This window comes from Allomuricauda sp. F6463D (assembly GCF_023015965.1).
Classification (GTDB): Bacteria; Bacteroidota; Bacteroidia; order Flavobacteriales; family Flavobacteriaceae; genus Flagellimonas.
In genome coordinates, this window is record NZ_JALKAN010000002.1 from 403,700 (window position 1) to 461,370 (window position 57,671).

Annotated in this window: 50 protein-coding genes (2 of these 50 running past the window's edge); 21 read left to right on the forward strand and 29 right to left on the reverse strand. The window is 39.5% G+C overall.

Annotation, left to right across the window (positions count from 1 at the left end):
- A protein-coding gene (gene dxs / locus MWU56_RS10300; protein ID WP_247044262.1) for a 1-deoxy-D-xylulose-5-phosphate synthase crosses the window boundary here: on the forward strand, positions 1-1,712 show its 3' portion. Its footprint begins 67 nt before the window's first position; only the last 1,712 of its 1,779 coding nucleotides appear in the window; its start codon lies off the left edge, out of view; the stop codon is at positions 1,710-1,712.
- Entirely contained in the window at positions 1,703-2,761 is a 1,059-nt protein-coding gene (locus tag MWU56_RS10305; RefSeq protein ID WP_247044264.1) for a DUF3078 domain-containing protein, read from the forward strand. The genes dxs and MWU56_RS10305 overlap by 10 nt, the downstream gene beginning before the upstream one ends.
- Here MWU56_RS10305 and dgt read toward each other — a convergent pair.
- Entirely contained in the window at positions 2,758-4,116 is a 1,359-nt protein-coding gene (gene dgt, locus MWU56_RS10310; RefSeq protein WP_247044265.1) for a dGTP triphosphohydrolase, read from the reverse strand. The genes MWU56_RS10305 and dgt overlap by 4 nt on opposite strands.
- A gap of 300 nt (positions 4,117-4,416) precedes the next feature.
- Between dgt and MWU56_RS10315 the strand changes: the two genes are divergently transcribed.
- From MWU56_RS10315 to MWU56_RS10325, 3 genes are all read left to right on the forward strand, one after another.
- Positions 4,417-5,631, forward strand: coding sequence for a porin (locus MWU56_RS10315; RefSeq protein ID WP_247044266.1), 1,215 nt, complete (start codon positions 4,417-4,419; stop codon positions 5,629-5,631).
- 73 nt (positions 5,632-5,704) lie between these two features.
- Positions 5,705-7,999 (forward strand): inorganic phosphate transporter, encoded by a 2,295-nt coding sequence (locus MWU56_RS10320; protein ID WP_247044267.1) that lies wholly within the window; start codon positions 5,705-5,707, stop codon positions 7,997-7,999.
- 35 nt (positions 8,000-8,034) lie between these two features.
- Entirely contained in the window at positions 8,035-8,751 is a 717-nt protein-coding gene (locus MWU56_RS10325) for a DUF6503 family protein (RefSeq protein ID WP_247044268.1), read from the forward strand.
- Positions 8,752-8,772: 21 nt separating this feature from the next.
- Here MWU56_RS10325 and nadD read toward each other — a convergent pair whose 3' ends face one another.
- The 5 genes from nadD to MWU56_RS10350 form a co-directional block, all read right to left on the reverse strand.
- On the reverse strand, positions 8,773-9,357 hold the full coding sequence (nadD, locus tag MWU56_RS10330) for a nicotinate (nicotinamide) nucleotide adenylyltransferase (protein WP_247044269.1): 585 nt from the start codon (positions 9,355-9,357) through the stop codon (positions 8,773-8,775).
- A gap of 3 nt (positions 9,358-9,360) precedes the next feature.
- The gene (gene gmk, locus MWU56_RS10335; protein WP_247044270.1) at positions 9,361-9,960 is read right to left on the reverse strand and encodes a guanylate kinase; all 600 of its coding nucleotides are present in this window, start codon (positions 9,958-9,960) and stop codon (positions 9,361-9,363) included.
- Positions 9,957-10,814: a YicC/YloC family endoribonuclease gene (locus MWU56_RS10340; RefSeq protein WP_247044271.1), complete on the reverse strand. Its 858-nt coding sequence runs from the start codon at positions 10,812-10,814 to the stop codon at positions 9,957-9,959. Before MWU56_RS10340 ends, gmk begins: the two co-directional genes overlap by 4 nt.
- 259 nt (positions 10,815-11,073) lie before the next feature.
- Positions 11,074-11,817, reverse strand: coding sequence for a DUF1080 domain-containing protein (locus tag MWU56_RS10345; RefSeq protein ID WP_247044273.1), 744 nt, complete (start codon positions 11,815-11,817; stop codon positions 11,074-11,076).
- A complete protein-coding gene (locus tag MWU56_RS10350) occupies positions 11,814-12,866 on the reverse strand; it encodes a sugar phosphate isomerase/epimerase family protein (protein ID WP_247044274.1) in 1,053 nt (350 codons plus the stop codon). The genes MWU56_RS10345 and MWU56_RS10350 overlap by 4 nt, the downstream gene beginning before the upstream one ends.
- Before the next feature lie 159 nt (positions 12,867-13,025).
- Between MWU56_RS10350 and MWU56_RS10355 the strand changes: the two genes are divergently transcribed.
- Positions 13,026-13,490 carry an ASCH domain-containing protein gene (locus MWU56_RS10355; RefSeq protein ID WP_247044276.1) on the forward strand — a complete coding sequence of 155 codons (465 nt, stop codon included), beginning with the start codon at positions 13,026-13,028 and terminating at the stop codon, positions 13,488-13,490.
- Positions 13,491-13,636: 146 nt separating this feature from the next.
- Here MWU56_RS10355 and MWU56_RS10360 read toward each other — a convergent pair whose 3' ends face one another.
- The 3 genes from MWU56_RS10360 to MWU56_RS10370 form a co-directional block, all read right to left on the reverse strand.
- Complete coding sequence (locus MWU56_RS10360) at positions 13,637-14,776, reverse strand: Gfo/Idh/MocA family protein (RefSeq protein ID WP_247044277.1); 1,140 nt, start codon at positions 14,774-14,776, stop codon at positions 13,637-13,639.
- A 6-nt stretch (positions 14,777-14,782) separates the two neighbouring features.
- Positions 14,783-16,012, reverse strand: coding sequence for a nucleoside permease (locus MWU56_RS10365; RefSeq protein WP_247044279.1), 1,230 nt, complete (start codon positions 16,010-16,012; stop codon positions 14,783-14,785).
- Positions 16,013-16,457: 445 nt separating this feature from the next.
- Positions 16,458-17,456, reverse strand: coding sequence for a sugar phosphate isomerase/epimerase family protein (locus MWU56_RS10370; protein ID WP_247044280.1), 999 nt, complete (start codon positions 17,454-17,456; stop codon positions 16,458-16,460).
- Between the two features lie 136 nt (positions 17,457-17,592).
- Here MWU56_RS10370 and MWU56_RS10375 point away from each other — a divergent pair, with 136 nt between their 5' ends.
- From MWU56_RS10375 to MWU56_RS10390, 4 genes are all read left to right on the forward strand, one after another.
- A complete protein-coding gene (locus MWU56_RS10375) occupies positions 17,593-19,311 on the forward strand; it encodes a GMC oxidoreductase (protein WP_247044282.1) in 1,719 nt (572 codons plus the stop codon).
- Positions 19,311-19,964: a gluconate 2-dehydrogenase subunit 3 family protein gene (locus MWU56_RS10380; RefSeq protein ID WP_247044284.1), complete on the forward strand. Its 654-nt coding sequence runs from the start codon at positions 19,311-19,313 to the stop codon at positions 19,962-19,964. Before MWU56_RS10375 ends, MWU56_RS10380 begins: the two co-directional genes overlap by 1 nt.
- 1,090 nt (positions 19,965-21,054) lie before the next feature.
- Positions 21,055-21,789 (forward strand): LytR/AlgR family response regulator transcription factor, encoded by a 735-nt coding sequence (locus MWU56_RS10385; RefSeq protein ID WP_247044286.1) that lies wholly within the window; start codon positions 21,055-21,057, stop codon positions 21,787-21,789.
- 57 nt (positions 21,790-21,846) lie between these two features.
- The gene (locus tag MWU56_RS10390; protein ID WP_247044287.1) at positions 21,847-23,772 is read left to right on the forward strand and encodes a tetratricopeptide repeat protein; all 1,926 of its coding nucleotides are present in this window, start codon (positions 21,847-21,849) and stop codon (positions 23,770-23,772) included.
- On the opposite strand, the gene MWU56_RS10395 is transcribed toward MWU56_RS10390, so the two are convergent.
- The gene (locus MWU56_RS10395; protein WP_247045230.1) at positions 23,765-24,334 is read right to left on the reverse strand and encodes a DUF3109 family protein; all 570 of its coding nucleotides are present in this window, start codon (positions 24,332-24,334) and stop codon (positions 23,765-23,767) included. The two genes, MWU56_RS10390 and MWU56_RS10395, sit on opposite strands and share 8 nt — an antisense overlap.
- A 119-nt stretch (positions 24,335-24,453) precedes the next feature.
- On the opposite strand from MWU56_RS10395, the gene MWU56_RS10400 reads away from it, so the two are divergent.
- Both MWU56_RS10400 and MWU56_RS10405 read left to right on the forward strand, forming a co-directional pair.
- Positions 24,454-25,038: a MarC family protein gene (locus MWU56_RS10400; RefSeq protein ID WP_247044289.1), complete on the forward strand. Its 585-nt coding sequence runs from the start codon at positions 24,454-24,456 to the stop codon at positions 25,036-25,038.
- A gap of 9 nt (positions 25,039-25,047) precedes the next feature.
- A complete protein-coding gene (locus tag MWU56_RS10405) occupies positions 25,048-25,248 on the forward strand; it encodes a hypothetical protein (RefSeq protein WP_247044291.1) in 201 nt (66 codons plus the stop codon).
- A 1-nt stretch (position 25,249) separates the two neighbouring features.
- Here MWU56_RS10405 and MWU56_RS10410 read toward each other — a convergent pair whose 3' ends face one another.
- From MWU56_RS10410 to MWU56_RS10425, 4 genes are all read right to left on the reverse strand, one after another.
- Positions 25,250-26,878: a S41 family peptidase gene (locus MWU56_RS10410; protein WP_247044293.1), complete on the reverse strand. Its 1,629-nt coding sequence runs from the start codon at positions 26,876-26,878 to the stop codon at positions 25,250-25,252.
- A gap of 15 nt (positions 26,879-26,893) precedes the next feature.
- Complete coding sequence (locus tag MWU56_RS10415) at positions 26,894-27,331, reverse strand: deoxycytidylate deaminase (protein WP_247044295.1); 438 nt, start codon at positions 27,329-27,331, stop codon at positions 26,894-26,896.
- Positions 27,332-27,417: 86 nt separating this feature from the next.
- The gene (locus tag MWU56_RS10420) at positions 27,418-28,002 is read right to left on the reverse strand and encodes a HupE/UreJ family protein (protein WP_247044298.1); all 585 of its coding nucleotides are present in this window, start codon (positions 28,000-28,002) and stop codon (positions 27,418-27,420) included.
- Positions 28,003-28,014: 12 nt separating this feature from the next.
- Positions 28,015-28,752 (reverse strand): TerB family tellurite resistance protein, encoded by a 738-nt coding sequence (locus tag MWU56_RS10425; RefSeq protein ID WP_247044305.1) that lies wholly within the window; start codon positions 28,750-28,752, stop codon positions 28,015-28,017.
- A gap of 123 nt (positions 28,753-28,875) precedes the next feature.
- Between MWU56_RS10425 and MWU56_RS10430 the strand changes: the two genes are divergently transcribed.
- The 3 genes from MWU56_RS10430 (at position 28,876) to MWU56_RS10440 (ending at position 30,770) form a co-directional block, all read left to right on the forward strand.
- Positions 28,876-29,286: a BrxA/BrxB family bacilliredoxin gene (locus tag MWU56_RS10430; protein WP_247045232.1), complete on the forward strand. Its 411-nt coding sequence runs from the start codon at positions 28,876-28,878 to the stop codon at positions 29,284-29,286.
- An 81-nt stretch (positions 29,287-29,367) separates the two neighbouring features.
- Positions 29,368-30,105: a lysophospholipid acyltransferase family protein gene (locus MWU56_RS10435; RefSeq protein WP_247044307.1), complete on the forward strand. Its 738-nt coding sequence runs from the start codon at positions 29,368-29,370 to the stop codon at positions 30,103-30,105.
- Complete coding sequence (locus MWU56_RS10440) at positions 30,102-30,770, forward strand: HD domain-containing protein (RefSeq protein ID WP_247044309.1); 669 nt, start codon at positions 30,102-30,104, stop codon at positions 30,768-30,770. Before MWU56_RS10435 ends, MWU56_RS10440 begins: the two co-directional genes overlap by 4 nt.
- Positions 30,771-30,791: 21 nt before the next feature.
- Here MWU56_RS10440 and MWU56_RS10445 read toward each other — a convergent pair whose 3' ends face one another.
- Together MWU56_RS10445 and MWU56_RS10450 are read right to left on the reverse strand one after the other, a co-directional pair.
- Positions 30,792-32,063 carry a nucleotide sugar dehydrogenase gene (locus tag MWU56_RS10445; RefSeq protein WP_247044319.1) on the reverse strand — a complete coding sequence of 424 codons (1,272 nt, stop codon included), beginning with the start codon at positions 32,061-32,063 and terminating at the stop codon, positions 30,792-30,794.
- A 174-nt stretch (positions 32,064-32,237) separates the two neighbouring features.
- Complete coding sequence (locus tag MWU56_RS10450; RefSeq protein ID WP_247044321.1) at positions 32,238-33,662, reverse strand: glycosyltransferase; 1,425 nt, start codon at positions 33,660-33,662, stop codon at positions 32,238-32,240.
- Between the two features lie 244 nt (positions 33,663-33,906).
- On the opposite strand from MWU56_RS10450, the gene MWU56_RS10455 reads away from it, so the two are divergent.
- Positions 33,907-35,331 carry a Gfo/Idh/MocA family protein gene (locus MWU56_RS10455; protein ID WP_247044325.1) on the forward strand — a complete coding sequence of 475 codons (1,425 nt, stop codon included), beginning with the start codon at positions 33,907-33,909 and terminating at the stop codon, positions 35,329-35,331.
- Positions 35,332-35,576: 245 nt separating this feature from the next.
- Here MWU56_RS10455 and MWU56_RS10460 read toward each other — a convergent pair whose 3' ends face one another.
- The 7 genes from MWU56_RS10460 to MWU56_RS10490 form a co-directional block, all read right to left on the reverse strand.
- Positions 35,577-36,650, reverse strand: coding sequence for a PA0069 family radical SAM protein (locus MWU56_RS10460; RefSeq protein ID WP_247044328.1), 1,074 nt, complete (start codon positions 36,648-36,650; stop codon positions 35,577-35,579).
- 175 nt (positions 36,651-36,825) lie between these two features.
- On the reverse strand, positions 36,826-37,470 hold the full coding sequence (locus tag MWU56_RS10465) for a hypothetical protein (protein ID WP_247044330.1): 645 nt from the start codon (positions 37,468-37,470) through the stop codon (positions 36,826-36,828).
- Positions 37,471-37,687: 217 nt separating this feature from the next.
- Entirely contained in the window at positions 37,688-39,238 is a 1,551-nt protein-coding gene (locus MWU56_RS10470) for a hypothetical protein (RefSeq protein ID WP_247044332.1), read from the reverse strand.
- 24 nt (positions 39,239-39,262) lie between these two features.
- Positions 39,263-40,045 (reverse strand): enoyl-CoA hydratase/isomerase family protein, encoded by a 783-nt coding sequence (locus tag MWU56_RS10475; RefSeq protein WP_247044333.1) that lies wholly within the window; start codon positions 40,043-40,045, stop codon positions 39,263-39,265.
- A 46-nt stretch (positions 40,046-40,091) separates the two neighbouring features.
- Complete coding sequence (locus tag MWU56_RS10480; protein WP_247045233.1) at positions 40,092-41,504, reverse strand: sensor histidine kinase; 1,413 nt, start codon at positions 41,502-41,504, stop codon at positions 40,092-40,094.
- A gap of 176 nt (positions 41,505-41,680) precedes the next feature.
- A complete protein-coding gene (locus tag MWU56_RS10485; RefSeq protein WP_247044335.1) occupies positions 41,681-42,226 on the reverse strand; it encodes a CopD family protein in 546 nt (181 codons plus the stop codon).
- A 221-nt stretch (positions 42,227-42,447) separates the two neighbouring features.
- Positions 42,448-45,582, reverse strand: coding sequence for a WD40/YVTN/BNR-like repeat-containing protein (locus MWU56_RS10490; RefSeq protein ID WP_247044337.1), 3,135 nt, complete (start codon positions 45,580-45,582; stop codon positions 42,448-42,450).
- Positions 45,583-45,770: 188 nt separating this feature from the next.
- Between MWU56_RS10490 and MWU56_RS10495 the strand changes: the two genes are divergently transcribed.
- The 3 genes from MWU56_RS10495 (at position 45,771) to MWU56_RS10505 (ending at position 48,853) form a co-directional block, all read left to right on the forward strand.
- Positions 45,771-47,195 carry a Gfo/Idh/MocA family protein gene (locus MWU56_RS10495; protein WP_247045234.1) on the forward strand — a complete coding sequence of 475 codons (1,425 nt, stop codon included), beginning with the start codon at positions 45,771-45,773 and terminating at the stop codon, positions 47,193-47,195.
- Between the two features lie 19 nt (positions 47,196-47,214).
- Positions 47,215-47,718 (forward strand): DinB family protein, encoded by a 504-nt coding sequence (locus tag MWU56_RS10500; protein WP_247044341.1) that lies wholly within the window; start codon positions 47,215-47,217, stop codon positions 47,716-47,718.
- A 61-nt stretch (positions 47,719-47,779) separates the two neighbouring features.
- On the forward strand, positions 47,780-48,853 hold the full coding sequence (locus MWU56_RS10505; RefSeq protein WP_247044343.1) for a P1 family peptidase: 1,074 nt from the start codon (positions 47,780-47,782) through the stop codon (positions 48,851-48,853).
- Between the two features lie 229 nt (positions 48,854-49,082).
- Here MWU56_RS10505 and MWU56_RS10515 read toward each other — a convergent pair whose 3' ends face one another.
- From MWU56_RS10515 to MWU56_RS10525, 3 genes are all read right to left on the reverse strand, one after another.
- The gene (locus MWU56_RS10515; RefSeq protein ID WP_247044345.1) at positions 49,083-50,765 is read right to left on the reverse strand and encodes an ATP-binding protein; all 1,683 of its coding nucleotides are present in this window, start codon (positions 50,763-50,765) and stop codon (positions 49,083-49,085) included.
- A 215-nt stretch (positions 50,766-50,980) separates the two neighbouring features.
- The gene (locus MWU56_RS10520; RefSeq protein ID WP_247044349.1) at positions 50,981-51,262 is read right to left on the reverse strand and encodes a DUF2188 domain-containing protein; all 282 of its coding nucleotides are present in this window, start codon (positions 51,260-51,262) and stop codon (positions 50,981-50,983) included.
- Position 51,263: 1 nt separating this feature from the next.
- A complete protein-coding gene (locus tag MWU56_RS10525; protein ID WP_247044353.1) occupies positions 51,264-51,923 on the reverse strand; it encodes an HAD family hydrolase in 660 nt (219 codons plus the stop codon).
- A 237-nt stretch (positions 51,924-52,160) separates the two neighbouring features.
- Here MWU56_RS10525 and MWU56_RS10530 point away from each other — a divergent pair, with 237 nt between their 5' ends.
- Both MWU56_RS10530 and MWU56_RS10535 read left to right on the forward strand, forming a co-directional pair.
- Positions 52,161-53,300 (forward strand): SPFH domain-containing protein, encoded by a 1,140-nt coding sequence (locus tag MWU56_RS10530; protein ID WP_247044354.1) that lies wholly within the window; start codon positions 52,161-52,163, stop codon positions 53,298-53,300.
- A gap of 133 nt (positions 53,301-53,433) precedes the next feature.
- Positions 53,434-54,525: a DNA helicase PriA gene (locus MWU56_RS10535; RefSeq protein ID WP_247044356.1), complete on the forward strand. Its 1,092-nt coding sequence runs from the start codon at positions 53,434-53,436 to the stop codon at positions 54,523-54,525.
- Positions 54,526-54,530: 5 nt separating this feature from the next.
- Here MWU56_RS10535 and MWU56_RS10540 read toward each other — a convergent pair whose 3' ends face one another.
- From MWU56_RS10540 to MWU56_RS10550, 3 genes are all read right to left on the reverse strand, one after another.
- Entirely contained in the window at positions 54,531-55,262 is a 732-nt protein-coding gene (locus MWU56_RS10540) for a hypothetical protein (RefSeq protein ID WP_247044357.1), read from the reverse strand.
- A gap of 117 nt (positions 55,263-55,379) precedes the next feature.
- Positions 55,380-56,474: a lactonase family protein gene (locus MWU56_RS10545; RefSeq protein WP_247044358.1), complete on the reverse strand. Its 1,095-nt coding sequence runs from the start codon at positions 56,472-56,474 to the stop codon at positions 55,380-55,382.
- Between the two features lie 53 nt (positions 56,475-56,527).
- Positions 56,528-57,671, reverse strand: partial view of an MATE family efflux transporter gene (locus tag MWU56_RS10550; RefSeq protein ID WP_247044359.1) — the 3' portion only. The gene runs 233 nt beyond the window's last position; 1,144 of the gene's 1,377 nt are visible here — the last part of the coding sequence; the start codon falls outside the window, past its right edge; it ends in the stop codon at positions 56,528-56,530.

Here is a 57,671-nt window from a genome sequence, read left to right on the forward strand (position 1 = left end):
CTAAACTCGCTCAAGAATTAAGGGAATTCATTATTGATATTGTTTCTACCAAAGAAGGACATTTAGGTGCCAGTCTAGGTGTTGTGGAACTCACAATCGCCCTACATTACGTTTTTGACACCCCGGAAGACAAGTTGATCTGGGATGTAGGACATCAAGCCTATGGACATAAGATACTAACGGGAAGAAAAACCATTTTCGATACCAACAGACAACTCGATGGGGTCAGTGGATTTCCAAAACGGAACGAAAGTGACTATGACGATTTTGGAACAGGTCACAGCTCTACAGCCATTTCCGCCATTTTAGGTATGGCAATGGCCTCCAAATTAAGGGGCCAGCCCAACAAACATCATATTGCAGTTGTAGGCGATGCTTCCATTGCAAGTGGAATGGCTTTTGAGGGCCTTAACCATTTAGGTGTAACAGACGTAAATGCACTGGTTGTTTTAAACGATAATGCTATTGGGATCGACCCAAGTGTGGGCGCCTTAAAAAAGTACCTTACAAATGTAAAAGCTGGCACAGCCAAGGACGAGAATATTTTTGAATGCCTCAATCTTAATTATACTGGTCCCATTGATGGTCACGATGTAAAAGCTTTGGTCCATGAACTAGAGCGCTTAAAACGTATCAACGGCCCAAAATTGCTCCACATTATTACTACAAAGGGAAAAGGATTAAAAAAAGCCGAAGAAGACCAAGTAGTTTACCATGCCCCTGGAAAATTTGACAAAGTCACAGGAGAACGACTAAAAAAGGATGAAAAAATTCAACCTCCAAAATATCAGGACGTTTTTGGACATACCATAGTGGAACTAGCCGAGAAAAACAAAAATATTGTAGGTATCACTCCTGCCATGCCCAGCGGAAGTTCTCTTAAATTTATGATGGATAAAATGCCCGAACGCGCATTTGACGTTGGCATAGCAGAGCAACACGCAGTTACCCTTGCAGCCGGGATGGCCACACAAGGTTTAGTTCCCTTCTGCAATATTTACTCTACATTTTTACAACGGGCGTACGACCAAGTAATACATGATGTGGCCTTGCAAAATCTTCCCGTTGTTTTCTGTTTAGATCGTGCCGGTCTGGTAGGGCAAGATGGCCCCACGCACCATGGTGTTTTTGACATTGCATTTTTACGTTGCATTCCAAACCTCATCATTTTTGCCCCAATGAACGAAATGGAGCTAAGAAACATTATGTACACCGCCCAGTTAGGGTTGGCGAGCCCCATTGCCATACGATATCCAAGGGGGCGAGGAGCCACGATTGACTGGAAGAATAATTTTGAATCCATAAAAATAGGCTCTGCAAGATGTTTAAAGCAAGGTTTAAAAATTGCCATTCTCACTATTGGCCATATTGGCAATGAAATTATTGAACTTATTGAAAAACTAGATCGCCCAGAGATAGTTGGACATTACGATATGCGCTTTGCAAAGCCTTTGGACAAGAGTGCACTTCGCACAATATTTAAAAAGTACGATTATATTTTTACCATTGAAGATGGTACCAAAATAGGTGGTTTTGGTTCTGCCGTCCTCGAATTTGCCAATGAAGAGGGATTCTCAAAACCTGTTAAAATATTTGGTGTACCAGATCAATTTGTGGAACAGGGAACAATACCAGAAACCCATGAATTGGCTGGTATAGATTTTGATACGATACATTCTAACATACAATCAACCTTAAACCAATGCGATTAAATTGTTTTTTAATTCTGTTTCTTACTGTTTTTCTATCTGCCAACGCCCAGGTAACCCAATTAAGAGCGTTTGAAATCGACAGTACCGATGGCGTATTCAAAATTATTCGCATCAAGGATGTAAAACTAAAATATTTGACCAGAAATGCGAAATTGACCGACCCGCGTACAGTATTGAACAAGGTTAAGCCTGTGAATACTTGGCACAATCGATTCAAACCCACATCGTTCTGGAAAAAAGTGAACAAATTTGGCCTTAACATCAGTGAAGTTGCCTTTATCAACTGGAATGCTGGTGGTGACAACTCCATTACCGGAATTGCAAGTGCAGATTTTGCAAGAAATTATAAATTTAGATACTTAAATTGGAACAACGAGATTCAGCTCAGGTACGGAGTAAATGCGCAAGAGGGCCGAAAACTTCGAAAATCCGACGATCAAATACGTTTGTCCACCACCCTCAGTTTTAGAAAAGACACTATTACCAACTGGTATTATTCCGTAAAGGCAAATTTTGGAACCCAGTTTTCAAATGGTTATAAATACCCCGATAGGGAAAATCCGATTTCCAGGTTCATGTCTCCCGGTTATCTGTTTGTTGGTGTTGGTACATCTTACATTCCTACAAAAGATAATTTTAACCTATATATTTCTCCGGTCACGATGAAATCAACTTTTGTTCTCGACGAAGTACTTTCCGCCCAAGGTGCGTTTGGGGTCGAAAAAGGAAAGGATGTATTTTTGGAACTTGGTTTTTTAATTACCAATACATGGGAAACGCAAATTGCCGAAAATGTATTAATGAACCATCGACTCAATCTTTATACCGATTACTTGCGAAGCTTTGGCAACATAGATGTTGACTGGGAATTAAACTTTAATCTTAAGGTAAATCAATTTCTAACCGCCAATATTGGAACCCACATCATCTTTGATGATGATATTAAGTTTGATGAAGATATTGCAGAAGACGGTACCATTATAGACCCCGGCATACCTCGAATACAGTTTAAACAACTACTTGGTGTGGGACTGCTCTATTCGTTTTAAACCTTTCTTCCTGTCAGCTTATCATGGATGTGCACCGCGGCACTATCGGACAAACTTGCTACAAAGCAGCTGGTATTCAGTAATATCTTATAAATACTGGTATCTGTATTCCGATAATTTTCTGGCAAACTTTTTATGAGCAACCGGTCATAATTGGTATCCTGCCCATCTTTTACATTGATTAAAGCAGAAGTGTACATCTCCAATAGATCGGATATGATCCTATATCCGGCCAATTCTTTATCAATAACTTCGGTGGATTGATAGATTTTCTCCACACTCAACTTAATAATATCCTCTACCTGAGCTTTGTATTTTCCTTTGTCCAATAATGAAACATCAAATTCACCATTTAGTATCTTGTCTTCGTTCTTTATAAAAACATCCACTGCATCCCTAATCAATGTACTGATAGCTAGCGCCCTTAGATAGCTCAATCGATCACTCGAGGTGGTCATGTCATTGTATTTTTTGGTATTGATATTATCTTTCACCAAATTGATTAAATACTCCAACGCATACTCCTCTGCTATCAGACCTAAATTAATGCCGTCCTCAAAATCTATGATTGTATAACATATATCATCAGCAGCTTCAACCAGATAAGTAAGGGGATGTCTTAAAAACCCTGTTTTTGGATGATTGAGATTTGGCAACAAACCAATGTCCTCGGCCAGTTCATAAAAAAATTCCTTTTCCGATTGAAAGAAACCAAATTTTTTATCCACTATGTTTTTAGAAGGCTTTTTGGGCAAGGATGCTTTGGGGTATTTTATAAAAGCACCCAAAGTAGCATAACTTAAACGTAACCCTCCGGGGACCCCTTCGCGTGATTCGGTCAAAAGTTTAAAACCATTGGCGTTCCCTTCAAAATCAATAAGGTCTTGATATTCCTCTGCGGTCAAAACATCTTTGTATTGTTTGCCATCGCCTTGCTTAAAGAAATTCCCTATTGCTTTTTCCCCGCTATGTCCAAAAGGAGGGTTACCAATATCATGAGATAAAGCGGCAGCGGCAACAATAGCTCCAAAGTCGTTGAAATGATGTCCGTGAACCTCGGACAGAAACGGGTATTTTGTTAAAATTTGTTTTCCGGCAATACGTCCCAGACTTCTTCCAACCACAGATACCTCCATACTATGGGTAAGGCGGGTATGCACAAAATTCTTTTGTGAGCCAACCGCAATGGGCATTGGAAAAACTTGTGTTTTGTCCTGTAAGCTCCTGAAAGCGGATGAAAACACAATTCGATCGTAGTCCACTTCAAAACCCAACCGGATTTCATCCTGCTCCTTACGTAATCGTTTTCCAGTATCTCCGTATCGTTTTAAAGAAAGTAGTTGCTCCCAGTCCATAATTAGCTATTAGCGCAATATACGGTTAACCTAAAATATATGCCAAGAAAACAAGCAATCACACACATTGGAAATGCTTAATAATTACTTAAACTTTACATTACATTAAAGAAATTTCCATGATTCACTTTTGGTTGAGATTTCTTTGGTTATTAGTTTTTGTCGACTATCTCCGAAATCTTTGGACTGTCTTTTTAAAAGGCAGTCCTTTTTTTTGAAACAAAATCTTTATATAACATATAATAAATGTTAACTTAACATTGAATATGGTTATTTGCAGCGACAAAAACTAGTACCTTAATGAATATCAAAAAGTTAATCCGATTCGGGTTTTTCTTTCTGCTCACATGCATTCATTCCATTCATTCACAAGAAACATCACAGACAAGTTTTGGAAAAGGATTGCTAAATATTAAAGGAAAGGATAGTACTTGGTCCATGAAAGTAGGGTTGAGAATGCAGCTTTTATCTGATTTTAGTTGGATAGATGAAGGTCAGAACAACCTTTCAAGATCTGAACAAAACGTTTCGGTTAGGAGGGCTCGACTTAAATTCAATGGTTTTGCCTATTCTCCAAAACTTAAATACAAAATAGAACTCGGTTTATCCAACAGGGACATGTCTGGGGGGTCTGAGTTTACCAGCAATACTCCTCGATACATTTATGACGCAGTCGTAATGTGGAATTTTTATCAAAACTTTGAGCTTTGGTTCGGACAAACAAAGTTGCCCGGAAACATTGAACGGGTCATTTCATCAGGAGATCTACAACAAGTAGACCGCTCTATATTGAACAGCACGTTCAATATAGACAGGGACGTCGGGTTTCAATTGAGACATTATATTTACTTAAGTAATAAATTTTTGATTCGAGAAAAATTCGCTATTTCCCAAGGAGAAGGCAGAAATGTTACTGAAGGTAATTTGGGAGGGCTTCAATATACCACTAGACTAGAATTATTGCCATTTGGGAAATTTAAGGGAGACGGAGACTATAAAGGAGTCGACCTAAACCGAGAGCCCACTCCTAAATTAATGTTTGGAGCAACATACGACGCAAATATTGATGCCGTAAAAACGCGGAGCAATATGGGCACTTACATGTTCAATGATATCGGGTTCTATGAAACCGATATTTCTACTCTATTCTTTGATGTCATGTTTAAATATCGTGGCTTCTCATTTATGGGAGAATTTGCCAATCGTGATGCTGACAATCCAATCGCCTTAAATTCTAACGGCACCCAAACCGGTGATGTGGTTCAGGTGGGCAAAGGACTAAACCTACAATCAGGATATCTTTTTACAAACAACTGGGAAGTATCAGCTAGGTTTACCAGTGTTAAATTGGATTACAACATTACAGGAGCGAATCCTGAAGAGCAATATACCTTAGGTCTTTCAAAGTTTATTGTGGGCCATAAGTTAAAGGTACAGACAGATTTCAGCTACTTAAATGTGGATAACGGGTTAGACGAATTAATGTGGCGCATACAATTAGATGTACATTTTTAAATAATAACCTTAGCATAACATAGGCAAAGGGGGTTCTGTAGATATTTGAAAAATTTTTTTTTGAACTTTAGATATGGATAACATATATTTTCTGATTTTGGTTGCTTTGGGCATTTTGGCAATAGCTGATCTTGTTGTGGGCGTAAGCAATGATGCGGTTAACTTCCTCAACTCCGCCATAGGCTCAAAAGCAATTTCGTTCAAGACAATAATGATAGTTGCCAGTGTGGGAATTGCCTGTGGAGCTATTTTTTCAAGCGGGCTCATGGAAGTTGCAAGGAAAGGTATTTTTAATCCTGGTGAGTTTTATTTTGACGAAATCATGTTCATTTTTATGGCTGTGATGATTACGGACATTCTATTGTTGGATTTCTTCAACACCTTGGGAATGCCTACTTCTACCACAGTTTCCATAGTTTTTAATCTTTTGGGTGCCGCAGTGGCAATGGCTATATTAAAAATTGCCAATGTGAACGGTAGCTTTTCCGATGTTGTAAATTATATCAATACCGACAAGGCGATTGAAATAATTATTGGCATACTGTCCTCTGTAATAATAGCATTCACTATTGGTGCATTTGTGCAGTGGGTGTCCCGCCTTTTATTGTCTTACCAGTATCAGAAAAAAGCCAAATGGGTTGGGGCTGTTTTTGCAGGGGTTGCACTATCTGCCATATCCTACTTTATTTTATTAAAAGGTATAAAAGGAACTCCTATAGCTAATCAAACCTATGATTTTATTGGAAAAATAACGATTACGGAATTTTTAGAGACCGAAGTATATAAAGTAGCAGCCCTCAACTTTGCATTCTGGGCCCTCATTTCTTATTTACTCATTGAATTCGCCAAAATCAACATTTACAAGGTTATTATTGGTGTGGGAACTTTTGCTCTTGCCTTAGCTTTTGCAGGAAACGACCTAGTCAATTTTATTGGTGTCCCCATTGCGGCATGGCAATCTTATCAAGCTTGGGCTGGCTCTGGAATTGCAGCTTCTGAATTTAGCATGGAAATCTTGGCTTCTCAGGTAGAAACTCCCACCCTTTTATTGTTTCTCTCTGGAATGATTATGGTTGTCACACTTTGGTTATCCAAGAAAGCTAGGTATGTTGCAGAAACTGAAATAAATCTGTCCAGAGAAGGCGAGGCCAAAGAAAAGTTTCAACCCAATTTTTTATCCAGAGGATTGGTACGGTTTTCAATAGCTCTTTCTACTTGGGTTTCCAGCGCAGTACCAACTCCCCTACAACGAAAGGTTGATAAAAGATTTGAAAAACCCACCTTGAACCTAACACAGGACAAGGTACTTCAGTTACCAGCATTTGATATGATCAGAGCTTCCGTAAACTTGATGGTCGCGGGCATTCTGATATCTATTGCTACATCTTATAAATTACCCCTTTCAACCACCTATGTAACTTTTATGGTGGCCATGGGTACTTCTTTGGCCGATAGGGCTTGGGGAGCAGAAAGTGCCGTGTACCGTGTTGCCGGTGTACTTAACGTAATCGCAGGCTGGTTCAGTACGGCGATTATTGCATTCTTGGCCTCTGGGGTTATTCTGTCATTAATAAGTTTTGGAAAAGGGGCTGCCATAGCCATATTGCTTTTCGCCGCTGTTCTACTTTTGGTCAGAAATTATATCTCTTACAATAAAAAGTCAAAGGAAATCAAGGTTGAAGACCGTTTAAGAAAAGCTGAAAGCAGTTCCATTCAAGGAGTAATAGAAGAAACCGCTACCAATATTGCCAATGTGGTAAAGCGTAGTAGCAAAATCTATTCAAATTCCATAAACGGACTTGCCAAGCAAGCTTTGGACTCTTTAAAAAAGAACAAAAAGCAAGGCAAAAAACTTGCACTGGAAATAGAAGATTTAAGGGAGCACACCTTCTACTTTATAAAAAACCTTGAAGAAGCCCATATCGGTGCCAGTAATTTTTACATCAATATCATGGGGTACTTAACAGATATGTCCCAGTCTTTGGAATATATAGGCAAGGTAAGTCATAATCATGTGCACAACAACCATAAAAAACTTAAGTACAACCAAATCAAGGAACTAAAGGAAATTGATCTAAAGTTGGAAGAAATTTTTAATAGTACCGAAAAAGCGTTTGAAGAAAAATCCTTTGAACAAATAGGTGCCATTTTGGATTCCAAGCAAGAACTTTACGATTTGGTATCTCAAAAAATTGACCTTCAAGTTTCAAGAACAAGAACGGAGGAATCAAGCCCAAAAAACACGACACTGTACTTCTCGCTTTTGCTTGAAACCAGAGATTTAATTACCGCAATGATGAACCTATTGGAACAATACTACCGAGAACACGACAGTTCTGTTGAACCTGCCACGATAGACATAAAATAAAATAGTATCTTTCATGTCAAATAATCGCATTTGACATGAAAAGGTATTGCTCAATAATTTTGCTTGTTGGTTTTTTGTTTATTCCTTCACTTCAAACGCAAGCTCAATCAGCTGAAGAAGTTTTAAAAAATGCCATTGCATTTCACGACCCCAATGGAAATTGGGAGCATTTAAATACCTCTTTCAAGGTGGTTATGGAAACCCCTAGCCGTCCCAAGCGCACCAGTATCATTGACGTGGATTTTCCTCAACAGAAATTTGTATTGACCGTGGATCAAGGTGAAAATTCATATACCTATCAATTACATGGTACATCTTGCGAGATAACTTTGAACGGAAGCGAGGATTTTTCAGAGGAAGAAGCGGAGCAATTAAGTTTAAATTGTGAACGTGGCAATTTCATGAAAAATTATTATACGTACTTATACGGACTTCCCATGAAGCTTAACGACCCTGGAACCCACCTTGATCCCAAAGCTCTACAAAAGACCTTTAAAGGAAAAGAATATGTGGTTTTAAAAGTCACTTACGACGCAGAGGTGGGTGAGGATACTTGGTATTTTTATTTTGACCCCACCACCTATGCCATGGAAGTTTATCAATTTTACCACGATGAAAGCACAAATGATGGTGAATATATTCTTTTAGAAGGATTGGAAGACATCAATGGCATAAAGATGCCCAAAACAAGGGCATGGTACATGAACAAGGATGATAAATACTTAGGAACCGATACTTTAGAAAAAGGCTGAATTGTTGAACAATAGGTTTAGTTACCTGTAAAAATTCATCTCATCCATATATTTCCAAACGGAATAAGGGAGCATTGGACGAATATTTTTTCCCGCTTTATGTGATTTACGGATAAATGTTGATGAAATCTCCATAATTGGGGCGTCTACCTTGGTTATTTTTGGATGACCCTCAAATTGATGCACTATATCCATATGCGAAATCCTTGGGTACACATGTATAGCGTACTGTTCCAAAATGGTTTCGTAATTTTTCCATTTATGGAAACTCTTTAAGTTATCCTCCCCCATTATCAGCGAAAATTGGTGGTCTTTTCCATACTTTTCATCTAAATGTGCCAATGTATTGGTGGTGTAGTTAGGTTGAGGCAGGTCAAACTCTATTTTACTGGGTTTTAACTTTGGATAATCCTGAACCGCTTCGAAAACCATTTGATAACGATGGTTGTTGTCCAAAAGTGATTGCTTCACCTTAAAAGGACTTTGCGGTGTAATAACGAACCAAACCTCAGTTAGATCGGAAAACTCCGCCATATGGTTCGCTATTACCAAATGGCCTATATGTATTGGGTTAAAGGTCCCAAAAAAGAGCCCTACCTTTTTCATATTCTACTGTTCTTTAGAATCAGGAATTTCGGCACCCACAAACTTTGCAACCAACTTATGGGCTTCATTCAAAGCAACATCCAGATCGTAGTTTTTAATGATTTTATCAAACTGGGGAGCCGTGGCCAATTCTACGGATGCTTTTGCAATCCGCATATTTATTTTATCATCGCTTTCGGTACTACGCTTTTTTAGTCTGATCTTTAGTTCATCAACACTGGGCGGCTTTACAAAAACGGCCAATGTTTTTTCTGGAAACTTCTTTTTGATCCGAAGTCCGCCTGATACATCAATATCAAAAATCACATTTTTACCTTCTGCCCACAACCGTTCCACCTCAGTTTTCAGCGTACCATAAAAATTATCGCGGTACACTTCCTCCCATTCTAAAAAATCACCGTCTTTTATGTGTCTTTTAAATTGTGAGACCGACATAAAATAATAATTGACCCCATTTTTTTCTTTTCCTCTTCGAGGACGTGAGGTTGCCGATATGGAAAACGCCAAATTCAATTCCGGTTGATCTAATAAATGTTTTACTATAGTGGTTTTTCCACTCCCTGAAGGAGCTGAAAAAATAATAAGTTTACCACCTTCCGTCATAGCACATTGAGCATTTGTTCCTTAATTTTTTCCAATTCGTCCTTCATCTGTACCACCAATTGCTGCATTGGGGCATAATTGGCCTTGGAACCAATGGTGTTGATCTCTCTTCCAATTTCTTGGGAAATGAACCCTAACTTTTTTCCATTGGAATCTTTGGAGTTCATGGTGGTTTCGAAATATTGTAAATGGTTGGCCAAACGAACCTTCTCTTCGGTAATGTCGTATTTCTCGAGATAGTAGATCAACTCTTGTTCGAACCTATTAGCATCGAGGTCTACTTTAAGATCGGCAACAGCTTTCTCCAATCGTTCCCTAACCGTTGCCAAACGTTCGGGATCCATTGCTTTTACTGCTTCCAAAAGATCGTTTAAACTCTTGACTCTCATAGCAAAATCCTGCTCTAGCATTTTTCCTTCCTCATTACGGAACTCCACTATTTTGGAAAGTGCTTTGTCCAAAGCTTCGGTTATGGCCGTATATTCCTCTTCGTCAATATCGTCTTTGTCGGTTTTAAGGGTGTCCGGCATCCGCAAAGCCATCTCCAATAACTTTACATCTTCCCCTTGAACAATATCCGCCAATTGCTCCATATAATTCTTTACCACACCTTTATTGACCTCGGCCGTGGTTTCCTCCCCCGTAATTTCAACATAAAGGTTAAAGTCCACTTTGCCCCTGTCCAAAGCACTGGCTATTATTTTTCGAAGCTCCAGCTCCTTTTCCCTATAAAATTGTGGAAGTCTAGCATTGATATCCAAGTTTTTGCTGTTGAGCGATTTTAGCTCAATCGTAATTTTTTTAGAAGGAAGCTGAACTACGTGCTTCCCAAAGCCTGTCATGGATTGAATCATATATATATGATAATTTTTGCCAAAGGTAACCAAAATAGGTTTTGGCCTTTGGGGATTTATATTGCGGCATGGGTGCAAAATACTGATTCAGCTCTCCCTGATCGATATATTTCTACATTTATCTTTTTATTACTCCCATGATTCTGATGCTTAAGAGGGTACGGAGTTATGGTTTTTTGACACTACTACTAAACTTTAGTTTGTGTCATATAGAACCGTATGCCTTAACCAAGATTAAAATACCTCTCTAATTTAAACGTTACAATTCTTTTATTTTGATATTTCTGAAGGATACTACATCACCATGGTCTTGCAATCCGATCTTTCCTGTTTTGAACACACCAAAACCTTCCCATTCTGCAAATTTTGAATGGGCCACCAAATCATCCCACTCAGAGCCATGTAATGGAAATGCAACAATTTTGGTGCCGTTCATCACCACATGTCCTTGGTTGGCCTTATGATCGATCATCAATTCAATGGCATTCCATTCGCCTGCCCCCTTAACGGTATTGGCCGCTGGTGGCACAATATCATACAGTGCCCCGGCCAAACGATCTTCTCCATTTTGTGCATCGGGATGTCCATCATTGTCCAATACCTGTATTTCTGGACCCGTTAAATACGGTTGTCCATACTTTTCGTCTTCTTTGACACTCCAAAAAATACCACTATTGCCCGCTTCGGATATCTTCCACTCCAACGTAAGTACAAAGTCGGTAAATTCCCTGTCAGTAACCAAATTATAAGAAACACCCTCTTCCCTATTTTCCGGCGGATAGAAAATCATTGTACCGTCTTCCAGTTTCCAGGGCTCTACAACTTCACCACCGTTGTACATGTGCCAACCATCAAAAGTGGTTCCATCGAACAATACAATCCAGTCGGATTCCTTTGTCTCTGTCATTTCAATCTCTTCTTTTATCTCCTCTTTACTTTCTTTTGGTTTTTCCTTACAGGCAAAAGTCATGGCCAATGCCAAGAACAGCGTTATTTTTCTCATAATCCCAAAATATTTTTTAGTTTTTGTTCGTCTACATCACCTCCAGCAAAATCGTCGAAGGTTTTTGTGGTTGCCTCAATGATATGGTCTTGTATAAATTTAGCTCCCTCACGTGCTCCTTGTTCCGGACTTTTAATGCAGCATTCCCATTCCATCACCGCCCAGACATCGCAACCGTATTGGGTCAATTTTGAGAAAATGGTCTTAAAATCGATTTGACCATCTCCTAAGGAACGGTATCGGCCGGCCCTATCACCCCAATCGTTATACCCTCCAAACGCCCCTTTTTTGCCTGTTGGGTTAAACTCAGAATCCTTTACATGGAAAGATTTAATAAACTCATGATAGAAATCGATGTACTCAATATAATCCAGTTGTTGCAGTACAAAGTGGCTTGGATCGTATAGAATATTAACCCGTTTGTGATTGCCGGTAGCTTCCAAAAAACGTTCAAATGTATCCCCATCGTGTAAATCCTCCCCTGGATGGATTTCATAACAAACATCGACGCCTTCTTCATCAAAGTGATTTAGGATGGGCATCCATCGTTTGGCCAATTCTTCAAAGCCCATTTCTACAAGCCCATCTGGTCTTTGTGGCCATGGGTGCATGGTATGCCACAAAAGTGAGCCGGAAAAAGTTGCGTGGGCATTTAGTCCCAACCTTCGACTGGCCGTTGCCGCTTTTTTTACCTGATCTACAGCCCATTTGGTTCGTTCCTTGGGCTTGCCCTTTAGGGCACCTGGCGCAAAATTATCAAACATAATATCATAGGCGGGGTGTACAGCAACCAATTGTCCCTGTAAATGTGTGGACAATTCAGTAATTTCCAATCCGTAGGAATTGATTTTACCTTTGAGTTCGTCGCAGTAATCTTGACTCTCTGCAGCTTTGTCCAAATCGATCAAGAAAGATTCTGTTGTTGGTATCTGAATCCCTTTGTAACCAAGGTCGGAGGCCCATCTGCATATACCATCCAAAGTATTAAATGGTGGTTGGCTATCAACAAATTGCGCCAAAAATACGGCCGGTCCTTTTATTGTTTTCATTTAATTTGATTTTAAGGAATTTATAAATCCATACCTAATTAGGATTTATCTTCTATATTTAAGAAAAAAACTATGTTATTTTTACACCGTCTGTAGCAAAACATAAATATAGGAATTCAACAACAATTAAAACAACTTACCGTTTTTTAAATACTACTTATGGAAAACGCTTCTGCCCGTAATCTTTGGGGCGACTTTTTGGATGCCCATTTGGAGTTTGCTTCCGAGGATGCACCCAAAGTGATTCGTTTTTATGACAATGAAATAGATGCCAACCGCAGTGCAGATTTGACTTGTAAAGAAACCAAAAGGGCAACAACACATTCCTTAAAAGGAATGCAGCTCCGTAATGAGCCATTGCCCAAAATTGGAGATTTTTATGTGGTAACCGACTGGGAGGGCAATGCCTTGTGCATAATACGTACCACTGCCGTAAAACTGCTACCTTATTTTAGTGTAAGGGAAGAACATGCACGCCTTGAGGGTGAAGGCGATAAAAGTTTGGACTATTGGAAAAAAGCGCATTGGGATCAATTTGCACAAGAGCTTACTCAATTTGGCAAAACACCAAAGGAAAGTATGATCGTGGTTTTTGAGGAGTTTGAAATGCTCTATAAAAAATAATAGCTGCTCGAAAAGGGTTCGTCAACCTGAACTTACTTCAGGTACTCATACTCCATATTTGAATAAATGAGGTTCTGAAATAAATCTAGAATAAGCCTTTTATACCTTTTCAAGCAGCCATCAATAATACTTAAAATTGATGTGGATTAATCATCCATATCCACCCAAATGTTCCCTTGTTTGTGAGAAGCCACGGTGTTCTCGATAAAATTGAGACCACGAACCCCATCCGTAATGGTTGGGAATTCCCCACTATTGTATGCTTCACCACGAATGGCTTTGGCAACTCCCAAGTAAATATTGGCCATTGCATCAAAAATACCTTCAGGATGTCCTGGGGGCAATTTAGTTCCATTCAAGGACAGTTCAGAATTGTACTCATGTCCGGGTTTGTATACCTGTAACGGTTCAGGGTCGTTCAATTTATAAAGGTAATTGGGGTTTTCTTGTTGCCATTTTAGTCCTCCTTTTTGGCCATAAATGGCAATGGACAAGTTATTCTCTTCTCCAGTGGCAACTTGACTTGCCCTAATAATTCCCTTTACATTCTTGTCCATACGGATAAGTGCCGTACCATCCATGTCCATTTGGTTGTCATCATACAAGTAGTTAAAATCACACAATAATGATTGTACCTTTAGTCCGGTCGTGTACTCTATCATATTAAATGCATGTACTCCAATATCCCCCATGCAGGAGCTTATTCCTGCTTTTTTTGGATCAAGCCTCCAAACAGTGCCTCTCTTTTCTTTATCATGGATAATGGGGTTCATCCAACCTTGATAATATTGAGCATCCACTTTATGAACCTTTCCAATAACCCCTTCCTTGATCATCTCCCTCATTTGACGCACCATTGGGTACCCCGTATAAGTATGAGTGACCGCAAATACAGATCCTGCCTTTTTCAAGGTTTCCTGTAAAACCTTGGCCTCTTCATACGTAGTGGTCATAGGTTTTTCACAGATGACATTAAATCCGTTTTCCAACAATTTCTTTGCCATTGGAAAATGAAGAAAGTTCGGGGTAAGAATAGAGCAAACCTGGATACGCTGATCTTCGGGCAATTTCATCTCCTCCTCTACCAAGGTGTCAAAATCCTTGTAAATACGATTGGTGGGGATATCTATCTCCTTTGCAAACGCCAAACTGTCTTCGTGGTTTGGGTTGAAAACAGCCCCAACAATTTCATAATTATCGTTAATGAAGGATGCTACCCTGTGCAACACTCCAATTAGAGAATCACCGCCTCCTCCAAGAATTCCAAGTCTAATCTTTTCAGCCATATTTTTTTATGATTTATATTCTACTTTTTCGTTTTTAAATACTAGTGCAAATAGGACAAATACAACTGCGGCAAATCCAGCAGGGTACATCCATATGCTTTCCCACACGTGGTTGCCATCTTCCAATAAGAAAGAATCCGTGATTTGACCTGCTATCCAAAATCCAATTAACATTCCCACGCCATAGGTAGCCAAAGTGATCAGTCCCTGAGCGGCACTTTTATATTTTTCCCCTGCTTTGGTATCGGTATATATTTGTCCAGATACAAAGAAGAAGTCATAACAGATTCCATGCAAAGCGATTCCTGTAATGAGCATGAATGCCAAATCTCCCGCATTTCCGTAGGCGAACAACAAATATCTAATTGTCCATGCCAACATTCCTACCAAAATTGTTTTTTTAAACCCAAACTTGGTAAAGAAATATGGTAACAAAAGCATAAAAATTACTTCCGATGCTTGTCCAATAGTCATTTTACCTGTTGGATTATTAACGCCAATCTCTGATAAAAACGGATTTGCATTTTGGTAATAAAAAGCCAATGGGATACAGATTAAAACTGACGATATAAAAAACACCAAGAAATTTTTGTCTTTTAAAAGTTTAAGTGCATCCAATCCCAACATACCGGAAATGGTCACCTTTTCACTTTTGTCCACAGTTGGTGGTGTTTTAGGCAATGTAAAACTGAACAGCCCCAGAATTGCCGAGGCAATCCCAACCATTAAAAAGGTGTTTTTCAACAATCCCGCTTCCAAGCTCTCTGGTGCGTCCCAGACGAAAACATAACTTATTACAAGACCTGCTACGATCCAACCTATGGTTCCAAAAACCCTTATTGGGGAAAATTCTTTTGCAGGATCTTTCATTTGGTTAAACGATATGGAATTGACCAAAGCCAAAGTCGGCATGTATAAGATCATATATCCCAAAACATAAGGATAGAACATCGAAAATTCTGTGGTTTGGTACATTTGATACATTAAGATGGCTCCAAACAAATGCAGTACACCTAAAATACGCTCTGCATTAAAGTACCTATCTGCAATCAGCCCGATAATGAACGGTGCGATGATAGCTCCCCAAGATTGTGTGGAAAATGCTTGGGCTATTTCTCCTCCGGTTGCCTGTAAATTATTACCCAAAAAAGTTCCCAAGGTCACGAACCACCCTCCCCAAATAAAGAACTCGAGGAACATCATAAATGATAGTTGAAATTTGGTTTTAATATTCATGTTATGTATTTAGTTAGTTGTTTCTTGTATAAAATATGTGGTCCAAAGGTTCGAGCTCCAATCCTTAATTTATCATCATAATCTATGCACTATGGTGTGTGGAATGATTGATTATATGGAAAAACGGATTCCCCCATTATTCACATATTCCATTCACTTGTCAAAATTATTCGTATTGGAAACAATTTCAAAAGAGGTACACTAATTTTCGTTATCGATCTTTTCCCTTGCATCAATATCATGTTAATTCCCTACTCCAAACTGGAATGGAATTTCCAATATTCTATGTTCCAATTATGATGGGCATTGAGTATAGCCAAAAAGTTTAAAACAATCTTCAGGAACCTTGTCTTGGTTCCCACACTGATGTATTATTTTGCTGTTACAATAATAATTGTGATCCGGAATTTGTTAAAAAAACCTTTCATCTTTTAAACCAGATGGATTATTCCAATATTCTTTCCAATAATTTTTTGGTTGCCAAAATCCCTTCTTCCTCGCTCATCTCTGATCCTTCATATTCCACACCTACAAAACCTTCGTAACCTGCATCCAAAACAATGTCCATTATTCTTGGATAATCCACTTTGGTTTCATTTCCTTCTTCATCAAAATTATAAGATTTGGCACTTACACCTTTGGCATATGGCATCAATTCTTTGGTTCCCTTATAACGGTCGTATTCTTCCAAGCATTTAGACGAATAATAATCCCCGGCTTCTCTTTTTATACAGAAATTGCCAAAATCTGGCAAAGTGCCACAATTGTCCATTCCCACTTGCTCCATAACCTCGGCCAATAGTTGCCCATTGGAGGAAGGCCCTCCATGGTTTTCTACTATAATATTGATGTTCTTATCCTTCGCGTAGGTAGCCAATTGCGTAAGTCCGGCAACAGAAGCCGGCATCCATACTTCGGGTTCCATGCTTCCGTTCAAGTTTACACGAATAGAGTGGCAGCCTAAGGCGGCAGCGGCATCTACCCATTTATAGTGGTTTTCAACGGCTTCTTTTCGTTTGGCTTCATCGGCAACTGCGATATCCCCTTGTCCATCTACCATGATCAATAGGTTTTTTAAACCATATTTCTCACTTTCAGTTTTGCTTTTTTCTACCCAGTTGTCCATGGCTTCTTCAGAAAAATTAGCAGCTTGTAGTTCCTCATAATATAGGCCGCTCACATATTCCAGCCCTTCAAAGCCCCATTCACTGGCTTTCGCTGCAAAAGTGTATGGATCTACACCTTCTTCTAAAATCATTTTATGGATGGACCATTGTGCCAAAGAGAGTTTAATCTCTGCTTTTGACTCATCATTGGTCACTTCTGCTACAATGTTCTCTTCAGTTGTTTCTTTTTTAGGATTTTGTTTACAGGAATAAAATCCTAAAAAAGCCATTACAATTAGCGTGATAAAACTTTTTTGTGCTAAACTACTTCTGTTCATATTTTTATATTAGTTAATTTCGATAAGAATCCAAAAACTACAACGTTATAGTGCTGAATTCCCAATAAACATAGGGATTAAATGTAGAAAATTAATTTAATAATTAATACATTTAGCAATTAAACAATCCGAATAAATGAGCAAGTTTTATTACAATCAGGAGCAGGAATCCTATGATGCCATCGTGGTAGGAACGGGTATCAGTGGAGGTTGGGCTGCCAAAGAGTTGTGCGAAAATGGCCTCAAGACTTTGGTCTTGGAGCGTGGACCCATGGTAAAGCACCGTGAGGATTATCCCACAGCTAATATGGATCCTTGGGATTTTCCCCATGGAGGTAAAGCCACACGAGAAGATATTGAAAAACAAGAAAAACAATCCAGGACAGGATATACTACCGGAGCTGCATCCAAACACTGGTTTGTGAACGATTTGGAACATCCTTACAACGAAACAAAGCGTTTTGATTGGATGCGTGGCTACCATGTTGGTGGTCGTTCCATTATGTGGGGCCGCCACAGTTACCGTTGGAGCGATATTGATTTCTCGGCAAATAAGAATGAAGGCATCGCTGTAGATTGGCCTGTTCGTTACAAGGATATAGCACCATGGTACGATAAAGTTGAAAGTTATATCGGAGTTTCCGGTGAAAATTTAGGCTTGCCTCAATTACCTGATGGAAAGTTTGAACCTATGATGGAACTCAATTGCGTAGAGGACCATGTGAGAGATAAAGTTGCTGAAAATTTTGATGGTCGGGTAATCACCGCAGGAAGGGTAGCACATATTAACAGTGACAAACAATTTGACGGTGATGGTCGTGTACGTTGCCAATTTAGAAATAGATGTATTAGAGGATGTCCGTTCGGAGCATATTTTAGCAGTGTTTCTTCAACCCTGCCCGCTGCGGAGCTTACAGGAAACATGACCCTAAGACCAGATTCCATTGTACACGAAGTGATTTATGATGCAAATACTAAAAAAGCAATTGGGGTCAAAGTTATAGATCGGGAGACGAAAGAAGAATTCGAGTTCAAGGCTAAAGTAATTTTCCTTTGTGCTTCGGCCATTTCTTCCACTTCTATTTTAATGCAATCCAAATCAGATAGGTTTCCAAATGGTTTGGGGAACGATTCAGGTGAATTAGGCCACAATGTAATGGACCACCATTTTTTGGTGGGCGCATCGGGTAAATTTGACGGATACGAAGACAAATATTATAAAGGCAGAAAACCTAATGGCATTTATGTGCCACGATTTAGAAACCTAGGTGGCTCCAGTGATATGAAAGACTTTGTTCGCGGCTACGGTTACCAAGGTGGAGCCGGAAGGGGCAATTATGAAGAATTGGTCGCCGAAGCTTCTTTTGGTAAAGACTATAAAGATGCTGTACTCACTCCTGGAGGATGGACGATGAACATGCTTGCTTTTGGTGAAATCCTACCTTACCACGACAATAAAATGACATTGGATTACGATAAAAAAGACCAATGGGGCTTACCTACCGTAACTTTTGATGCAGAGATTCGTGAGAATGAGATCAATATGCGAAAGGACATGCAAGAACAAGCTGTTCAAATGTTGGAAAAGGCCGGTGCAAAAGATATTACCCCTTACGATAACCCTTATGCCCTTGGACTTGGGATTCACGAAATGGGAACTGCCCGTATGGGTCGCGACCCAAAGACTTCTGTTGTAAATGGATACAACCAAGTACACGGATGTAGTAACGTATATGTGACCGATGGTGCCTTTATGACCTCTGCTAGTTGTGTAAACCCGTCTTTAACCTATATGGCATTTACGGCAAGGGCAGCTAACCACGCCGCCCAAGAACTTAAAAAAGGAAATATATAATGGAAAGAAGATCAGCACTTAAAAATATGGGGTTGGCTTTCGGTTATGCCGTGGCCACGCCCACATTATTATCAGTACTACAAAGCTGTAAAAACAAACCAGCTTATGCCGAATGGGCACCAAGTTTCCTTAGCAAAGAACAGGGGTATGCCATGGCACAAACGTTGGATGTAATACTGCCCAAAACAGAAACGCCATCAGCGACTGAAATGAATGTACATGTATTTATCGATGCTTACTTGGATGAAGTTATGCCATTGGAGCAAAGAGATTTTGTCATCATGAAAATGAACAATTTCTATGATAAAGTTTTGTTAGATTCAGGCAAAAGCACTTTGATGGATATTGAACCCGGAGATATTGAACCTGCACTTGGAATGTATTTAAAAAAACGCACCGACCAAGAAGAAGAATTGCAGACCGAAGCCATTATGAGTTATATGCAAGCCATTATGGAAGGCGGGGAAGCTACCTTGGATGATGAGATTGCTCGTATATCCTTTGCTCATGAACTTAGAGATTTGGCAACTTGGGCCTATAAAAATACAGAATATGTTGGTGAAGAAGTCTTGGCTTATTTACCCATACCTGGTGAATATATTGGCTGTGAAGATGTTAACACATTGACCAGTGGTAAAGCTTGGTCACTATAAGTTTTGATTAATTAGAATTGTAAAGCCTCCCTTATCGGAGGCTTTTTTTTATGCTTTTTTACAAAAAAACCTCGGAATGTTCTATTGTGGGGTGAACTTATCCGAGGTATTAAATCAATAAACACTATCACAAGTACCGAAAATATCAGTACGCTTACACCATTTATTTTTGACCGTTATTCTATAGTACCTTGAGTTTCATCTATAGAAATCAAATGTTATACTATATGGTCAAAAAATGGAATTATTGTGGACAAGATTTTAACGTCTTGAACAACTGGTGCAAATATTTAAAAATGCCTTGAAATTTAAAAGGCTCCTGTGCTATATATGGCGCAAAGTTTTTAACACAAAATGTTGACATCTAGGCGTGTTAACTGTATTTCGAAGCTATGGAAGTGTATTTGTAGAAAACAAAAAAACCGAATAAGTAAACTTACCCGGTCTCTCTTTTATGATGAACTGTGTTATATTACCAAGAGTACGGCCCCTTCAATCATGCTCATTCAAAATCCTTTATTGTCCTAGGTAGTTCCCCCGAAACCTAAAATCAAATCAGATTGTGACCAAACTGAAGATATAATCGTGCAAGCGGTTAATACAATCAAAAGATTGGTTGCTTTGGCCGTACAATTATTGGTAATACAAAATTTATAAGAGCAAACAATACGGTTACAAGATTACTTCTTTGCAACTACATTATTCCAATCCGAACTTAATTCGGCACTATTCTTTTCTGAAACGGCGGCAAAAATCAAAGCCACTATCAAAATCAGGAACAATATTGTACACTTTTTCATTTTATGGTTATTTAAGTTCTCCTTAAATTTTTGACATGCCAAATATATATTACAAAGGACCTTAGATATGAGGTCGATGTATAAACTGCACTTTTTTATGTATAATCGGTTTTTTGTTTCTGAGGTTTGTAGCCAAAATCCGTAGTGTTCACAAGTTAGTCACTTAAAACGGTGAGTATTTCCCTTGATTTTACTTTTTATACCAACTATACGTGCTGAAGATCCATTAACACATAATTTTAGTACTATATAAGGAATAATTCTAAATTTGATATTACCTATACCATATTATGCTAGAAGCTGTAATAGTTGATGACGAAATCAAGGCCTTACAGAGTTTAAGTTGGGAACTTACCAACCTAAGCGATGAAGTCCATATTGTTGCATCCTTTACCGATGCACGCGAAGCCCTGGCCTATTTGGAGCAAAATACACCTGATTGTTTGTTTTTGGATATTGAAATGCCGGCGATGGATGGGTTTCAGTTTATAAAAAACCTGAAGAACAAGGATTTCCCCGTTGTTATCACTACTGCCTACAACCAATATGCGCTGCAAGCATTAAAGAACGAAGCTATCGACTATCTTCTAAAACCGATTGATTCGGACGATTTGGAAGAAACCATTGCAAAAATAAAAAAGTTCAATGCCAAAAACCTGACTGCTGATCGGTTAGAAAAAATATTGCTTAACTTCAACGCAGAATCCCAAAGCAAAAAAATAACCATCAACACGGATGGCAAATTGGTTTTTTTGAACAGTGAGGAAATTTTGTATGCAGAGTCTGATGGCAATTACAGCACCATTTTTTTGACTAATGGACAAAAAATCTTACTTACCAAAAAACTAAAAGAGGTAAATGCACTTTTACCTGATAGCAGCTTTTTTAGGATTCATAATTCTTATATCATCAATCTGAACAAAATAAAAGAGTTTCTTAAAACAGACGGTTACGTAGTTTTGGAATCCAATCATAAAATCCCAGTTTCCCGACAAAAAAAATCTGATTTTTTGGACAAGCTTTAATCCCACAATGTTCCCGTGCCTATAGAAAATTTTAAACAGATCGGAAGCCGACATCGAATGCAAAGAACCATCTTGTTTTTTCTATTGCTTTTATTCGGTTTTCAAGTATTGCCTGCGCAGGAGGTTCCAGAGGATTTTATTGAAAAAGCTAAAGCACTTGTCCAACTCCAACCCAAGACCTATGAGTCTTTGGACAAGGAACTTTCTTCTGACAAAAGGGATACTACCCTGTTACGGTATTTCACCAATTTGAGCAAGGAAAAAAATTACCCAGAAGGTCAGGCTTATGCCCTGAACCAGTTAGGTATGAAATACAGGAATATTTCGCAATACGAAAAAGCGGCAAAACTACACGAGCAGGCACTGGCCATTTCCGAGAAAGCAAACAATATCGATTTTAGGGTTCTTAGTCTAAATATGCTCGGAGTAGTTCACAGACGTACGGATGCAATAAAAACTGCTTTAGACTATAACCAACGTGCATTGGAATTGGCCGAACAGATAGAAAACCCTTCCAACCACATTAAAAGAAGCATTAATGTTGCCCTAAATGGCATAGGGAACCTTTATCAAACGCTTGAACAGTATGATTTGGCTATTTTACAGTTCGAAAGAGCCTTAAAGTTAGAGGAAGAACTTGACAATAAACTTGGATTGGCAATAAATCATCAAAATATTGGACATTGTCTGGAAGAAAAAGGCAATCTGGAAGGCGCTCTTGAAAACTATAGAAAATCATTGGCTTACAACGAAGAAATTGATTCCAACATTGGTCGTGTAATCTGTAAGAACAGTTTGGCACAAATTTATCTAAAACAAGATATGCCGTACTTGGCCTTGGTGCTTTTGGAACCATTACTGGAAGAGTCCAAAAAGATAGGTGACTATTCTATAACTTCTTTGGTCTTTATCAATACAGGGTGGGCCCACACCAAGTTGTCCAATTATGACCAGGCAGAAAAGTATATTCAGGAAGGTCTAAAAATGGCCCAAAACCGAAATATTCCCAGTAATATCCTTTATGGGCACGAGAAATTATCAGAACTTGAGAACACTAGGGGCGACTTTAAAATGGCGTACGAGTATTATAAAAAAGCTGATGAGTACGACAAACAAATTTCCAGCGCTACCAATCTTCGTTACATGAACGATATTATTGTTAGATACGAAAATGACAAGAAAAACAACCAAATTGCTGTTCTCGCCAAAGAAAATGAGATAGTTCGCCTACGATTAAAAAAGAACCAAACCACGCTCTTGGTCAGTGCATTGATCGTTGGGCTTATATCATCCATCCTTTACATTCTATATCGCCAATATGAGAGTAAAAACGAAAAAAGGGTCCTTACCTTGGAGCAAAAAATGTTGCGCAGTCAAATGAACCCACATTTTTTGTTCAACTCCTTAAACTCTATCAAACTTTATATCATAAACAATGAACAAAAAAACGCGGTTCATTACCTCAACAAATTTTCTAAGCTAGTGCGAAAAATTTTGGAAGCTTCCTCCCAAAAAGAAATTCCATTATCGGAAGAATTGGGCACTATGGAACTTTATATGAATATTGAAAATATTAGGTTTTCCAACGAAATCGACTTCAAAATAGAGGTTGAGGAAAACATTAATGTTGATAACATCAAAATTCCTTCGTTAACTTTACAGCCCTTTTTGGAAAACTCTTTATGGCATGGATTATCGCCAAAAGATGGGGATAAAAAAATACGGATAAATGTAAAGCACAAGAACAAAGGGCACGTTTCCATAGAAATTGTTGACAATGGCGTGGGCAGAACAATGGCAGAGGTAAACAAGGAAAACAGAGTGCTTAAAAGAAAATCTTTGGGCATACACATTACCAAGGAAAGATTGGCCAATTTTGCCAAAGATTATCAAAACAAATTTGATGTGGCCATTATGGATCTATTCGACGAAAATGGAAACCCAAAAGGGACCAAAGTGATTTTGGATATACCTACTATTTGATATTTTCGGCAGCTACCTCTTCCAATTCTCGATACCAAGCTTTTCCAAACTTTTTAATAAGGGCATCTTTAACAAACTTATATATGGGCACTTTTAGCTCCTCGCCCAATGCACAGGCAGGGTCACAGATTTCCCATTTATGGTAATTTACAGCTGTAAATTCCGAGTATTCCCTGGTTCTGATCGGGTATAAATAACAAGAGATAGGTTTTTTCCATTTCGTGGCTCCAGCTTCATAAGCGGCTTCCAAACCACATTTTGCAATTCCATCTTTGGAAAAAATCACGTAGGCGCACTCGTTTTTGTTTATCAAAGGGGTTTCCCACTCACCGTCTTCACCTTTTACAAAGGCTCCTTGTTCTTCAATTGCATTAATTCCTTCAGGACGTAAAAACGGTTTCACATCCTGATAAATATTGACCAGCTTATCCGTCTCCGAATCATCTAAGGGAGCTCCATACTCGCCACCAACACAACAAGCTCCTTTACAGGCGTTTAAGTTGCAAACAAAGTCGTTTTTCAATATCTCTTCCGATACAATAGTTTTCCCTATCTGGAACATATGGCCATCTACTTTTGGGGCAAAGGTAATTGAAAACAAAAAATTGGTGATTTATAAACATTTATTTAATCCAAAAGTAATTTTTAAACGTAAATTTGCCGTCCGAAAAAAACAACGAAATGAATTTTGACATTAAAGAAATTGCTACCGCTGGAATGATTTTGTTTGCCGTTATCGATATTTTAGGAAGTATCCCTATAATTTTATCGTTACGAAGCAAAGTGGGTCACGTGCAATCGGAAAAAGCTTCGATTGTGGCAACTTGTATTATGATTGCTTTTTTGTTTGTTGGGGAGAGTATTCTTTCGTTGATCGGCATCGATGTAAACTCATTTGCCGTAGCAGGTGCTTTCATCATCTTTTTCCTTGCCATTGAAATGATTTTGGGCATAACCCTTTACAAAGACGATGAGCCGGAAACTGCATCTATTGTGCCGATAGCTTTTCCTCTTATAGCTGGAGCGGGAACCTTGACTTCCATTCTGTCCCTACGTGCGGAATATCAAGTAGAGAACATTATAGTAGCCATAATTATAAACGTTATCTTTGTGTACATTGTATTAAAATCCAGTGCCAAAATTGAGCGTATATTGGGAAAAAACGGGCTTAACATCATACGGAAAGTTTTCGGTGTTATTCTATTGGCGATTGCGGTAAAGCTATTTGCCACCAATATTAACGAACTTATGACACACAGTGCGTAAAACATTAATATGAACAGGACTTTTGCTATAGTAATAATTATACTTGCGTTGGGGCTTATTGCATACAATGTGACCATGGTTGATTTTGAAAACCCGATTCAGGGTGATAGTACCATTGCCTTAATTGGGATTTTGGCTTCATTATGTGCCATAGTCCTTATGATGATTTCCTTGACTTCAAAAAAGATTGACAAGAAGCTCAAAAAATAAATTAAGGCTTAACTTCCACAACACCAAGTTGGGATTGGTCTATATCGGCTTTGTCCAATACTTTCACTTTTTTAAGCATGGGGTCATACTCCCCTTTAATTTGCGCTGAAAGGTTTGGCGAGTATAGTTGCTCCGCAATATTGGCCTTTAAATAAGCCTTTATCTTATCTTCATAGGCATAGAAGTCCAGTTTTATCTTGCGATCTAGCACAAATTGGATAAACCTATCAAAGAGGATGTCATCAACGGTAAACTCATCTAAAAATTGATTTTGGGTATATCCATCATACAGGGTTCTGTCCTCTTCCAAATGCTCGAACACAAACCGGGCAAAAAATTGATAGGTATCGTCCATACTTTCAATGGCTTCTTCCTGATTACTTCCAATGGGAACAAAAACATCTGGAATAATACCGCCACCACCATAAACAACTTTACCTTTTGGTGTTACAAATTTTAACGAGTCGGCAACCTTAATGCTATCTGCAGAAGTCAGCTCTCCATTATTATAGCGCTCCATAAATCTTTTATAATAATCATGGTTGCCATTTTTATATGATCTTTGGATAGACCTTCCGGTAGGTGTGTAGTATCTAGAGATGGTCAATCTTACGGCAGAGCCATCCCCCAAATCCATTTCTCGTTGCACCAAACCTTTTCCGAACGAACGCCTGCCCACAATGGTCCCTATATCGTTATCCTGCAATGCTCCTGCAATAATCTCACTGGCAGAAGCAGAACGCTCATTAATCAACACATACACCGGTTTATCCTCAAAGTCTCCTTTATTTGTGGCATACGCTTTTTTTATCCTACCTTTTTTGTTCTTGGTAAACAAGATCAGCTTATCCTCTCTTAAAAACTCATCGGCCAATTTCTCGGCAATACCTAAATAACCTCCAGGGTTGTCCCTTAGGTCCAAAGTTAATTTCTCCGCTCCTTTCAATTTCAATTTCCTGAGCGCATCTTTGAATTCCTTAAATGTAGATTCTGCAAAACGGTTTATTTTGATGTATCCCATTTCGTTGGTAAGCATATAATAAGCTTCCACACTCCTGATTGGAACCCGATCGCGTACCACGGGAACTTCCATTATTCTATTTTCTGTTTTTCTAAAAACCTTTAAATTGACTTTGGTACCGATTTTACCTTTTAAGTTAGATACCACATCATCATTGGCAATTCTCCTACCATAAAGGGTGTCTCTATCTGCCATTAAGATCCGATCACCGGGTTTTATCCCGCTAATATAACTTGGGCCGTTCTTAATTGTTCTTATTACGGTAATTGTATCCCTAAACATATAAAAGCTCACACCTATCCCTGCAAAATCACCTTTCATACTTTCCGCGACATCTTCCATTTCATCTTTTGAAATATAGACAGAATGTGGATCTAGTTTTCCCAGGATATTGTTCACGGTTACATCTACAATACTATCGGTATCCACATCATCCACATATTCGTAGTCGATATAGTCAATGAGTCGATTAAGTTTGTCTTTTTTGGAATTGGTGGAAAACAGTTTCTCCGGAGAATCGTTAAAATGGAGTTTGCCTCCTATAAAAATACCGAGAGCCACCGCCAAAGCAAGTAACGTGGGCCAAATATATCCTTTGATTTTTTTCATATAGCAATGATGGTATTAAACCATTTCTTCCAAAACGGGCAAATGGACAATCTCTACCCCTGCCCTTTCCAGAAATTTTATTCCAGAATCGTCTTTGTATGCATTCTGGTATACCACACGTTTTATGCCAGCTTGGTGTACAAGCTTGCTACATTCCCTGCAAGGTGATAAAGTAATGTACAGCGTGGCGCCTTCACAAGATTGTGTAGATGAGGCAACTTTAAGGATGGCATTGGCCTCGGCATGCAGTACATACCATTTGGTGTAACCATCATCATCTTCACAAAAATTTTCAAATCCGGTCGGAGTTCCGTTGTATCCGTCGGAAATTATCATTCTATTCTTAACTATAATGGCTCCTACTTGTCTCCTTTTACAATAAGATAGTTTGCCCCATTCTAGGGCCATTCTCAAATACGCTTTATCGTATTTTTCTTGTTTGCTCGCCTTCATTTGTCCGAAAAACGGTGATAATTAAATAAATATACCTGCTTTAAAAGACCCTTACAACCTTATTTGATAAAATTTAACCTAAGTCCCTACATAGGGAACGTTGCAATTAGTAAGGGTATTGTAATGGCAATGATCAAAATCGAGGCAACGGCGATATAAATTGAGCGTTTTACTTTTAATAAATCCATTACGATATACGCAATGGCCAGAACAACTAAAATTATTGTTACTTGGGACAATTCAATACCAGTTGCAAAACCCAATAATGGCGTTATTTTATCTTCTTCTTCGGCCATTAGCATTTTAAAGTAGTTGGAGAACCCAAAGCCATGAATTAATCCAAAGAAAGCGGTAGCTAAAATGTGAAGAAAAAGTCCAACATTCAAAGCTTCTTTATAAACATATGCAAAATTGAACAGGGCCGTTAACAAAATGGTGACCGGAATTAAAAATTCTATGAGACCCACATCCATAGTAATCACTTCATATACGGACAAAGCCAAGGAGACGCAATGGGCTACGGTAAAGATGGTAGCCAAGATCAACACTCGCTTCCAAAACCTAAATGTAAAGGGCACAGCCAATGCAGATAGAAATAAAATATGGTCGTAGGCACCTAAATCCAGTACGTGGTCAAGTCCAAGTTTAATATAAAACAAAAATTCTTCCATAATTATTAATGATTAAGATATTCCTCTTTCCTTTTGTATGGTTTCATAAGCCTTTTGTACTTCCTTGAATTTTTCTTCAGCTCCATTCCGGATGGCCTCATTTTCCGTAACCACACGGTCTGGATGGTATTTTTTGGCCATGGTACGATAGGCTTTTTTTACTTGATCATCCGTAGCTGACTTTTCAATTTCCAAAATTTTATAAGCATTGTCGGCGGATTTAATGAACATGGCCATAATGCTTTCAAAATCGTGCTGTCCAATTTGCAGATAGCCAGCAATTTCCCTTAGTTTTTGTATTTCTGCGCCACTAACCTGGCCATCGGACTGGGCAATACCGAACAAAAAATGCAACATTTGCAACCGAACTTCATATCTAGTACGCTGCACCATAAAATTGCATATCCGTTGGGTGGACAACTCCCTTTTTTTGATAACTTCATTGAATGTCCTGAAAATGGCATTGGCCTTTTCCTTGCCATAAGTGCTCAAAAAATACTGTTGCACATAGTTTAGTTCCCTTTGGTTAACCTTACCATCCGCCTTGATTATTATGGAGCAAAGGGACAATAAATTCAATTCAAAATCTGCCGGGGAAACCGTTTGTTTATTCAGGTCCTTAAATACGGATCGAGATTTACTACCGGAACCGCCCAGATTATCCAATAAAGTTCCCACGATAAAGCCTAAAATGGCTCCGGGAAATCTAAATAAAAAATAACCGAGAAAAGCGGCTATCCATTTAATCATACTTCAAAATTTAAACCCCAAATATAGGGGTTTGAGGAGTAACCATAGCGTTAAGCAATGTTAAGGGTGATGAAAAAAACCGCACAATACCGTATCTTTGAGGTTCTAATTAAAATGAAGTCTATGTATCCAGAAGAATTAGTAAAACCTATGCGCGAAGACTTGGCCGGAGCCGGGTTTGAAGAATTACATACAAGTGAAGCTGTTGAAAATGCATTGAAAAAAGAAGGAACTACTTTGGTAGTGGTAAATTCTGTTTGTGGTTGTGCAGCAGCAAATGCAAGACCTGCAGCCAAGCTAAGCTTGCAGAACAGTAAAACTCCGAACAATTTAGTAACTGTTTTTGCTGGTGTGGATATGGATGCTGTTACAACAGCAAGAAATCATATGATGCCTTTTCCCCCATCTTCTCCAAGCATGGCGCTGTTTAAGGATGGAGAATTGGTCCACATGATCGAAAGACACCACATAGAGGGGAGACCTGCTGAACTTATCGCGGAAAACTTGATGGAAGCTTATAACGAGTTTTGCTAAAATCAAGTAAAATAAGATATTGAACAAGCCACCCTAAAGGGTGGTTTTTTTATTTTTACGGCAACCAATAAACATGTACCCTTGAAAAAAATACTCTCATACCCACTCACCATCATTTTCTTTATTCTTTTTGGTCTGGTCCTTGTTGTTTTCCATCCCGTACAATGGATTTGCCTAAACGTGTTCGGGTATAATGCACATAGAGTCAGTGTTGCCATTCTAAATTGGTTCATTATGCGATGCACCAATGTTTTGGGAACCCGGTACAGCTTTAAAAACAACCAAAATATTCCAACAAATAGGCCACTGATCATCGTTACCAACCACCAAAGCATGTATGATATTCCGCCTCTAATTTGGTACATGCGAAAATACCATCCTAAGTTTGTGAGCAAAATTGAACTGGGAAAAGGAATACCGAGTGTCTCCTATAATTTAAGGCATGGAGGATCGGCGTTGATAGACAGAAAAGATCCCAAACAATCCATTACCGAACTTCAAAAATTGGCAAAATATATTGAGACAAACAACCGAAGTGCCGTAATATTTCCTGAGGGTACCAGAAGCCGAAATGGTGTTCCAAAACCATTTAGGACAACCGGATTAAAGGTGATGATGAAAAATTCACCATCGGCATTGATTGTTCCCATTAGTATAAATAATTCCTGGAAATTGTTGCGCTATGGAAAATTTCCGATGGGACTGGGTGCATCTGTTTCATTTGAAGTTCACCCCCCAATTGAAAACAAAGGCAATGTTGGTGATCTTATTGCCCAAATTGAAAAACAGATAGTTTCAGGCATAAAAACTGAACAATGAAAGAAGACCGATTGGTGCAGAACACCATTGATTTTGTAAAAAAAACACTGAAAAATGCTGAAGGCGGTCACGATTGGTTTCATATTGAACGGGTCTTCAATACTTCAAGGTTAATTTTGAAGCAGGAACAAGCTGAGCCTTTGATCGTTCAATTGGCTGCACTGCTTCATGATATTGCCGACCCAAAATTTCATAACGGTGATGAAAACATAGGACCGGATATAGCAAGAACGTTTCTTGAATCAGAAGCTGTGAATGATAAGGTTATCAATCATGTTGTGCTAATCATAAAACACATGTCCTTTAAAAATAGTTTGAACAAGAGCGAGGATGCTTTTACCTCCAAAGAGCTTCAAATAGTGCAAGATGCGGACCGTTTGGATGCTATAGGTGCCATTGGTATTGCTCGCGCTTTCAATTATGGGGGATTTAAGAACAGAGAACTTTACAATCCCAATGTTCCTCCCAATCTTACTATGAGCAAAGAAGAGTATAAAGCTTCCAAGGCGCCCACCATCAACCACTTTTATGAAAAGTTATTGTTGCTGAAAGATAAAATGAACACAACAACTGGGCGCAAAATTGCCGAAGAGCGACATGAATTTATGTTGCTCTACCTTGATCAGTTTTATAAAGAATGGAATTCGGAACAACCTATTGACTGACAAATCGATTTAGCAAATCGCCTATAGTCTTTCGGTAACCATTTGTTTAGGAAAAAAGCTCTTTATATCAAAGATTACCGTTTTTGAACTTGCTTTAATTTCCCCTAAGTTTATTTCTTTGAATTTATCGTGACCCACAGCCAAAATTACGGCATCGTAATTCTTGCCCACTTTTGGCGCAAGACTAAGTCCATATTCATCATATACCTCTTCTACATTTGCACAAGGATCGTATACATCCAACTCTACTCCAAAGTTTTTAAACTCACGAATCATATCTATTACCCTGCAGTTTCTAATATCAGGGCAGTTCTCCTTAAATGTTATCCCGAGGACCAGAATCCTCGCCCTTGTCACGGTGAGATTATTTTTTACCATAAGTTTAATTACCCTGTTGGCAATATAAACCCCCATGTTGTCATTGATTCTTCTTCCTGAAAGAATTACTTCGGGGTAATAGCCCAAACTTTGCGCTTTATGGGTTAAATAATAAGGATCTACGCTAATACAATGACCGCCTACCAGACCTGGCCGAAACGGTAAAAAATTCCATTTTGTTCCCGCTGCCTCCAGCGTTTCTTCGGTATCTATGTTTAATTTATCAAAAATAAGGGCAAACTCATTTACCAAGGAGATATTGAGGTCCCTTTGGGTATTTTCTATAATTTTTGAAGCTTCGGCTACCTTTATGCTTGAAACTTTGTGTGTGCCCACAGTAATAATTTGATTGTAGAGCTCGTCTACTATATCTGCTATTTCCGGGGTGCTCCCCGAAGTAACTTTTACGATATTATGGACACGTCTTACCTTGTCTCCGGGATTTATTCTTTCTGGTGAGTATCCGCAATAAAAATCCTCATTAAAAACCATTCCACTGTATTGTTCCAGCACCGGTACACAATCTTCTTCTGTACAACCTGGATATACCGTGGATTCGTAAATAACTATATCTCCTTTGCTCAAATTTTTACCAACCATTTTACTGGCTTCTAGAATTGGTTTTAAATTGGGCTGTTTGGAACTGTCAATGGGTGTAGGAACAGTTACTATATAAACATCAACATTTTTCAAATCACCCTCTTGGTCGGTAAATTGAATTTTTTCCATGGCAGATTTGTCTTCACTGGCCACTTCTCCTGTTGCATCTATTCCCTTTTTTAACTCTTGGATTTTTGTTTGATTTATATCAAACCCAATGACCTCAAAACCTTTTTTCACAAATTCCACGGCCAATGGAATTCCTACGTATCCCAGACCTATGATTGCTAATCTTTTATTTTTTAAATCACTCATCTTATTGTTATAAATCTAATTATAGGTTATTGACCACTAATCCATTACGTCTAAAACTCGCATGGAACTGCTTATGTCGCCAAAAGTGAAATAAGCGAGGTTGGATAGTTGCCCAACAATCATCTTATAATCCTGACTGATATAAGTTTTGTTATCCGTGTATTTGGTGGGTTGTTATTTTTTTGGCAAAGCTCGTGTCAACCAACCACTTTTATTGGCTGTTGCAATAGCGTATGGTGTAATCCAAAACAGCCCAAATGTATACAGTATGCTATAGGAGTAGGCCCAAAAAGATTCGGTCAAATTATATCGTTTGGCATAAAATAGTACCGGAAATGTTGTTAGCACCAATATGCTCACCAAAGTTGTACTTAAAAACAACAAGGGATGTGTAATCACAAAAAATAGCATAAAGACCAAAAATGGATAGCTCATTACTATTTTAAAGAACTGGCTTAAAAATAATAGTCTTGTTCCTGTTTTGGGCCCTTTTCTAAAATTCTTAAATATGTATTTAGACATTTCTATGTTCTCCCGCACATTGCTCCTGCCCCATCGTATGAACATCTTGTAAAGTCCTTTATATTTCTCTGGAACATTGGTATAAGCATATGCATTTCTTTGGAACAACACTTGATAACCTTGTTTTAAAATCATATTGGTCATGGCCCTGTCCTCTCCTATATCCGATGGTTTGCCCATAAATGTTTGATTGATCCATTCTGGCAGGCAGGCATATACCGCTTCGCTTCTGTATGCTGCCAAAGCACCCGGGGTACACAAAACAGACTTTAAATTGCTCTCTGCCGACCGTACAAATTCAAAACTTAGTACAAAACTTACATCCAACATTTTTGGCAAAAGCTCTTTCTCATTGTTAAGCACACGTATGTTTCCTGCCACCGCGCCACATTTTTCATTGGCAACAAAAGGAGATACCAGGTTCCGAAGGGTGTCTTTATCTACTATGGAATCACTGTCCACCGTAACGAAAATTTCTCCATTTCCCTCGTTAAACCCTCTATAAAGCGCGTGACGTTTTCCTTTGTTTTTGGGCTGTTTGTAAATGGATACAAAATCTCCCAACTCTTTTTTGGCTTCTTTAATCCACTCCCATGTGTCGTCTTGGCTTCCATCGTCTATAGCGATCAGTTGTAATTTCTCTTTTGGAAAATCGCTTTCGGATAAACTTATTAAGGTGTGGTACACTTGTTTCCCTTCATTATAGGCTGGAACAATAACCGTACATGTAGGAAGTTCCTTGTCAGCTACTGAAACAATGGGACGATATCTAAAGTAATTATATATGGTATAAATAAAGAACATCGCCTTGAACACGAACAATCCTCCCGCAACATACATAAAGGTAGATCCCAAGATCGTTGTCATTCTTTCTAAATTGAACTGCTCAAAATCATTCTGAAGCACAACTATCAAATTTAATGCTCCCAACATCAGAACAAAGGTGCTTCCCATCACAAAAACCCCCCATGCATCTGCGGTTTCAAAAAAGGTTTTAATTACATTATGTTTAAAAATGTGTTTGATGCGGCTTATAAAGCCGTCTTTTTTTTCCTGATCGGGTAGTGTGTTCTCCATTTTTTCTTAGTCCTTATTGATAGTGTTCCTGATTTACGTTTAATACCTCCGTTTAGATGTTCATTATATATTATTTAACCTCTTTAGCCCCATTTTTAGTAAAACTTCGCTATTTGTTAACATTGAGGTGCATTATGTGCAACTAAGGGATATAGATTACGAAGAATGGATTGGGACGAATAATCACTAGGATTTCTCTTAGCCTTTTTTGTATCTTGAGATCTCCATAAATCAAACTAACAAAATGCAAAGAAGAAAGTTTATAAAAAACGCAGCGGCAGCTTCGGCCGCCTTTTCCATTGTTCCAAGTCATGTATTGGGCAAAACCCATATACCTCCAAGTGACACCCTTTATGTTGCTGGTTTTGGTGTTGGCGGTAGAGGTAACGGGGTTATTAATGGTTTTAATGACACAGGACGTGTGAAATTTGTGGCGTTCTGTGATGTAGATGACCGCAGGGCAAAACAGACTTACGAAAAATTCCCAGATGTAAAACGATATAAGGATTTTAGAAAAGTTTTTGACACCCATTTAAGTGATATTGATGCCATAATGGTGGCTACTCCAGACCATACCCATGCAACCATAGCGCTCCCTTTTATGCGTGAAAAAAAACACGCTTACGTTGAAAAACCACTTACCCATAACATCCATGAAGCACGCTTAATGACTCAAGTTGCCAAGGAAAACGGTATTGTAACCCAAATGGGAAATCAAGGTGCCTCCAGTGATGATAGCCGCATTGCACGTGAATGGGTGGAGTCCGGTATTATTGGCAATGTGCACACCATAGATTGCTGGACAAACCGACCTGTATGGCCACAAGGCGTGCCCATGCCCACTAAAAAAGACCGTATCCCCAAAGAATTAGATTGGGATCTATGGTTAGGACCAGCTGCAATGCGTGATTATAATGATGCCTACCTTCCATTTAAATGGAGAGGATTTTGGGACTTTGGAACCGGAGCTTTGGGCGATATGGGTTGCCATATTATGGAAACCCCTTTTAGCGTACTCGACCTTGGTTATCCTACTGAAGCAGAGGCAAGCTGTACCACGGTTTGGGTGGACGATTTTGTAGAGGCCGATTACAGCCACTCCTGCCCTCCTTCCTCCAAAATCCACTTAAAATTTGACCACGAAGTACATGGGGATATTGCACTAAATTGGTATGATGGTGGCATAAAACCAAACCTTCCGGATGAGTTAAAAGATGGAGAAACCATTGGGGATACCGGCGGTGGAACCGTAATTTACGGAGACAAAGGAATATTGGTCTGTGATACCTATTCCAGAAATGCACGTCTGTTGCCTTCTGATATGATGGATCTTTATAAATCTCCCGCTCCAAAATACCCAAGAGTGACTGGCGGAATGGATGGACATGTAGCCAATTTTGTGGATGGTTGTCAAAAAGGCACACCAACATCTTCCAATTTTGAAAAAGCTGGTAAATTGACCGAAACCGTGTTGATGGGTAACTTGGCAGTTAAAGCATATCAATACAAAGAGTTGCAACCCGGTAAAAAACCAACGGATTGGAACCCATACAATTCTCCCGGAAGAAGAAAGCTAAAATGGGATGGTGAGAACATGAAGATCACCAATTATGAAAAAGCCAACGAGTGGGTAACCCGTGAGTATCGCCAAGGTTGGGAGTTGAAATAATTCAATTAGTTATTTAATAGAAAATGGCCCGTTTTGGGCCATTTTTATTTTGCCCCCTTGTTTGATTGCTTACTAGACTATCCAACAAATCAACAGATAGGTTCTTTGTCATTTCGAACCGAAGGTAGAGCGCGTGAGTAATCTCAGGTAGAATAAATTTCTCAATCGTCACATTGTTTCTCATATCGAAATGACAAATTTGTATTGCTAATTGGAGATTGTTTATTGTTCGTTGAGAACTGTAATTAAAACAATTTCATTTGTCCATCTTTGTATTGCTCATGAAGTTCCATGTTCAATTTTGGAAAGGTTCTTTCTTTAAAATATCGAAGTCTGGCCAGATTCGCCATTTCATGGATTTGTTCGGCTATCTTTCCCTCCCCACGTGATCTTGTACCAAAACGACTATCATTTAGAGATCCTCCATGGCAATCTTGGATTTGGTGCAGCACTTTATCGGCTCTATCTGGCATTGCTTTTTTTATCCAATCAGAAAATATTTGACCTATTGCCCCATTTAACCGTACCACCGTAAATCCAAATGAAAGAGCTCCATGGTCTGCCACAGCCTTGGCCATTGGCAATAATTCATGCGAGTTAATCCCTGGTATTATGGGTGCTAACATCGCATTGACAGGGATATTGTTTTCGGATAATATTTGAATAGTTTTCAATCTTTTTTTGATTGATGCCGTTCTGGGCTCCAATTTCCGTCTCGTTTTTTCCGATAATGAGGTTACTGAAACATTGACCCCCACCAAACGATCTTTGTTCAATTCCTTTAGAATATCCAAGTCTCGTAAGACCAAAGCATTTTTAGTGATGATGCCTACGGGATGCCGATACTTTAAAAATACTTCAAGGCATTTTCGGGTTATTTCAAACTTCTGTTCCGCGGGTTGGTAGCAATCCGTATTGCCGGACAATACAATCGTCTGCGCTTTCCACTTTTTGTGCTTTATTTTAGCTTCCAAAAGCTCTGGAGCCGATTTCTTCACTAATATCTGTCTTTCAAAATCCAGACCTGCGCTATAGCCCCAATACTCGTGTGTGTTTCTGGCATAGCAATAGATACATCCATGTTCGCAACCTTGGTAAGGATTCATGGAAAACATCATCCCAACATCCGGGCTATCCACTTTGTTCACAATGGTCTTAGGGAAAATGGGAATGTATTTTGTTTTGTTACTTTCCGCTACTTCGCCTTCCAATCGGCAAAATTCCAAAAAATCATCCCGCATTTCAAAATCATACTGCAAAAACTTATTGCCCGTGTTTTTTTGGGCTCCCCTTCCTTTTATATACTTTGCGGATGACATTTATAGGATTTGTTCCAAAAATATGGATTATTTCCTTTTTTGCTTGGAGTTAATAGACAAGTTTTTAATAACAATATAAAAGTTGGTTCTTAATTGACTCCACAAAAAAAGCTGGGCATTGCCCAGCTTTTAACTAATGGTTAGGTGCCCCAAGGGGAAAATATCCTTTACATATTTATTCCAAACCAAAATAATCTGCCACAGCATTGTAATCGCTGGTGTCTACACCGGCTGTTTTTAGTTCGCTCATTAGGCTTTCTTTGGAGTTTTTATTTGCCTGTGAAAGTTCGACAGCTATAACATAAAAATTTACATAGAGTCCATCCGGAACTACATAAGCTGAATTGTTATCAGAGTTCCAAAATGAAACTTCCACTTGAGGAACACTTACGTTTATATAAAGAGTTGTATGTACGAGATTGGATATTAATGAACCTGGTAGTGGGAATATATTACCATTTTCAGATTCTAAATAAAAAAAATAAGCATAATCATTTACCTCTTCTGCTTGAATAGGAAAAGGAAAATCTAATTCTGAATTACTAAATCCATTAAGCAACACTGACCATCTTTGTACATTGGCATTACCTGTAACACCTTGTTCTCCTTGACAATCCATTGCATCATAATTTCCATCTTCATTGATATCTTCATTGGCATCACCAGTTCCATTGCCGTTAAGATCCCAACAGCTTATCCCATCAGTACCAGCATCACCTGCTATTCCTTGTTGACCTTTTTCTCCATCTTCTCCCGAACAGGAAACCAAAATAACAGCCATGGATACCATGGCCATACATACTAATTTGAAAGATTTCATAATTTTTTTGTTTTAAAATTGGGTTAATAATACCCCAAAAGTAAATGGTATTCATAGGTGCATTTCACCCTAATTAACACAGGCGGTCTACCATTTGATGAATGGCACAAATGAATTGATAGAGATTTAAATATGTAGGTTTTTTCTTTCTTATTTGTCGGTTAACTATAAAAAAGCTCCAAATTGGAGCTTTTATTCTTTATTTAAGAAGTAGTTTTTATCTAAAATCTACCTTAACCAATTGTTTTCTGCTTCCTCTTTTTGCGTAGAAAAGCATTGTATCCTCCATTTCGTCCTTCAATGGCTTGGAGACCATTAGCGGCAACCTGGCTTCTTGCTGGTCTATGATTTTTTCATAGTCCATAACTCCATTTTTATCCAATGATATCATGAACACATTACGGTTTCTGCTAAATCCTTGCTTAAAGATCAATCGTTCACTATTGATCAATTGAGGGTTTTCAGCAGCGGTGCAGATAAAAAAATAGGTGTTGCCATCTTTGCAGAACGAACTGTACGAAGCATAGGCTCCATCGCCCTGGGTCACTTCGGTCTTATTGATATTCCTTGCCCATTCCATAGTTCCGTTCGAATCCAATTTAACGCTTACGATATCATTGTGGTGGTAGCGTTCAATTTTTACACGTTGTCCTGCCCCAGTGGTTTCCAAACCTGATGAAACAAAATATTCTTCAGCATTAAAGAAAATCTCTTGGTTGTCGGTCACCTCAACTCCTTTAAAAATTAGATTTTTGATAACCTGGTCCTCTTCCCTTCCAAACTTATCGTCCATAAACTGTTGTGAGAATGGATTATATTTCTGTGATTGGATGGCCAAAGAACTAGGGTTTAGGCCAAAATATGCGATACCATTATATCTATTATTTTTTCTATCCGCATAAAAACCAACACAGACCAACATATTCTTGGTTAAAACAGGATATAGCGCTTCAGGATATTTACCAGGGTCCACGAATGATTGTATTTGATTTCCAAATTGCGAAACCTTGATCAATTCGTACTGAAACTTTCTTTCATCCACCCGAAAACGTCTCTTTTTAAAGTAAGCCTTGCTCACAATATAGGCCGATTGTAAGTCAGGTGAAAAAACTACATTCTCGAAAGCATAATTTTTTTCCTCAATCTCAGCAGAGAAATCATATTCGAATTTTTTGTTCAAAGCCGTATCAAACATATGGATTATATGCTTGTTGTTCTTTCCTCTTTTGTGATGTGTACTGATTACAAAGCCGGTTTTATCTTCATCAAATAGAATAGCAGTGGTGAACCCTCGCGAAAAATCACGGTTATAATAATTCTTGCCAACAGGATTTTCCACCTCTTGCGATGCTATGGAAAGTAGTTTTTTAGGTTTAAAGTTGAAATCGATTATGGGACTGCTATGCACCCAATATTCATATTCACCCCTTAAGTAATTATAATCAAGAAACATAAGGTGCAACTGACCGTTCTTTAGAAATCCATTGATAAAATCCAGTCCCTTTAACTTATAGTTGTACTCGGATACAAGTTCAAGGTCACTGTTGTATTTTTCAATGAGATAACCCTTGGGTTTAAGAATCAACCCTTGGTAATAAGCACGTACCAAAACATATCCACCAGCGTCATCCTCTTCTATGGCGACTAAGTTGGAATAACGGTGTTTATCTTTGTATTTTTCCCCAAAATCATAGGAAACGGGCATTTTCTGTGCATTTACCAAAGTGGTAAGCACAAAACAACATAAAATAAATAAGTTCTTTTTCATGGTCTGGCTAGGTTTAGCCAATAGTCATGATCCTGGGAAATCTGCTTTGCGTTTTTCCAAAAATGCGGAGGTTCCTTCTTTAAAGTCATCCGTTCCAAAGCAATTGCCAAAGGCATCTATTTCCACCGAATAACCATCAGCTTCATACTTAAAACCAGCATTTATCGCTTTTATTGCGTGTTTTATGGCAACCATGGAATTATTCGATATCCTGCTCCCAATTTTTACACAAAACGGCAACAACTCTTCGGAAGATACTACATGATTGACCAATCCGTAACCAAAAGCTACATCGGAATCGATCATGCCTGCAGTCATGATCATTTCCATGGCCCTTCCTTTTCCAACCAATTGAGGCAATCGCTGTGTCCCACCATATCCGGGTATAACACCTAATGAAACTTCTGGTAGACCCATTCTGGCATTGCTGCTGGCCACTCTAAAATGACATGCCATGGCCAACTCCAAACCACCTCCAAGAGCAAATCCATTGATAGCTGCTATTACAGGGGTTGAAAGATTTTCCACCAAATCGAATAAATTTCGCTGACCGGACGCCGCCAACTGACGACCTTCTTTTACCGAAAAATGAGCAAATTCAGAGATATCTGCACCTGCTACAAAAGCTTTTTCTCCCTTTCCAGTAATAATGATCACCTTAATATCTTTATCCTCATCCAGCTCCTTAAACGCCACATGCAGTTCCTCTATAGTTCTTTTATTGAGGGCATTGAGCTTTTTTGGCCTGTTTATGGTTATCGTGGCCAGATTGTTTTCTTCTTCAATGTAGATGTTTTCGAAATCCATATGTATACTAATGTTTGAAACGGCTTATAATATTTAACCGAAACTATTATTGTTGTTCTTTTGGAAATTTGACACAAAAAACCGTCCCTTTACCAACTTTTGAAGTAAAAGTAATGGTTCCTCCATAGTTTTCCACAATGTTCTTTACCATACCCAAACCGAGTCCGGTTCCACTAGATTTAGTGGTAAACTTAGGTTCAAAAATCTTGTCTTTATACTCATCGGAGATTCCTACCCCATTATCAGCAACAGAAATTTTTACTTCTGGGCCATCGGACGCAACGGTGACCAAAATTCGTGGTGAATCTACACCAGGTACTGCTTGTGTCGCATTTTTTACCAAATTCGTAATTACACGTATGAGTTGAGTACGATCTAATTTGGCGATAATTTCTTCTTCGTCAGCAATAAAATGAATGTAATCCTCGGTAAAGATCTCCAGGGCCAGCCTTACAACTTTAATCACGTTCAAGGTCTCATTTTGTTGGGCAGGCATATCCGCAAAACTTGAAAACGCCGTGGCAATGTTGCTCATGGTGTCAATTTGTTGGATCAAGGTTTTGGAGAACTCCTTTACCTTTTTATGGATATCAGGGTCATTGGGATCGAACTTAAGCTCAAAACTCTGTACGGAAAGGCGCAAGGGCGTTAACGGGTTTTTTATTTCGTGAGCCACTTGTTTGGCCATTTCTCGCCAGGCCTGTTCTCGTTCACTTCTGGCCAATTTTACCGCACTTTCCTCCAACTCATCAATCATACTATTGTAAGAATCTACCAATTTGCCAATTTCTTCACCCGGACTTTCCAAATAAATTTTTTCGTTCTCTTGGGTCAAGTTGGTGCGGTTCATTTTATCTGAAACCGCCTGAAGTGACCTTGTGATGTATTTAGAAATGAAATAAGCCAAAACAATGGCAATTATGAGCATTAAAACATACACCATCCCCAACCTGAAGAGAAATTCACGAAGCTCCATATTATTGAAGGTGTTATCTTCAAAATAAGGAAGGTGCAATATCCCTATAGGTTTAAATTTGAGGTCGTGGATAAAGGTATAAGTAGACTGATAATTGTCTCCTGCCGCCCTTTTTACCTCTACAAATCGAGTTTCGCCACTCTCCCTCAAAACATTGAGCACTTCTGCATCAAGACACGCGGCAATTATATTCGACTCGAAACTTGGCCGTGAATTTTTAACCAGATTGCCCTCCAAATCATAGATGCTGAAATTTACATTTTGAATGTTGGCAATCTTATAAATTTCCTCACTAAAAATAAGGTGCAAGTTTTCCGTGGTGACCGGATATGTTGTTTCCTGTAAGGTATAATTGATACTTTTAAGCAGTTGTTCCTCCTTGCGTTCCAATCTTTCAGTATGGTAGTCGTTCCCTTGTTCTTTATATTGATAGATCGTAACACCAGCAATAAGAACGGAGGCAAGCACCACCAAGGTGATCATGGCAACAAATATGCGTGAACGTAAGGAAAGTTTTCTTAACAAGCTCGCTGGATTTGATGTTAAATTTAAGCAATTATCGAGCCAAATATGATTCAAGCGATAAGAGCATGTTTAAATACAAATAAAATGCAACCTATTTTCCCCATCGTAAAAGTTTCGGCTCTGGTTAGGTGACTTTACGCATTTGGATTTCTATCCCGTATTTTCTTATACCATCGAATACCCAACATCAAAAGTATCATAAGCGCAAACATGCCCACTATGCCATAGATCCAATTGAAAGCACTTTTTAAAACTACCAAAAAAACAACCGCAAAAAGAATTATTGTGGCCACCTCGTTCCAAATACGCATAAATTTGGATGTGTATTTAACCTCATCTTTTTGTAGTTGCTTAAATATCTGATGGCATTTAAAATGATAAGCAAAAAGAAGTCCTACAAACAACAATTTTACATGCATCCATGGTTGTTGTAACCAACCCGGCATCAAAATCAATAACCAAATGGCCGTGAGGGTACATAAAATTGCTGATGGCCATGTAATAATATTCCACAGCCGCTTTGTCATCAACTTTAGTTGATCGCTTAGGATTTCTTTATCCGGTGATGGTTTTTGCCAAGCCTCAATATGGTAAATAAACAATCTTGGAATGTAGAACAAACCTGCAAACCAAGTCACCACAAAGATCAAGTGCAACGATTTTATATACGGGTACAACAATTATCTAGTTTTACGTATTACATTCTGATGGCACCAATGCCATTTGTCCAAAGTTTGGCGTTAAAATTAGGTATTTCCCTATTCATTAAGGCTCCTGCTCCTTGTTTTAATCCAACCATTGGCAACCAAGGGTTGATTTATATACTTTAAAGGTTAATGTATTGTTCAGATATTTAAGATAAAACAAAGCCCTCATGAAAAACATAAGGGCTTTGTACCATTTAGTCCTCTATACTCAAATAATCTAATTCGAGTTGATTGAATTCATTATTAAATGCTCCAATTTCTTTATCCAAAAGGGTGTCAAAAGTGGTCAACTGTGCATTAATTTTTCTCGAAAGTTCATTTTTAACGGCAATATCCTGGTCTGTAGGTGGAAAATCATCCCTGGAAACCAAGCTATTTAAGTGCGCCAACTTATTGGTCAGCTTTATCGGGAAATTCAAGGGGTCTTGATTACTTCTATTCTTGGTTTGATACAGTTCCTTTTCTATAGCTCCAAAATCTTCCTTCATTTTTTTGGCTTTATCCACCAAGGTTTTGGTAACCGCTTCATTTTCATATTTTTTAATGAACTCATCCAGCTTACCATTAACACTTCTGATTTTTTTAATGGATTGATGTGCCCTGTCAACAGTTTCGTTCACTTCGGTGATAAAGTCATATTGTTTTTGCATATCGGCAACAGAGACTTCAGCTCTTGGGTCGGGAAGAATGGTGAAATTCTCTGTTTGAGCACTTCCATTTACATTTAAACTTACTTTATATGTTCCTGGTACGGCCTTTGGTCCATTTAGATTAGCTGACCAAAGAATCATCCCCTCCAATCTTTCGGCGCCTTTGCCACGAGTATTCCACACAAATGTGTTCCCTCCTTTTTTAGCCTCAAGTTTTTTGCCCTTTTCTTTGGCATAGGTACTGTATGTTACCAGCGTATCCCCATTCATTTTGGTAAAGGTCAATGCAACGCTGTCCTTTTCTGTAAAATCGTTCAAATAAAAATGTGTAATTACACCATTGGCCAAGTTTTCACCTTCGGTCTTGGATGGTTGACTGGCTTTTCTTCCTTTGGTCCTATAACTATCCCTTGGCTTGTACAAGACTACATCGGCCGATTTCTTTTCATTGTCTAGTTGATGTATTACAGTAAGGTCATCTATAACCCAAACACTCCTGCCTTGTGTGGCTACGATCAAGTTATCGTCTTTAATGGCTAGGTCTGTTATGGGAACAATAGGAAGGTTCAATTGAAATTTCTCCCATTTTGCACCATCATTAAAGGAAATGTACATACCTGTTTCCGTACCTGCGTACAACAATCCTTTTTGCTTTGGATCTTCCCTTACCACACGGGTAAAATGTTCGTTTTCGATACCATTGGTGATTTTGGTCCATGTTTTACCATAGTCGGTAGTTTTGTACAGGTATGGAGCAAAGTCTCCTAATTTGTATCGCGTCGCAGCCACGTAGCAAGTGCCTTCATCAAAATAAGATGGCTCTATACTGTTTATCATGTTCCACTCTGGCATATTCGGAGGCGTAACGTTTTCCCACGTTTGTCCACCATCTTTGGTAACATGGATCAAACCGTCGTCACTGCCCACCCAAAGTAATCCTTCTTTTAAAGGACTTTCATTAGCGGCAAAAATGGTGCAATAATACTCTACACTGGTATTATCCTGAGTTATGGGGCCACCACTGGAACCAAGTTTGGTAGGGTCGTTACGGGTCAAATCATCACTCAATAACTCCCAGCTCTGGCCCTCATTGGTGGTCATATGCACGTGATTGGAAAAGGTGTACAATTTTTTAGGGTCGTGCTTACTGAACATTATAGGAAAGTTCCACTGAAAGCGGTACTTCATTCCTTCTGCTCCATAACCCATAGGGTTATCCGGCCATACATTAATACCTCTTACCGTATTGTTTTTATGGTTTACACGGGTTAAGTACCCACCATAACTTCCACCATAAACAATATCGTTATTTGTAGGATCCACCGCAATATGTGCAGATTCACCACCTGCTGTTGGCTCCCAATCATCCTCACCAATAGATCCATCATCACTTCTATAGTTTATTCTTAACGTTGAATTATCCTGCTGGGCCACATAAATTCGATATGGGAAAGCATTGTCCGTGGTAACTCTATAAAACTGTGCTGTTGGCTGATTGTGATAAGTGCTCCATGTTTCGCCCCCATCATAGGTGACTTGCGCACCTCCATCATCTGCCATGATCATACGGTTGGAATCCTCTGGAGCAATCCAAAGATCATGATGATCACCATGTGGAGCACTGGACGATTCAAAAGTTTTTCCTCCGTCCGTACTTTTATGATAGCTCACATTTAGCACATAAACCACATCTTCATTATTGGTATCCGCATACACCCTAGTATAGTACCATGCACGTTGTCTTAGTTTTCGTTCGCTGTTGACAAGGGCCCAAGTTTCACCACCATCTTCCGATCGGTACAATCCTCCCTTGTCCTTATTTTCCACAATGGCCCAAACCCTGTTACTATTCTGTGGCGAAACGGCTACGCCAATAATTCCCAAAGTGTCCGTTGCGAAACCTTCATTTTTAGAAATTTCCGTCCAAGTTTCACCGCTATCAGTACTTTTCCAAAGTGCAGACCCTTCGCCTCCACTGCTCAAACTGTAAGGTGTCCGTTGTACCCTCCATGTCGATGCGTATAAAACGCGAGGATTGTTGGGGTCAAAAATCAAGTCGACCGCTCCAGCCATATCATTGGTATAAAGTACTTTTTTCCAAGACTCTCCCCCATCTGTACTTTTATAAACCCCACGCTCTGTGGTTGGTTTATACAAATTCCCCATTACAGCTGCATATACAATATTGTGGTCTTTGGGATGAATTCGCATACGGGATATATGCCTACTTTTATCCAAGCCCAAGGATTTCCATGTTTTTCCTGCATCTTCGGTTTTCCAAACTCCGTAGCCGGAGGACACATTGCCTCGAACCGTCTTTTCTCCTCCTCCTACATATATAACATTATGGTCACTTTGGGCCACCTCAACAGCTCCAATACTTCCACCAAAATAACCGTCGGAAATATTACCCCACGAACGTCCGCCATCGGTAGTTCTCCAAACACCACCTCCTGTGGCTCCAAAATAAAAAAGATTGGGTTCTCCTGGCACACCGGTAACAGTTCCGGAACGGCCACCTCGAAAAGGGCCAATCAATCTATATTCCAAGCTAGAGTATAATTTTTCGGGATACTCTGGTGTGCTTTGATTTTTGTTCCTTCGCTGGGAATGAACAGGGGAAATAAACAATGATACGGTAAGCATGAGCATACCGATTTTGAAAAAGCAAGTCTTCATTTTAAATGTGTTGAATTAGCCAGTTTAAATGTAATAAAAAAGGATCTTGTAATTTGAGTAACAATTAAAAAATCTATGGAAATGGGCAACGCTTTGCATTTTGGAAAATTTAAAAAAAGCTACATTGCATGGCAAGACTATGCAAATCCTATGTGGTTCAGAAATATAAAAATGCAACCTGCCAAACCATGAACAAAAGAGAATTTATCAAAAAAAGCAGTGTGGGAGCACTCGGAATTATGTTGGCCCCATCCATTTTAAAAGGAAGACTGCCGAAAGCAAAACTGCGAACGGCCCATATTGGTGTTGGCAACATGGGGATGGAAGACCTAAAAGCGATTTCGTCACATGCTGCGGTAGACGTTGTTGCCCTCTGTGATGTTGATGCCTTAAATCTATCCGCTGCCCACAAAATGCATCCAGGGGCGCGGGTGTTTTTTGATTATCGAGCCATGTTGGAAGAAATGGGCGATGGGATAGATGCGGTTATCGTTTCCACACCGGACCACACCCATGCACCGGCCTCACTGATGGCCATGGAAATGGACAAACCCGTATACTGTCAAAAACCATTGACGCACTACGTTTCTGAATCCAGGGAAATGAAAAGATTGGCCGCTGAAAAAGGATTGGTGACCCAAATGGGCATCCAAGTACATTCTTTTTACGATTATAAACTGGCCACGCTGCTGATCCAATCCGGAATTATTGGAAAGGTACACACCGTACACGCTTGGTCCCCAAAAAACTGGGGATATGATGGCCCAATGCCCCAAGGCGAAGATCCCGTTCCAGAACAGTTAGATTGGAACCTTTGGTTGGGAACTTCCAAAAAACAGCCTTATAAAAAAGATATGTACCATCCTGGAAATTGGCGAAAACTTATGGATTATGGCTGTGGGACTTTAGGTGATATGGGCGTCCACATTTTTGATACCCCTTACAATGCTTTGCAGTTGGATGTTCCACGAACCATTACGACGGAATGCCGACCATCCAATGGATTTGGTTTCCCAGAAAAAAACACGGTTACTTATGAATTTCATGGCACTGAATACACCGGGAAATCCCTAAAATGGGTTTGGTACGACGGTCCCAGAGCGCCAGAACTGCACGAAGACCTAATGTTACCGGGCATGGAAATGAAAAAAGGCAATAAATCTGCCGATAAAGCTGATGAAAACAGTATTTCCTTGGACGCAGGAGTTGCAGATGAGAACGAATTGCCTGAACAAGGTGCCATGTTCGTAGGTGAAAAAGGACGTTTGCTTTTGCCTCACTTTATGCAATTGCCCAAGAAAATACGAAGAGGCAAGTACGTGGATATTTCCAAAGAGATTGCAAAGGTTTCCGAAGCACATAATTTGGGTGAACCTATCCGAAATTACGGTACAGAAGGACCCAAGCACTACCACCAGTTTGTGGATGCCTGTTTGGGCAAGGATACCACTACCGCTCCTTTTGACTATGCGGCACGATTGACCGAAACCATTTTGTTGGGAACCATTGCTGGTCGTTTTCCGGGTGAGACACTTCATTGGGATGCGGAAACAGCTCAATTTAAAGAAGAAAAAGCCAATCAGTATTTGGCGGGGGATTATCGGAATTTTTAATGATTAAAACATATTTGTCATGTCAAGAATACAAGAATACTGGCTTAGTGGCCCCATTGCCGGGGTACCTGCACTTTTACAGCCTTCGGCGCATGCCCTGTTACAGTCCGTTCGCGAGGTAAAGGGCTATTTGGCGGACTTCCCTGAAGAAAAACTTTGGGAACAACCTTTTGGAAGGGCTTCTGTCGGGTTTCATCTGAGGCATTTTACCGGGGTACTGGACCGATTGATGACCTATGCCAAGGAAGAATCGTTGACGGATGCACAGTTCCAATTCCTAAAAAATGAAGGCAACGGAGAGAATGCCCCTTCAGCACAAGAAATGATTACGGATTTTGAACAAAAAGTGGACGAAGCTTTGGCCTATTTTAAAACACTGCCGGAATCCGCATTGACCGAAGCCCGGTTTGTAGGCCGCAAAAAATTGCCCACCACCGTGATCGGATTACTTTTTCATGCCGCCGAGCATAGCCAACGCCATGTAGGACAATTGTTGGTAACGGTGAGTGCTTTGAAAAATTGAACATTCCAATATAGATAAAATGAATCGTATTAATTATTTATTATTAATATTCCCATTACTGATGCTATCACAAAACCGACTTAGGGACCATGGAGTTGAAATTGGTGTACTACAACCAGGAACCTACAATGCCATAACCGATGTGCGAGGAGTCCAAATAGGTCATTCCACAGTAGTTAGTGGCGAAAACATCAGAACCGGGGTTACGGCCATTCTCCCCCATTCAGGAAATATTTTTCAAGAAAAGGTGCCCGCCGCCATATATGTGGGCAACGGTTTTGGCAAGCTTGCAGGATACACCCAAGTAAAGGAACTGGGCAATCTGGAAACACCCATCATCTTGACCAACACCCTGAGCGTTCCCACCGCAGTAAATGCCGTTATTGGCTACACGCTCAACCAACCTGGAAATGAAAATGTCCGTTCGGTCAATGCGGTTGTCGGGGAAACCAATGATGGCTACCTCAACGATATCCGAGGCCGTCATGTTACCGAAAAACATGTGCTACAAGCCCTAAAAGAAGCAAAATCAGGCCCTGTTACCGAAGGAACTATTGGCGCTGGCACAGGAACCATTTGTTTCGGGTTCAAGGGAGGCATCGGAACATCATCCAGGGTGCTGCCAAAAAAATCCGGTGGGTATACCGTAGGTGTTCTAGTGCAGACCAACTTTGGTGGCGTTTTGCAAATAGCTGGTGTGGAGGTAGGCAAAAAATTAGGGCATTATTCCGATAGTTTTAAATATTCCCCCGACGGTTCCTGTATGATGGTGGTGATGACCAATGCACCTTTGGATTCCAGAAATTTGGAACGATTGGCGAAACGGGCCATGCTCGGTTTGGCAAAAACAGGTGGCATTGCCAGTAATGGCAGCGGTGATTATGTCATTGCCGTTTCCACGGCCGAAGCCTGCCGTATCCCCTATCAAAGTGACAGCCCGATTCAGTCCGTCCCCACCTTGCGTAATGAAGCCATGACCCCATTGTTTCTCGCAACCATCGAGGCCACAGAAGAGGCCATTTTGAATTCCCTTTTTGCAGGAGAAACCACTAGCGGACGAGATGGACATCAAATTGAAGCACTCCCAAAGGAAAAAGTGCTGAACATGTTGAAAGAAGCAGGAAAGATGGATTAAACCACGCTTTTTACAAGGTACGGTATCAACCCTTCTTATTTTAAGAGCGTTTTAAAAGCAATCTCGGCAAATGAACTGATTACTTTATCCGCCTCTGAATAATCTTGGTTTTTGGAATGTGGGCTATCAAAACCCTACACCATAAATCTCTGCAGCTTTGGCCGCTTTTATTCCGTTGGTGGCATCCTTAATCATACCAATACGATTTTATCTAGTAGTCTTCTAAAATTTAGGACGCTAGCGGTACATCCATCACCTCTTCGATTCTAGTATAGAGGTCTTCGGGGTCAAAAGGTTTAAAAACAAAACCGTTCATACCGCTCTGTTCAATCTTACTCTTCACCTCTATAAATACCGATGCAGATAGTGCCAAAATAGGCAATGTGGTATTAAACTTTCTAATTTCCATAGCGGAGGCGTACCCATCCATAATGGGCATTTGAATATCCATAAGAACCGCACAGTAGTCATTTTTTTTGACCATGTTTACCGCCATAAGACCATCAAAGGCAACATCTACTACGAGGTTGGCCTTTTCTAATATCTGTTTGCCCACCATGATGTTGATCTTATTGTCCTCAACCAGGAGTATTCTTCTGCCGTCTAGATCGCGTTGTTTCTTGCCGCTGCCTTCTATCAATCTTTGTTTAGAAATAGCCTCTACTTCCAAATCAAAGTAAAAACGACTCCCTTTTTCTAATTCACTTTCTATGTGTACGGTAGATTCCATAGCTTCCACCACACTTTTTACAATGGGCAGGCCAAGTCCAGTACCACCATACAAGCGATTTGTACTGACGGAAGCCTGGGAAAATGGCAGCCATATTTTTTCTTGTTGTTCTTTAGTAATACCAATACCAGTATCTATGATTTCAGTACGCATACGTACCCTACCATTACTGTATTCTTGACTTGTGATTTTTAGCGTCACACTTCCTTTTTTAGTAAACTTTATGGCATTGGAAACGAGGTTGTTGATGACCTGATTGAAACGGACAATATCCAAATACATCGTTGGCAATTTTTCGTCGATCTCTAGGTTAAAACCAATTCCTTTACTTAAACAACCCGGCTCATGAATCTTTTTTATCTGTTGTACAGCCGTCATCACATCCGTCGGAATGGGGTCAAGGGCTATACCGCTGGTTTCCATTTTACTAAAATCCAACACATTGTTCAGTAAATTCAGCAGTATTTTTCCCGAGTAATTCAATGCCTCTATATTCTCCTCTTGATCCGGTCTTGGATTGGTATCTCCTAGAATATGGGAAAGTCCGATAATAGCGTTCATGGGCGTTCGAATTTCATGGCTCATCATGCTTAAAAACCGTGATTTGGCATTGGATGCTTCAATGGCGTCTTCCCGTTCATCCTGTATGTTCGAATAAAAGCGCGCATTGATCATAGAGAAAAATAGCAATTGGTAGGTTATCAATACCATAGTTGTTACAATAGAGACCGGATAAATATAGGTTCCTGCAAGTACGGCATCCATCTTTGTATTGGTGAATAAATTAAAATCCGTAACGTAGAGCAAAAGCCAAAGTGTTATCGATAACAAAGGAAAAATGACGATATACCCTTTCTCACGCCTAAAAGAGAAAAAAATAAAGGGCAATCCCATGGCAAACATTAAAATAAATTCAACACTACCGGCCTTTCCTATAAAAGAAGCAGTCATGGCAACGCTAATATTAAAGGCCACGAGATACATAAAACGCGCCAGGGTAAGATTTCCTACTTTAGAAATAATGGCCGAACCTATAAAAAAGGGTACTGTAGCGCCAATGTACAGGCTCAACTCGTTTAAATTTAAATTTCTTGCAATAAAAAACCATAAAGTCGATATGATGATGGTTATAACGGAAAGTATAAATACAAGTTTTATCCTGCGTTGAGAGAATTCAGACATGTCTTAGATGCATTTAGGTGAAATGGGACTTCATTTACATCTTGAAAAGTCCAATATTTGTAGGTGTATTCCTATAATATGTTGTCTAGAGACGTTAATTGCGTGCAAAAGCATGGAAAAGTGAAGTGTCCCTGCTACGAAACGACCCCCTCCAAGTATCTAAAATCCACACAATAAGCCCAATGCTTGCCGCTTTTATACCTTTGGCAGCATTCCTAATCATACCCAATACGATCACGAATAGTGCCATCTTCTCGATGGATGATCACATCCGCTTTGTGTTTTTTGGCCAGACGTTTAGCAGCATTAATTGCAGTGCTTTGCTTACGGTGTTTTGAAGTAATTCGTTTATTGCCTTCGCGGCGTACGGCCCAATCATCTTTATAAGGCACAACGTGTTGGTGCCATGTGCGTTTTTTGTCCGCAGTACGAGAGGCATTAAAAAAGGCTTCCAATAATTCTATAACTGTGCGCAACCAAGATGTTTTTGCTGCCATTTTATTTGATACGTTTAGAAAGTTTAGCGTAGGTAATCTCCCCAAACTCACGTATCACCTTATCCGCCTCTGAATAAACCTGGTTTTTGGAATGTGGGCTATCAAAACCCACACAATAAATCCCTGCCGCTTTGGCTGCTTTGATCCCATTCGTGGAATCCTCGATTACCATACAGTGCTCCCTTGCATGCCCAGAGGCTTCAGCCGCTTTTACAAAAATTTCTGGGTGGGGCTTGGATGCCGCTAAATCGGCACCACTCAATTTGGCCACAAAATATTGGTCAAGATCAAACCGTTTGAACACATTATTGATGTTCAGCATGGAAGCTGAACTTGCCAAAACAAGTGTAAGTCCGTTGGCGTGGTAATCCTGTATGCATTCCAAGACCCCATCTATGAGTTGTAGCCCATTATCATTTACAAACAGTTCCTTAAAATGCTTGCGTTTGCCAGCCACCAATTCCTCGGCAGTTTTGTTCAGCTTAAAGTGGTCTACCAGCACTTGGCAAATGGGCAAGGTGGCCATACCGGTAAAACTTTCATAAAGTGCTGGGGTCACGTTAATGCCCACCTCATCAAACATGGCATGGTAAGCTTTATAATGTAGGGGTTCAGAATCTATGATCACCCCATCCATATCAAACAAAACAGCTTTTATCATCTACCTAATTTGCCCCAAAAATAAGGGCTTATCGGCAATAAGCGAGCTTATCCCCCAATAATAAAGGATTTTCTAGCTACATAAACGCCAAAAACAACCTATTCAATAATTGTAATGATATTAAATTGGTGCCTGTAAAGATTCTTTTGTAACAATCTAAGCGCATTTTACACTAACCTAATGGATACAATCTAGTTTTTTCATAAATTAAGCAGCAATTAAACTAAAAACACTACCATGGACATTTTTGGAAAGATCAAAGAAAAGCTCAGTAATGAATTTATTGATATTATTGAGTGGCTCGACTATACGGATGACACCATTGCTCACCGTTTTGAACGCTATCAAAATGAAATAAAAAACGGCGCTAAACTGATTGTTCGCGAAGGCCAGACCGCTGTTTTTATCAACGAAGGCCAATTGGCCGATGTATTTGGTCCGGGCACTTACGATCTGACCACACAAAACTTGCCTATTTTAACCACCCTGAAGGGTTGGAAATATGGATTCAACTCACCTTTTAAAGCTGAAGTCTACTTTGTGAACACCCACTTGTTCACCGATGAAAAATGGGGTACCAAAAGTCCCATTACTTTAAGTGATGATCGTTTTGGTTTGGTAGAGATAAGAGCCTTCGGCACCTATACTTTCAAAATTTCCAATGCTGGAACGTTTATCAAGGATATTGTTGGAACGGACAGCAACTTTACCAATTTTGAAATCAATGAACATTTAAAAAGTTTGATCGCCACCCGATTCACCGATACTGTGGGCGAAGCCAATCTTCCCATTGAGCTATACGCAGCCAACACGTCGGAATTATCCGAAACCTGCCAGGAAGTTATGGCTCCAGAGTTTGAAACGGTCGGTATTTCTTTGGAGAGGTTCTACATTGAAAATGTATCGATGCCCGAAGATCTTAAAAAAGAAATCTTTGAGTATAGCCGTATTGATAAATTGGACCTTGACAAGTTGACCAAATTCAAGACTGCCAAGGCCATTGAAGCTGCCGCACAAAATGAAGGGGGCACCGCAGGAGCCGGAATGGGCATGGGCATGGGATTTGTACTTGCCCAACAGATGGGTGGTATGATGGGTGGAAACATGCAGGCCGCTCCGCAAAGAGCAGCCCAACCAGCGGCTGGGGCCGTTCCTCCTCCTATGCCAACACAAACCATGTACTATTATGCCACGAACGGCATACAGCATGGTCCGGCGAGCTTTGAACAAATGCAATCTCTTTTTGCATCTAGGGCCATTAATCGTGATAGTTTGGTTTGGAAGCAGGGTATGTCCGCATGGACCGCGTTAAAAGATGTGGAAGAGTTAAAATCGTTTTTGGGCGGTAATACACCTCCTCCATTGCCAACGGAGTAATAATACCTATTGTTATGCTGATCTGTCATTTCTAGCACAGTCTAGAAATCCATGAAGCATCACTGGTAAATACCCTTTTTTAATCGTACATGAGTGAGATTCTTCGTTTCACTCAGAATGACAAAACAAGCCATTGGAAGACCAAAAAATTCAAAAAACTGAACTCAAAAAAGCCTGTGTAAATTGTGGTGCAGAGCTTACCTATAAACCTGGCACCACAAGTATCAGTTGTGAATATTGTGGGCACGAGGAAACCATCGATGTTGACAAAAATGGCTTTGAGGAGCTGGAGCTTTATCCTTTCCTTAAGGAAATGGGCAGCCAAAGGCACAGCGAGGAAATCTCCATGCTACATTGCAAAAATTGTGGTGCGGACCAGCATGTGGAGGAAAACTACAAATCGCTCCATTGTGTGTATTGCGGCCAGCCCTTGGTCCTTGAAGATGCGTATAAAGAAAATTGGATCTTACCGGGTGCGGTATTGCCTTTTCAAATTGATAAAAACCAATCTTTTACCATTTTTAAAAAATGGGTGAAAGGACTATGGTTTGCTCCGAACAACTTAAAAAAAGCAGCCCTAGACCCTCAGTTTACCAAAGGCCTCTATCTGCCCTATTGGACTTTTGACGCACAGTTATATGCTTCCTATACGGGTCAACGAGGCGAATATTATTATGTAACCAAAAGAGTGCGAAATTCCAATGGCAAAATGGTGACCAAAAGAGTTAGGAAAACAAGGTGGTATCCGGCCTCGGGGGAAGTATCTGGGTTTGTGGACGACACTTTGATTAAAGCCTCCCATCAAAAAACGGGACGGATTCCGGGTAAAATTGCCTCATGGGATTTGAAAAAGCTCCAACCGTTCAATACTGGGTTCCTTTCCGGGTTTGTCACCGAAAAATATACCATTCCACTCAAAGATGGCCATCTCCATTCCAAAGAAGCAGCGAAAGGCATCGCCAACACATGGTGCAGACGCGACATTGGCGGTGATACCCAACGTGTACTCTCCATGAACATGAAACTATCCGAAGAGACCTTTAAGCACGTCCTGTTGCCCGTTTATGTGAGTGCTTATCGCTACAATGGCAAGGAATACAACTTTTATATCAATGGAGAAAATGGTCGAATATCAGGCACCCGACCCTATAGTTTTTGGAAGATATTTTTTACGGTTTTAGCGGTACTTGTAGCAATCGGGGTGATTGTTGTTCTATCCAAGTAATAGGATTAAAAACCAATGCCCACAATTAAATCAAAAGGTACTTTTTCTGTTTGCACAGATTTGGTCTGAACTTTAATTTTAATCTTTTCAGGTGCTTCCTTGAACACAACGGTATTCTCTTCCAGACCAAGTCCCATGTTTCTATATTCCTCGCTATCATCACCACCTATCACTTCGATATTGCCAATAGGAGTTTCTGTATCCAGAGTATACAAATGGTATTCTGTACCGTCCTGCAACGTAGCTCCCCCCATATCTAAAATAGCTATCTTTCCTATTTCAGAATCAATTGAGGACTGAATGTTTTCTTTAAAAGAGAATTCCAATGTATTTTCCTCAGAAGTATCCCCAACATAATTGATCAAGAAGGATCCTTTCATATCGAATGTTGTAGCTCCTTTTTGTGGTACTCCGTCAATCTCTACCTGTAAATCGTAATAAGAACCATCGGAGCTTACATTACCGTATGTATTTTCCACAATCAGGCCTTGTCCGTTTTTCAAAAAATCAAACCCCGTATTGTCGGTAATCTGAGTTACTTCAGATTTGTTAATGTCCAAATTATAGAATTGCTTTTCAGCATCCAACGGCAACCTAAGCTTAAGTGTGGTTCTATAATTACCTTCGTACTCTTTGTTGATGCAAATACTTATAGTGCTCATCTGAGCCTGCAATAGGCAAAATGGACATAGGGCAATGAAGACTTTTAGAAAAATTTTGAGGTCAAATGTTCTCATGCTGTAGTTTCTCTTAAAAGTATGGAACAAACCATTTTAAAATCAAAAATTTGTGCGAATGGCATGATTTCGTACACAACCTTCAATAATTATTTGATTTCAATGAATTATATGATTTTAAAAAACCAAACAAACAGGATTCGGAAGATCCGCTTCGCTTAAAAATGTAAGGGTTCCATTTTCTACATCTCTTTTAAAAACTGAAATGTTGCTGCTTTTCTGGTTTGCCACCAATAAAAATTCACCTGTTGGGTCCATAGTGAAATTTCGGGGCCAATCTCCATGTACGGACTCCCTGCCAACCAGTTCCAATTTTCCTGAAATTGCATCCACAGCAAAAATCACAATGGTGTTCTCCCCACGGTTGGAACCATACAAAAACTTGCCGTCCGTTGACAAATGAAGGTCTGCACAGGAATTTTTTCCTTGATATGTACTATCTAAAGTCGGAACTACTTGTGTTTCTAAATAATTACCATTTTCATCCTTTTCAAAAACCGAAACAGTACTATTCAGTTCATTGATCACATATAGCATTTTTCTATTATTACCAAAGGTAAAATGGCGAGGCCCTGCCCCATCTTCAAAAGCTATGGTAGCTTGTTGGGCAGGCACAAACTTGTCCGCCTTTAAATTGTATCTTTTAACGGCGTCAAGTCCTAAATTAGTGACCATCAACCCATCGGTATTGAATTGGGCCATGTGGGCATGTGAGGTTTTTACAGTATCCAAAGCATTATGGTCAATTATCTGTGGGTCATCAGCCAAAGCACCATCATCCACTAATGAAAATATGGAGAAATTACCTCCCGAATAGTTGGCTGCTGCCAAATAGCCAGTACCAGAAAGTGAGACGTGGCATGGATTGACACCTTGCGTTCCTTTACTGTTTAGGAGCTCCAAAACATCCCCTTTCAATCGAAAGGAAGAAACACCACCGCCCAAACTATCAAAATCAGCTGTTTCTTGGACTGCGTAGAGATTCTTTTTGTCTTCCGAAATGGCTAAATAGGATGGATTGGTGATTTTAGCCGCCAGTTTTTGACTGGACAATTCTCCAGTATTGGCATCAAAAGTGTAGGTATAAATACCTTCGCTATCTCCATTGGTATAGGTTCCAACAAATAGGGTGTACATGGGTTTTTCTTCGGGTTTTTCAGCACAGGCAATTACCAAAACTGCAATAAGTCCTGCTAGAATAGCTTTTTTCATGAATATTTAATTATTGCTTCCAAAGTAATCATTCTAGATGAAAAAATCGATACTTAGGATAAGTCGGATTTGATTTCCCTGTGTAGAAAAATACCAGTTACGATAGTGGCAAGTATATCGGCAGTACAAAAAGAGAGCCATACCCCTATTTCTCCCATTTTATTAGGCAAAATCAAAATCAAAGGAATAAAAAAGAACCCTTGTCGCGTTAAGGTCAACAACAGGGCAGGAATAGCTTTTCCTATTGCCTGAAAATAAGCGGCACCTATTAATTGTATGGCAATGATTGGAGTTGCGGCGAAAACCAGTCGCATGGCCAAGGGCATGTGTTGGAGCACAAAGTTGTTGGTTTCAATTTCTTCGGCTGATAATTCGGGCCGACTACTCAAAAACAAAGAGGCGATTTCGGCTGGAAAAACCATAAGCACCACAAAAACCAAAGACGCAATCAAGGCTGCATATTTGATTGCCGTATAGATGGATTCCTTGACACGATCATACTTTACTGCACCATAATTGTACCCAGCTATCGGCAAGAATCCTTGGGTTACACCAAAAACAGGGAACAGGGCAAACATTAACATTCTAGCAATAATCGCATATACTGCCACCATGGCCTCACCACCCAAATTGAACAATATATTGTTCATTAATAAATACGTAATACTTGTTACAGCCTGCCTTGCCAAGGTCACAAAACCCAATGAACCTATTTCACGTAGTATTGGGCGATCTAGTCCAAAATGGGATATATCAATTTTCAACTCCGAGTTATTCGAAAGGAAAAAATAGAGCACGTACAAAAAGCAAAGCAAATAACCTATCGTGGTTGCCCAAGCTGCTCCGTGCATTCCCCAGTCAAAAACATAAATGAAAACATAGTCCATAAGCAGGTTCCCAATGGATGGAATAATCATGGCCACCATGGCGAACCGTGGCTTTCCCTCGGCTCTTATTACGGTGTTTCCCATCATACAAAGTGCCAAAAAAGGAACCCCATATAAAATAATGGTGTAGTAAATCTTTGCAGGGTCGAAAATGGAACCTTTACCGCCAAATGCAGGAATCAATATGTCCACATAATAAAGACCAAGTGCCACCATGGTTATAGTGACCAACAACGTCAACGTAATTTGGTTACCGAACGTTTTAAGTGCCTTTTTCTTATTATTGGCACCAAGTGCCCGGGATATTATA

Excerpts from the sequence above, each read along its gene's own strand:
- MWU56_RS10305 (WP_247044264.1), top strand. The coding sequence starts at position 1,703 with ATGCGATTAAATTGTTTTTTAATTCTGTTTCTTACTGTTTTTCTATCT.
- dgt (WP_247044265.1), bottom strand. The coding sequence starts at position 4,116 with ATGGACTGGGAGCAACTACTTTCTTTAAAACGATACGGAGATACTGGA.
- MWU56_RS10315 (WP_247044266.1), top strand. The coding sequence starts at position 4,417 with ATGAATATCAAAAAGTTAATCCGATTCGGGTTTTTCTTTCTGCTCACA.
- MWU56_RS10320 (WP_247044267.1), top strand. The coding sequence starts at position 5,705 with ATGGATAACATATATTTTCTGATTTTGGTTGCTTTGGGCATTTTGGCA.
- MWU56_RS10325 (WP_247044268.1), top strand. The coding sequence starts at position 8,035 with ATGAAAAGGTATTGCTCAATAATTTTGCTTGTTGGTTTTTTGTTTATT.
- nadD (WP_247044269.1), bottom strand. The coding sequence starts at position 9,357 with ATGAAAAAGGTAGGGCTCTTTTTTGGGACCTTTAACCCAATACATATA.
- gmk (WP_247044270.1), bottom strand. The coding sequence starts at position 9,960 with ATGACGGAAGGTGGTAAACTTATTATTTTTTCAGCTCCTTCAGGGAGT.
- MWU56_RS10340 (WP_247044271.1), bottom strand. The coding sequence starts at position 10,814 with ATGATTCAATCCATGACAGGCTTTGGGAAGCACGTAGTTCAGCTTCCT.
- MWU56_RS10345 (WP_247044273.1), bottom strand. The coding sequence starts at position 11,817 with ATGAGAAAAATAACGCTGTTCTTGGCATTGGCCATGACTTTTGCCTGT.
- MWU56_RS10350 (WP_247044274.1), bottom strand. The coding sequence starts at position 12,866 with ATGAAAACAATAAAAGGACCGGCCGTATTTTTGGCGCAATTTGTTGAT.
- MWU56_RS10355 (WP_247044276.1), top strand. The coding sequence starts at position 13,026 with ATGGAAAACGCTTCTGCCCGTAATCTTTGGGGCGACTTTTTGGATGCC.
- MWU56_RS10360 (WP_247044277.1), bottom strand. The coding sequence starts at position 14,776 with ATGGCTGAAAAGATTAGACTTGGAATTCTTGGAGGAGGCGGTGATTCT.
- MWU56_RS10365 (WP_247044279.1), bottom strand. The coding sequence starts at position 16,012 with ATGAATATTAAAACCAAATTTCAACTATCATTTATGATGTTCCTCGAG.
- MWU56_RS10370 (WP_247044280.1), bottom strand. The coding sequence starts at position 17,456 with ATGAACAGAAGTAGTTTAGCACAAAAAAGTTTTATCACGCTAATTGTA.
- MWU56_RS10375 (WP_247044282.1), top strand. The coding sequence starts at position 17,593 with ATGAGCAAGTTTTATTACAATCAGGAGCAGGAATCCTATGATGCCATC.
- MWU56_RS10380 (WP_247044284.1), top strand. The coding sequence starts at position 19,311 with ATGGAAAGAAGATCAGCACTTAAAAATATGGGGTTGGCTTTCGGTTAT.
- MWU56_RS10385 (WP_247044286.1), top strand. The coding sequence starts at position 21,055 with ATGCTAGAAGCTGTAATAGTTGATGACGAAATCAAGGCCTTACAGAGT.
- MWU56_RS10390 (WP_247044287.1), top strand. The coding sequence starts at position 21,847 with ATGCAAAGAACCATCTTGTTTTTTCTATTGCTTTTATTCGGTTTTCAA.
- MWU56_RS10395 (WP_247045230.1), bottom strand. The coding sequence starts at position 24,334 with ATGTTCCAGATAGGGAAAACTATTGTATCGGAAGAGATATTGAAAAAC.
- MWU56_RS10400 (WP_247044289.1), top strand. The coding sequence starts at position 24,454 with ATGAATTTTGACATTAAAGAAATTGCTACCGCTGGAATGATTTTGTTT.
- MWU56_RS10405 (WP_247044291.1), top strand. The coding sequence starts at position 25,048 with ATGAACAGGACTTTTGCTATAGTAATAATTATACTTGCGTTGGGGCTT.
- MWU56_RS10410 (WP_247044293.1), bottom strand. The coding sequence starts at position 26,878 with ATGAAAAAAATCAAAGGATATATTTGGCCCACGTTACTTGCTTTGGCG.
- MWU56_RS10415 (WP_247044295.1), bottom strand. The coding sequence starts at position 27,331 with ATGAAGGCGAGCAAACAAGAAAAATACGATAAAGCGTATTTGAGAATG.
- MWU56_RS10420 (WP_247044298.1), bottom strand. The coding sequence starts at position 28,002 with ATGGAAGAATTTTTGTTTTATATTAAACTTGGACTTGACCACGTACTG.
- MWU56_RS10425 (WP_247044305.1), bottom strand. The coding sequence starts at position 28,752 with ATGATTAAATGGATAGCCGCTTTTCTCGGTTATTTTTTATTTAGATTT.
- MWU56_RS10430 (WP_247045232.1), top strand. The coding sequence starts at position 28,876 with ATGTATCCAGAAGAATTAGTAAAACCTATGCGCGAAGACTTGGCCGGA.
- MWU56_RS10440 (WP_247044309.1), top strand. The coding sequence starts at position 30,102 with ATGAAAGAAGACCGATTGGTGCAGAACACCATTGATTTTGTAAAAAAA.
- MWU56_RS10445 (WP_247044319.1), bottom strand. The coding sequence starts at position 32,063 with ATGAGTGATTTAAAAAATAAAAGATTAGCAATCATAGGTCTGGGATAC.
- MWU56_RS10450 (WP_247044321.1), bottom strand. The coding sequence starts at position 33,662 with ATGGAGAACACACTACCCGATCAGGAAAAAAAAGACGGCTTTATAAGC.
- MWU56_RS10455 (WP_247044325.1), top strand. The coding sequence starts at position 33,907 with ATGCAAAGAAGAAAGTTTATAAAAAACGCAGCGGCAGCTTCGGCCGCC.
- MWU56_RS10460 (WP_247044328.1), bottom strand. The coding sequence starts at position 36,650 with ATGTCATCCGCAAAGTATATAAAAGGAAGGGGAGCCCAAAAAAACACG.
- MWU56_RS10465 (WP_247044330.1), bottom strand. The coding sequence starts at position 37,470 with ATGAAATCTTTCAAATTAGTATGTATGGCCATGGTATCCATGGCTGTT.
- MWU56_RS10470 (WP_247044332.1), bottom strand. The coding sequence starts at position 39,238 with ATGAAAAAGAACTTATTTATTTTATGTTGTTTTGTGCTTACCACTTTG.
- MWU56_RS10475 (WP_247044333.1), bottom strand. The coding sequence starts at position 40,045 with ATGGATTTCGAAAACATCTACATTGAAGAAGAAAACAATCTGGCCACG.
- MWU56_RS10480 (WP_247045233.1), bottom strand. The coding sequence starts at position 41,504 with ATGATCACCTTGGTGGTGCTTGCCTCCGTTCTTATTGCTGGTGTTACG.
- MWU56_RS10490 (WP_247044337.1), bottom strand. The coding sequence starts at position 45,582 with ATGAAGACTTGCTTTTTCAAAATCGGTATGCTCATGCTTACCGTATCA.
- MWU56_RS10495 (WP_247045234.1), top strand. The coding sequence starts at position 45,771 with ATGAACAAAAGAGAATTTATCAAAAAAAGCAGTGTGGGAGCACTCGGA.
- MWU56_RS10500 (WP_247044341.1), top strand. The coding sequence starts at position 47,215 with ATGTCAAGAATACAAGAATACTGGCTTAGTGGCCCCATTGCCGGGGTA.
- MWU56_RS10505 (WP_247044343.1), top strand. The coding sequence starts at position 47,780 with ATGCTATCACAAAACCGACTTAGGGACCATGGAGTTGAAATTGGTGTA.
- MWU56_RS10515 (WP_247044345.1), bottom strand. The coding sequence starts at position 50,765 with ATGTCTGAATTCTCTCAACGCAGGATAAAACTTGTATTTATACTTTCC.
- MWU56_RS10520 (WP_247044349.1), bottom strand. The coding sequence starts at position 51,262 with ATGGCAGCAAAAACATCTTGGTTGCGCACAGTTATAGAATTATTGGAA.
- MWU56_RS10525 (WP_247044353.1), bottom strand. The coding sequence starts at position 51,923 with ATGATAAAAGCTGTTTTGTTTGATATGGATGGGGTGATCATAGATTCT.
- MWU56_RS10530 (WP_247044354.1), top strand. The coding sequence starts at position 52,161 with ATGGACATTTTTGGAAAGATCAAAGAAAAGCTCAGTAATGAATTTATT.
- MWU56_RS10540 (WP_247044357.1), bottom strand. The coding sequence starts at position 55,262 with ATGAGAACATTTGACCTCAAAATTTTTCTAAAAGTCTTCATTGCCCTA.
- MWU56_RS10545 (WP_247044358.1), bottom strand. The coding sequence starts at position 56,474 with ATGAAAAAAGCTATTCTAGCAGGACTTATTGCAGTTTTGGTAATTGCC.